General features: G+C 74.4%; 47 protein-coding genes (2 of these 47 only partly in view). 14 read left to right on the forward strand and 33 right to left on the reverse strand.

The features are described 5' to 3' along the window. Window positions 1–205: the 3' portion of a phosphoenolpyruvate hydrolase family protein gene (locus ACWDYF_RS11980; RefSeq protein WP_018565367.1), read on the forward strand. 638 nt of this gene lie to the left of the window's left edge; 205 of the gene's 843 nt are visible here — the last part of the coding sequence; its start codon lies off the left edge, out of view; it ends in the stop codon at window positions 203–205. 227 nt (window positions 206–432) lie between these two features. Here ACWDYF_RS11980 and ACWDYF_RS11985 read toward each other — a convergent pair whose 3' ends face one another. Further along, on the reverse strand, window positions 433–1,200 hold the full coding sequence (locus tag ACWDYF_RS11985) for a sulfite exporter TauE/SafE family protein (protein ID WP_389465349.1): 768 nt from the start codon (window positions 1,198–1,200) through the stop codon (window positions 433–435). A gap of 28 nt (window positions 1,201–1,228) precedes the next feature. Continuing rightward, entirely contained in the window at window positions 1,229–2,050 is an 822-nt protein-coding gene (locus ACWDYF_RS11990; protein WP_078509892.1) for a GntR family transcriptional regulator, read from the reverse strand. 144 nt (window positions 2,051–2,194) lie between these two features. On the opposite strand from ACWDYF_RS11990, the gene ACWDYF_RS11995 reads away from it, so the two are divergent. Then, window positions 2,195–2,788, forward strand: a complete 594-nt coding sequence (locus tag ACWDYF_RS11995; protein ID WP_389465341.1) for a GNAT family N-acetyltransferase — start codon at window positions 2,195–2,197, stop codon at window positions 2,786–2,788. A 106-nt stretch (window positions 2,789–2,894) separates the two neighbouring features. Here the strand turns inward: ACWDYF_RS11995 and ACWDYF_RS12000 are convergent, their stop codons facing one another. The 3 genes from ACWDYF_RS12000 to ACWDYF_RS12010 form a co-directional block, all read right to left on the reverse strand. Then, complete coding sequence (locus ACWDYF_RS12000; protein WP_389465338.1) at window positions 2,895–4,298, reverse strand: choice-of-anchor A family protein; 1,404 nt, start codon at window positions 4,296–4,298, stop codon at window positions 2,895–2,897. A 139-nt stretch (window positions 4,299–4,437) separates the two neighbouring features. Continuing rightward, window positions 4,438–5,262, reverse strand: coding sequence for a peptidoglycan-binding domain-containing protein (locus tag ACWDYF_RS12005; protein ID WP_389465336.1), 825 nt, complete (start codon window positions 5,260–5,262; stop codon window positions 4,438–4,440). 253 nt (window positions 5,263–5,515) lie between these two features. After that, the gene (locus tag ACWDYF_RS12010) at window positions 5,516–6,424 is read right to left on the reverse strand and encodes a LysR family transcriptional regulator (RefSeq protein WP_389465333.1); all 909 of its coding nucleotides are present in this window, start codon (window positions 6,422–6,424) and stop codon (window positions 5,516–5,518) included. Window positions 6,425–6,499: 75 nt separating this feature from the next. Between ACWDYF_RS12010 and ACWDYF_RS12015 the strand changes: the two genes are divergently transcribed. From ACWDYF_RS12015 to ACWDYF_RS12025, 3 genes are all read left to right on the forward strand, one after another. Continuing rightward, complete coding sequence (locus ACWDYF_RS12015) at window positions 6,500–8,014, forward strand: MFS transporter (protein WP_389465331.1); 1,515 nt, start codon at window positions 6,500–6,502, stop codon at window positions 8,012–8,014. A 42-nt stretch (window positions 8,015–8,056) separates the two neighbouring features. After that, window positions 8,057–9,469 (forward strand): proline--tRNA ligase, encoded by a 1,413-nt coding sequence (proS, locus tag ACWDYF_RS12020; protein ID WP_381742138.1) that lies wholly within the window; start codon window positions 8,057–8,059, stop codon window positions 9,467–9,469. A 129-nt stretch (window positions 9,470–9,598) separates the two neighbouring features. Next, complete coding sequence (locus tag ACWDYF_RS12025; RefSeq protein WP_389465327.1) at window positions 9,599–10,312, forward strand: LmeA family phospholipid-binding protein; 714 nt, start codon at window positions 9,599–9,601, stop codon at window positions 10,310–10,312. A gap of 18 nt (window positions 10,313–10,330) precedes the next feature. Here the strand turns inward: ACWDYF_RS12025 and ACWDYF_RS12030 are convergent, their stop codons facing one another. The 4 genes from ACWDYF_RS12030 to ACWDYF_RS12045 all read right to left on the reverse strand — a co-directional run bounded on the left by ACWDYF_RS12030 (window position 10,331) and on the right by ACWDYF_RS12045 (window position 16,114). Beyond that, a complete protein-coding gene (locus tag ACWDYF_RS12030; RefSeq protein ID WP_389465705.1) occupies window positions 10,331–11,536 on the reverse strand; it encodes a vWA domain-containing protein in 1,206 nt (401 codons plus the stop codon). A gap of 977 nt (window positions 11,537–12,513) precedes the next feature. Further along, window positions 12,514–13,746 carry an AAA family ATPase gene (locus tag ACWDYF_RS12035; RefSeq protein WP_389465324.1) on the reverse strand — a complete coding sequence of 411 codons (1,233 nt, stop codon included), beginning with the start codon at window positions 13,744–13,746 and terminating at the stop codon, window positions 12,514–12,516. A gap of 123 nt (window positions 13,747–13,869) precedes the next feature. Next, on the reverse strand, window positions 13,870–15,384 hold the full coding sequence (locus ACWDYF_RS12040; protein WP_389465321.1) for a hypothetical protein: 1,515 nt from the start codon (window positions 15,382–15,384) through the stop codon (window positions 13,870–13,872). Window positions 15,385–15,547: 163 nt separating this feature from the next. Next, window positions 15,548–16,114 carry a TetR/AcrR family transcriptional regulator gene (locus ACWDYF_RS12045; RefSeq protein WP_389465318.1) on the reverse strand — a complete coding sequence of 189 codons (567 nt, stop codon included), beginning with the start codon at window positions 16,112–16,114 and terminating at the stop codon, window positions 15,548–15,550. 132 nt (window positions 16,115–16,246) lie between these two features. Here ACWDYF_RS12045 and ACWDYF_RS12050 point away from each other — a divergent pair, with 132 nt between their 5' ends. Next, window positions 16,247–17,179, forward strand: coding sequence for an SDR family oxidoreductase (locus ACWDYF_RS12050; RefSeq protein WP_389465315.1), 933 nt, complete (start codon window positions 16,247–16,249; stop codon window positions 17,177–17,179). 73 nt (window positions 17,180–17,252) lie between these two features. Here ACWDYF_RS12050 and ACWDYF_RS12055 read toward each other — a convergent pair whose 3' ends face one another. The 4 genes from ACWDYF_RS12055 to ACWDYF_RS12070 all read right to left on the reverse strand — a co-directional run bounded on the left by ACWDYF_RS12055 (window position 17,253) and on the right by ACWDYF_RS12070 (window position 22,135). After that, window positions 17,253–19,469, reverse strand: coding sequence for an MMPL family transporter (locus ACWDYF_RS12055; RefSeq protein WP_381742127.1), 2,217 nt, complete (start codon window positions 19,467–19,469; stop codon window positions 17,253–17,255). Window positions 19,470–19,747: 278 nt separating this feature from the next. Beyond that, on the reverse strand, window positions 19,748–21,082 hold the full coding sequence (locus tag ACWDYF_RS12060; RefSeq protein WP_389465312.1) for an alpha/beta hydrolase: 1,335 nt from the start codon (window positions 21,080–21,082) through the stop codon (window positions 19,748–19,750). 22 nt (window positions 21,083–21,104) lie between these two features. Further along, window positions 21,105–21,443, reverse strand: coding sequence for a hypothetical protein (locus tag ACWDYF_RS12065; RefSeq protein ID WP_018565381.1), 339 nt, complete (start codon window positions 21,441–21,443; stop codon window positions 21,105–21,107). Further along, a complete protein-coding gene (locus ACWDYF_RS12070; protein WP_389465307.1) occupies window positions 21,440–22,135 on the reverse strand; it encodes a SigE family RNA polymerase sigma factor in 696 nt (231 codons plus the stop codon). Before ACWDYF_RS12070 ends, ACWDYF_RS12065 begins: the two co-directional genes overlap by 4 nt. Before the next feature lie 604 nt (window positions 22,136–22,739). On the opposite strand from ACWDYF_RS12070, the gene ACWDYF_RS12075 reads away from it, so the two are divergent. Then, the gene (locus tag ACWDYF_RS12075; protein ID WP_389465301.1) at window positions 22,740–23,912 is read left to right on the forward strand and encodes a Cmx/CmrA family chloramphenicol efflux MFS transporter; all 1,173 of its coding nucleotides are present in this window, start codon (window positions 22,740–22,742) and stop codon (window positions 23,910–23,912) included. Between the two features lie 9 nt (window positions 23,913–23,921). On the opposite strand, the gene ACWDYF_RS12080 is transcribed toward ACWDYF_RS12075, so the two are convergent. Beyond that, window positions 23,922–24,398: a DNA-binding protein gene (locus ACWDYF_RS12080; protein ID WP_389465297.1), complete on the reverse strand. Its 477-nt coding sequence runs from the start codon at window positions 24,396–24,398 to the stop codon at window positions 23,922–23,924. A gap of 127 nt (window positions 24,399–24,525) precedes the next feature. Between ACWDYF_RS12080 and ACWDYF_RS12085 the strand changes: the two genes are divergently transcribed. Continuing rightward, the gene (locus ACWDYF_RS12085; RefSeq protein WP_389465294.1) at window positions 24,526–25,179 is read left to right on the forward strand and encodes a hypothetical protein; all 654 of its coding nucleotides are present in this window, start codon (window positions 24,526–24,528) and stop codon (window positions 25,177–25,179) included. A gap of 15 nt (window positions 25,180–25,194) precedes the next feature. Here the strand turns inward: ACWDYF_RS12085 and ACWDYF_RS12090 are convergent, their stop codons facing one another. The 3 genes from ACWDYF_RS12090 to ACWDYF_RS12100 form a co-directional block, all read right to left on the reverse strand. Further along, the gene (locus tag ACWDYF_RS12090) at window positions 25,195–25,971 is read right to left on the reverse strand and encodes a hypothetical protein (protein WP_389465291.1); all 777 of its coding nucleotides are present in this window, start codon (window positions 25,969–25,971) and stop codon (window positions 25,195–25,197) included. A 210-nt stretch (window positions 25,972–26,181) separates the two neighbouring features. After that, a complete protein-coding gene (locus tag ACWDYF_RS12095; protein ID WP_389465288.1) occupies window positions 26,182–26,556 on the reverse strand; it encodes a PIN domain-containing protein in 375 nt (124 codons plus the stop codon). Beyond that, window positions 26,553–26,834 (reverse strand): hypothetical protein, encoded by a 282-nt coding sequence (locus tag ACWDYF_RS12100; protein WP_381742115.1) that lies wholly within the window; start codon window positions 26,832–26,834, stop codon window positions 26,553–26,555. Before ACWDYF_RS12100 ends, ACWDYF_RS12095 begins: the two co-directional genes overlap by 4 nt. A gap of 130 nt (window positions 26,835–26,964) precedes the next feature. On the opposite strand from ACWDYF_RS12100, the gene ACWDYF_RS12105 reads away from it, so the two are divergent. Beyond that, complete coding sequence (locus ACWDYF_RS12105) at window positions 26,965–27,567, forward strand: short chain dehydrogenase (RefSeq protein ID WP_389465284.1); 603 nt, start codon at window positions 26,965–26,967, stop codon at window positions 27,565–27,567. Between the two features lie 127 nt (window positions 27,568–27,694). Here the strand turns inward: ACWDYF_RS12105 and ACWDYF_RS12110 are convergent, their stop codons facing one another. The 9 genes from ACWDYF_RS12110 to ACWDYF_RS12150 form a co-directional block, all read right to left on the reverse strand. Next, complete coding sequence (locus tag ACWDYF_RS12110; RefSeq protein WP_389465281.1) at window positions 27,695–30,193, reverse strand: sugar phosphate nucleotidyltransferase; 2,499 nt, start codon at window positions 30,191–30,193, stop codon at window positions 27,695–27,697. A 138-nt stretch (window positions 30,194–30,331) separates the two neighbouring features. Beyond that, window positions 30,332–31,024 (reverse strand): EthD domain-containing protein, encoded by a 693-nt coding sequence (locus ACWDYF_RS12115; protein WP_381742109.1) that lies wholly within the window; start codon window positions 31,022–31,024, stop codon window positions 30,332–30,334. A gap of 53 nt (window positions 31,025–31,077) precedes the next feature. Then, the gene (locus ACWDYF_RS12120) at window positions 31,078–31,386 is read right to left on the reverse strand and encodes a muconolactone Delta-isomerase family protein (RefSeq protein WP_018565393.1); all 309 of its coding nucleotides are present in this window, start codon (window positions 31,384–31,386) and stop codon (window positions 31,078–31,080) included. Window positions 31,387–31,414: 28 nt separating this feature from the next. Beyond that, the gene (locus tag ACWDYF_RS12125) at window positions 31,415–32,860 is read right to left on the reverse strand and encodes an ankyrin repeat domain-containing protein (protein WP_389465276.1); all 1,446 of its coding nucleotides are present in this window, start codon (window positions 32,858–32,860) and stop codon (window positions 31,415–31,417) included. 213 nt (window positions 32,861–33,073) lie between these two features. Beyond that, window positions 33,074–34,216: an IS701 family transposase gene (locus ACWDYF_RS12130; RefSeq protein ID WP_026252129.1), complete on the reverse strand. Its 1,143-nt coding sequence runs from the start codon at window positions 34,214–34,216 to the stop codon at window positions 33,074–33,076. Window positions 34,217–34,279: 63 nt separating this feature from the next. After that, window positions 34,280–35,359 (reverse strand): aldo/keto reductase, encoded by a 1,080-nt coding sequence (locus ACWDYF_RS12135; protein WP_389465273.1) that lies wholly within the window; start codon window positions 35,357–35,359, stop codon window positions 34,280–34,282. 99 nt (window positions 35,360–35,458) lie between these two features. Then, a complete protein-coding gene (locus tag ACWDYF_RS12140; RefSeq protein WP_018565397.1) occupies window positions 35,459–35,971 on the reverse strand; it encodes a VOC family protein in 513 nt (170 codons plus the stop codon). Between the two features lie 37 nt (window positions 35,972–36,008). Then, window positions 36,009–37,496 (reverse strand): FAD-dependent monooxygenase, encoded by a 1,488-nt coding sequence (locus tag ACWDYF_RS12145; protein ID WP_389465269.1) that lies wholly within the window; start codon window positions 37,494–37,496, stop codon window positions 36,009–36,011. A gap of 334 nt (window positions 37,497–37,830) precedes the next feature. Then, entirely contained in the window at window positions 37,831–38,748 is a 918-nt protein-coding gene (locus ACWDYF_RS12150; protein WP_389465266.1) for a LysR family transcriptional regulator, read from the reverse strand. A gap of 118 nt (window positions 38,749–38,866) precedes the next feature. On the opposite strand from ACWDYF_RS12150, the gene ACWDYF_RS12155 reads away from it, so the two are divergent. Next, window positions 38,867–39,199 carry an STAS domain-containing protein gene (locus ACWDYF_RS12155; protein ID WP_381742099.1) on the forward strand — a complete coding sequence of 111 codons (333 nt, stop codon included), beginning with the start codon at window positions 38,867–38,869 and terminating at the stop codon, window positions 39,197–39,199. Between the two features lie 201 nt (window positions 39,200–39,400). On the opposite strand, the gene ACWDYF_RS12160 is transcribed toward ACWDYF_RS12155, so the two are convergent. From ACWDYF_RS12160 to ACWDYF_RS12185, 6 genes are all read right to left on the reverse strand, one after another. Next, window positions 39,401–41,491 (reverse strand): glycogen debranching protein, encoded by a 2,091-nt coding sequence (locus ACWDYF_RS12160; RefSeq protein ID WP_389465262.1) that lies wholly within the window; start codon window positions 41,489–41,491, stop codon window positions 39,401–39,403. A 6-nt stretch (window positions 41,492–41,497) separates the two neighbouring features. Beyond that, window positions 41,498–43,309 carry an AGE family epimerase/isomerase gene (locus ACWDYF_RS12165; RefSeq protein WP_389465259.1) on the reverse strand — a complete coding sequence of 604 codons (1,812 nt, stop codon included), beginning with the start codon at window positions 43,307–43,309 and terminating at the stop codon, window positions 41,498–41,500. Window positions 43,310–43,410: 101 nt separating this feature from the next. Then, window positions 43,411–44,022 carry a DJ-1/PfpI family protein gene (locus ACWDYF_RS12170; RefSeq protein ID WP_037892193.1) on the reverse strand — a complete coding sequence of 204 codons (612 nt, stop codon included), beginning with the start codon at window positions 44,020–44,022 and terminating at the stop codon, window positions 43,411–43,413. Window positions 44,023–44,138: 116 nt separating this feature from the next. Further along, entirely contained in the window at window positions 44,139–44,654 is a 516-nt protein-coding gene (locus ACWDYF_RS12175; protein ID WP_389465256.1) for a hypothetical protein, read from the reverse strand. Between the two features lie 119 nt (window positions 44,655–44,773). After that, window positions 44,774–46,432, reverse strand: a complete 1,659-nt coding sequence (locus ACWDYF_RS12180) for a thiamine pyrophosphate-binding protein (protein ID WP_389465253.1) — start codon at window positions 46,430–46,432, stop codon at window positions 44,774–44,776. A 51-nt stretch (window positions 46,433–46,483) separates the two neighbouring features. Continuing rightward, entirely contained in the window at window positions 46,484–47,311 is an 828-nt protein-coding gene (locus tag ACWDYF_RS12185; RefSeq protein WP_381742091.1) for a type 1 glutamine amidotransferase domain-containing protein, read from the reverse strand. A 298-nt stretch (window positions 47,312–47,609) separates the two neighbouring features. Here ACWDYF_RS12185 and ACWDYF_RS12190 point away from each other — a divergent pair, with 298 nt between their 5' ends. The 3 genes from ACWDYF_RS12190 (at window position 47,610) to ACWDYF_RS12200 (ending at window position 52,691) form a co-directional block, all read left to right on the forward strand. Beyond that, on the forward strand, window positions 47,610–49,577 hold the full coding sequence (locus ACWDYF_RS12190) for an alpha-1,4-glucan--maltose-1-phosphate maltosyltransferase (protein WP_389465249.1): 1,968 nt from the start codon (window positions 47,610–47,612) through the stop codon (window positions 49,575–49,577). A gap of 61 nt (window positions 49,578–49,638) precedes the next feature. Next, the gene (gene treS / locus ACWDYF_RS12195; RefSeq protein ID WP_381742363.1) at window positions 49,639–51,324 is read left to right on the forward strand and encodes a maltose alpha-D-glucosyltransferase; all 1,686 of its coding nucleotides are present in this window, start codon (window positions 49,639–49,641) and stop codon (window positions 51,322–51,324) included. Next, window positions 51,321–52,691, forward strand: a complete 1,371-nt coding sequence (locus tag ACWDYF_RS12200; protein ID WP_389465246.1) for a maltokinase N-terminal cap-like domain-containing protein — start codon at window positions 51,321–51,323, stop codon at window positions 52,689–52,691. The genes treS and ACWDYF_RS12200 overlap by 4 nt, the downstream gene beginning before the upstream one ends. Window positions 52,692–52,728: 37 nt before the next feature. Here the strand turns inward: ACWDYF_RS12200 and ACWDYF_RS12205 are convergent, their stop codons facing one another. Then, window positions 52,729–54,231 carry an alpha/beta hydrolase family protein gene (locus ACWDYF_RS12205; RefSeq protein ID WP_389465243.1) on the reverse strand — a complete coding sequence of 501 codons (1,503 nt, stop codon included), beginning with the start codon at window positions 54,229–54,231 and terminating at the stop codon, window positions 52,729–52,731. Between the two features lie 334 nt (window positions 54,232–54,565). On the opposite strand from ACWDYF_RS12205, the gene ACWDYF_RS12210 reads away from it, so the two are divergent. Then, window positions 54,566–55,767, forward strand: the 5' portion of a protein-coding gene (locus tag ACWDYF_RS12210; RefSeq protein WP_389465240.1) for a sensor histidine kinase. It continues 31 nt past the right edge of the window; the window shows 1,202 of its 1,233 coding nt (coding positions 1–1,202); the start codon lies at window positions 54,566–54,568; its stop codon lies off the right edge, out of view.

The following is a 55,767-nucleotide window of genomic DNA, read 5'->3' on the forward strand; positions in this document are numbered from 1 at the left end:
GGTCAATCCGGACGTCATGGTCCTGTGCCACGGCGGGCCGATCGCCGAACCCGGGGACGCGCAGTACGTGCTGTCGCGCACGCGGGGCGTCGTCGGGTTCTTCGGCGCCAGCTCCATCGAGAGGCTGCCCACGGAGACGGGCATCCGGCGGCAGACCGAGGCGTTCAAGGCGGTCACCCTGCCGGACGGTTCGCCCGGCGCCTGAGCGGCGGCGCGGGGCCGGGCCACGGCCGCGGCCGCAGGGGGCGGCTCGAAGGCGGATCCGGAGATCGGCGGGCGGGGGGGGACGGCGGGCGGGTCGCGGGCGGCCGTCTTCCGCGGTGACCTCGCGGTGGACCGCGCGGCCGGAGACATACTGGCGTGCCGTGCGCGGCGCTCCGCCGGTCCGGTGCCCGGTCCGCCGGTCGCGGCTGGGGTCCCGGGCCGGGCTGGTCAGCCGTGCAGGGCGAGGTAGGGGGCCAGGGCCAGCAGGGTGAGGACGAGGGCGGTCTTCAGGTGGCGGGCGGGGAGGGCGTGGGCGATCCGCCAGCCCAGCAGGACCCCGGCCAGCTCGGGGACGCCGACCAGGGCGGCCAGGGGCCAGTCGACGGCGCCGTGGGCGACGTAGCCGAAGGTGCCGACCGTGGCGATGACGACCGACTGGGCCTGGGCGGCGGCCAGTGCCTCCAGGACGGGGGCGCCGAGGGCGACCAGCAGCGGGACGGTGAGCATGGGGCCGCCGATCCCCACCAGGCCGCTCGCGGCGGAGACCCCGAGGCCGAGGCCGGTGACGACCGCCGTGGACGGGTGGGCCGGGCCCGTCTCCGGGGGGCGCCGCCGGTCGCGGACCCGCACCAGTACGGCGGCCGTCGCCACGAGGACGGCCAGCACCAGGCCGAACGCCCGTGCGGAGACAGCCGTGTTGAGCAGCACCCCGACCGGCGTGCCGACCACGGCGGTGGCCGCCAGGAGCAGTGCCGTACGGCGGGTGCCGGGCGACCGGAGCTGCCCCGAGCGGGTGTAGGCGGCGGTGGCCAGCGCACCGGTGGCGACATGGGTGACGAGGGCGGTGCCCGCGACCTGGGCCGGGGGCAGGCCGGTGAGGGCGAACAGCCCGATCGTGGGCAGTACTCCGCCCGGCCCGAGCGCGGTGATGCCGACCCCGCCCGCGAAGCCCACCGCCGCCAGCGCGGCGAGCACCGGCAGCGGCAGCCCGGTCATCGGCGTCCCTCCTCCCGCGCCGCCCCGCTCAACGATCCGCCGCCGGTGCGCGGTTGCGGTGCACGGTGGCGTGCAGGGTCATCCGGTCGGCGCGGATCCGCAGCGACTCCGCGTCCACCGGGCGCCCGTCGGCCAGCCGGGTGAGCCGCTCGATGGCGAACACTGCCGATCCGGCGGGGACTTGCAGCAGTCCGGCGGTGCCCGGATCGGCGTTCACCGCGTGCACGGCCAGCTCGGCGCGGCCCAGCAGGCAGCCGGTGGCCTCCTCGATCAGGGCGAAGACGTCCCGGCCCGCGAGGTCGCCGTCGAGCACCCGGCGTCCGATCCCGGCGGGCAGATAGCTGGTGTCGAGCGACAGCGGCAGCCCGTCGAGGCGGCGCAGCCGCTCGACGCACACCACGGGCGCGCCCGGGGGCAGTTCGAGACGTTCGGTGATCGCGTCCGGCGGCGCGGCCAGCAGCCCGGCCGAACGGACCTCGTTGGTCACGGTGCCGTGGCCGGTCAGCGTCTCGGCGAGCCCGGCGAGGCGGTCGAGTCCGTGCCCGTACTTGGGTGTCTCGACCACGGTCCCCACCCCGCGCCGCCGACTGACCAGCCCCTCGTCGCGCAGCAGCGCGAGCGCCTCGCGCACCGCGTTGCGGGAGGCGCCGAGCTGCGCGCCCAGGGTGCGTTCGTCGGGCAGTACGTCCCCGGTGCGGGCGCCGCTCGTGATCCGCTGCCGCAGTACGTCCGCCACCTGCCGCGCCCGCTCGGCGCGCGGCCTCGACGACACCCACTCCGCGGGGATCCGCCGCCCGGCCGCCGGTGCCGGGGCACGCCCCGGTCCGCTGTCCTCCTCGGCTCCGCTCATGCCCGCACCGTAGCGATCCCGCGTTACGCCGGAGTTACGCCACCCCACCTGACCTGGGCACTTCCCTGACCAGCGGCTTTCGTCGGGCGGTCGCGGCCTCCGCCGGGCCTGGCGCGGGGCGGCGCCCGCGGAGAGGATCGGCGGATGACCACGATCGAGACAGCACGACTGATCCTGCGCCGCTGGCGCGAGGACGACGTGGCGCCGATGGCGGCCGTCAACGCCGACCCCGAGGTGATGCGCTTCATCCGCGACGGAGCCACCCGCGACGAGGAGCGCACCCGGGCCGACATCGGGACCTGGGAGCGGCACTGGGAGACACACGGCTTCGGTCTGTTCGCCGTCGAGGTGCGGGCCACCGGCGAACTGGCCGGGTTCACCGGTCTGGCCGTCCCGGAGTACCTGCCCGAGCTGCTGCCCGCGGTCGAGGTGGGGTGGCGTCTGGGGCGGCGCGCGTGGGGCCGGGGCCTGGCCACCGAGGCGGCCCGCGCCGCCCTGCGGTTCGGCTTCCGCGACCGCGGCCTGGCGGAGATCGTCAGCGTCATCCAGCTCGGCAACACCGCCTCCGAGCGTGTCGCGGCCAAGCTCGGCCTGTGCCTGCACCGGACCCTGACGTCCCCGGACAGCGGGCGCACGCTGCGGATCCACTCCCTCGACCGGGCCGCGTACGACGCGACGGACACGGCGGACGGAACGAACGTAACGAACACGGCGAACGTGGCGGACACGGCAGGCTGAGAACCTCCCGCGAGGAGCGGCGCCGGGAGCCGCCGGGTCCCCGGAGGTACGCCGACGAGGGCCCCGCGCACGCGTGGCGCGGGGCCCTCCGGTCGGTCGGTGCCGGTCAGGACGAGCGGCGGCGACGGCGGGTGAGGATGAGCAGGCCCGTGCCGATGGCCGCCGCGACGGCCGCGGCGATCAGGTACGGGGCGACCTGGGCGCCGGTGTGGGCGAGGGAGCCGTCACCGCCGCCGCCGGTCGTCGCCGGGGGCGCGTCGCTCGGGGTGGGCGCCGGGTGGGCGGAGTCCGAGCCGGACGGCGTCGGGCCGGGCTGCTCGGGCTGCGACGGCGTGGCGCTCGGCGTGGCGGGGGTGGAGGCCGGGGGCGCCGACTGGGAGGGCGTGCCGGACGCCGGGGTGCTGGGGGTGGGCGGGACCGGCTGGTCGGGGGTGGGCTTGCAGGTGAAGACCGTGGAGCCGGTCCACGGGTAGTTGTGGCTCTCGTTGCCCGTGCCGTGCGTGTGGATGTCCTTGCCGATGTAGACCCGGCCGTTGGTGCTGGCGGTGAGGTCGGCCGAGGCGTGCGGGGCGAGCAGGGAGCCCATGAAGTTGCCGCCGCCGCCGAGTGTGACGGAGGGCGTCTTCTCGAAGTTGTAGAGCACCCGCGCGGCCACGTCGCCGAACGCCGGGGAGGCGTAGTCGTCGGCGCGCTCGCCGTTGAAGGCGACGCTCAGCGGCGCGACGGACACCGTGTGGTCGCCGGTGACATTGACCACCACGGACGACTTCTCGGGGATCGCCTGGAACACGAAGGAGGACGCGCCGTCGAGGGCCGCGGCATCGATGTCGAAGACCTGGAGGGAGCCCTGCCCGGTGCCGGTGCCGGTGCTCCTGAAGGTGACGGTGTCGCCCGACCGCACCGCCGTGCCGGTGGTCTTGAGCGCGCCGAGCGAGGACGACTCGTGGGCGAGGGTCGCGTCGAAGGTGTCGTACGGCGTGAGGGCGGCCTCGGCGCCCAGTCCGGCGGAGCGGGCACCGCCGTTCGTCTCCAGGTTGCCCTTCTCGTCGATGGTGCCGCCGACCCGGACGGCGCCGCCGTAGCCGGGGCCCGCCGTCAGGCCGTGGCCGACGTCGACCGTGGTGCCCTTGGCCACGGTGAGGTCGCCGCCGACGGCGAGCATCACGGAGCCGGACGGGGGCAGGATGCCGGAACCGGCGCCCACGCGGCCGACGTTGAAGACGCCCCCGGCGCTCTTGGCGAAGGTCGCCTTCCCCTTGACGACGAGGAGTCCCTCCGCCTCGGCCGAGGAGCCGTCGACGGTGTAGTCGCCGCCGGCGAAGAGGGCGACGTTGCTGTCCGTGAAGAGCGGTTCGTGGCCGATGCCGGGCACCTCGCCGGGGTTCGGGCACGCGGCCGAGGGGCCGTTCGCGGGCGCGGCCTGGGCGAGGGCGGCGCCGTTCAGGCCGAGAAGGAGACTCAGGGACAGGGCGCCGGTCGCGCGCGTTCCGATTCTCGCGGCTCTCTTCATCGCTGTGGTCCTTTCACAGATGGTGCTGTTGTGCGGGTGGCGCTGTACTGCACGGGTGTCGTACCGCGCGGGTGAGGTGTCGCGTGGGTGAGGTGTCGCGTGGGTGAGGTCGCTGTGTGCCGTTCCGGGAATTCCCGGGTCATTCCGTCTCTGCCGTGAGGACGGCACGTGTCAACGGGCCGTAGGCGCCGTTTTCCTGAGGGATGTTCCGGGCCTTCTGATAGCGCAGCAGGGCCGTTTCGAGGGAGGTGTCGAAATAGCCGTCGGCCGATCCCAGATAGAGCCCGAGCCGCTGGAGCCGCTGCTGGAGGTCCGCGACCAGCGGCCCGCTGCTGCCGACGGCGACGGTGTCCGGGAAGTGGTTCCCCTCGTGGCGGGAGTGCGGCGAGTGCCGGGCGCTGGGCGGCGGTGCCTGGGGCGGGCGGTGCTCCCGCGCCGGGGTGCCGGAGGCGATGGCGGGGCGGCCGCCGGCCGGACCGGTGGCGGCCGTCGAGGTCCCGGCCGCCGGGGTGTGCGCGGGCGCGGAGGCGCTGGACGCCGCCGTCGTCGGCGGCGGCGGCGCCGTCGTGGACGGGTGCGGGGCGCCGGACGGTTCGGCGGGCGGCTCGCTGGCGGGGAGCACCGGGGGGACCGGCGGCCGGTCGGCGCGCGGTTCCCCGGTCCGGCCGCCGATCAGATAGACGGTCAGCGCGGCGCTGAGGCCGACCATCAGGGTCAGGGCGAGGGTCAGGCTGTGCGAGGGGTCCTTCGCCCTGGCGGCCCGCGTACGCGCGCCGCCCGTGGTGGCCGAGCGGTGCCGGGCGCGGCCGGCGGCGTGCGCGGCCGGGCGGCGGCCGGGCGCGGATATTCTCGGCAGCTTCACCGTGGAGTCGAAGAGTTCTATGTCCTGTTCTCTCGGTCCCTGCCAGGACGTCGCGGGCGCGGATACCTTTCCGAAGACACCGTTTCCGGAAGTGGATTCCACTGGTTATCGGACTCCTTAGACATGATGCTCCGCAGAGAAATACCGGAAGGAGGAGCGGCCCGGAAAGGAGGTGGGGGGTCCGCGACGGCAAAAGCTTGACCGACACTCAAACCGGGCGTCAACTGGGGCAGTTCACCAGATAACGCCCATGCTGTGATCTTGCCCCTTAAGGGCTCTTAATCTGTGACCCAAGTCACTGTCGGCGGCCGCGTGTCCGGCCTGCCGGGCGCCCCGGCACGGCGGGCACCGGCGGTCAGGCGAGCGCGGCGCGGATCGTGTCGCGCAGCCAGCGCTGGGCCGGGTCGGCGTCGAGGCGGGCGTGCCAGAGCAGCCGCACCTCCAGTTCCGGCAGCGGCGCGGGGACGGGGAACCAGCGCAGGCCGAGCGCGGTGGCGTACCGCTCGGCCAGGCGCCGCGGGACGAGTCCGACGTGCTCGCCGGAGGCGACCAGGAGGGCGGCGAGGGCGAAGGTGGGCACGACGGCGGCGACATGGCGCCGCAGACCGGCCGCTTCGAGGGCGTCGTCGAGCGGTCCGCGGGCGCGTCCGCGCCGGGAGGCCGACACATGCGGGTGGCGGCACAGCTCGGCCAGTGCCGGGCGCCGGTGCCGGGCCAGCGGGCTGTTCGCGCCGACGATGCCGACCAGCCGTTCCCGGTAGAGCGGGGCGGTGCGGATGTCGGGTGCGTCGAGGTCGCCGACGCCGATGTCCAGGTCGACGGAGCCGTCGCGCAGGGCCTCGACGCTCTCGCTGCCCTCGGCGACGAAGCGCAGGGTCACGCCGGGGGCCGCGGCGGCGACGGCCTCGACCGCCGTGGTCGCCAGGGTCGCGGCGACGCCGTCGTTGATACGGACGGTGAAGGTGCGCCGCAGGTCGGCGACGCTGATCTCACGGTCGGCGCTGATCAGGGCGGACGCCTCCTCCAGCAGCGACCGCACCCGGGGCGCGGTGCGCAGCGCGAACGGGGTCGGCGCCATGCCCCGGCCCGCGCGCACCAGGATCGGGTCGCCCATCGCCCGCCGCAGCCGGCCCAGCGCCCGGCTGGTCGCCGGGACGGACAGGTGCAGGCGCTCGGCGGCGGCCGTGACGCTGCTGTCCTGGAGCAGCGCGTCGAACACGCGCAGCAGGTTGAGGTCGAGAGGACCGGGTGCGGGCGCCGTCATCCTTGCATCGTACGCAAGGGTGCCTTGCCGAAGTTGCGTGGCGCGATGGTCCACAGGATTCCTACCGTCGAGGGCATGCGATTCAACACCCTGCTCCCCGCCCGTGCTCCCGCCTCCGTCCCCCGGCCGCCGGACCCGGTCCCGCGGCGCGGTCTGACGGCGGTCGTCTGCGCCTGCGTCGTGCTCGTCGTCGGGATGGTCGCCGCGATCAACCTCGCCGTGCCGCTGCTGGCCGCGAGCGCGCTGCATCCCTCCGCGCCGGTCCTGGTCTGGATCGTCGACACCTATGTGATCTTCTTCGCCTGTCTGGTGATCCCCGGGGGCGCGGCGGGCGACCGGCTCGGCCGCAAGGGCGTCCTGCTGAGCGGCCTGCTGCTGTTCGCGGCGGGCGCCCTGCTGTCGGCGGCCGCGCCGGACGTGCCGGTGCTGCTCGCGGGCCGGGCCCTCACCGGTGTCGGCGCCGCCGCCGTGCTCCCCAACACCCTGGCGGTGCTGCTGCACGCCGTGCCCGCCGAACGCCGGGGCGCGACCATCGCGACCTGGGCGTCGATGACGGGCATCGGCGGGGTCGTCGGCAATGTCGGCGGCGGTGCCGTCCTGTCGGGCGGCTCCTGGCGGTGGCTGTTCGTCGCCGCCGTGCCGGTCTGCCTGGTGCTGGCCGCGCTGGTGGCCCGGATCGCGCCGGTGACACCGCGCCACGACCGCCGTCTCGACCTGCCCGGCACGGTGCTGCTCGTCGCGGCGTCCGTGGCGCTGCTGATCGGCATCGTGCAGGGCCCGGAGACGGGCTGGGGCAGCCCGCTCGTCGTCGGCGGCTTCGCCGGTTCGGCCGTGCTCTTCGCCGCCTGGACGCTCGTCGAACTGAAGACGGCCCACCCGCTGCTCGACCCGCGGCTGTTCCGGCTGCCGGGCCTGCGCGGCGCCTGCCTCGGCATGACGGCGATCTTCTTCGGCATGTTCGCGCTGTTCTACGTCAACGCCTCGTTCCTCCAGTACGGCAAGGGCTTCGGCGTGGTCCTGACCGGCCTCGGGATCATCCCGCTGACCCTTCCGCTCATGTTCGGCGCCCGGCACGCCGGGAAGCTGTCGGCGCGCATCGGCCTCGACACCACCACCGCGCTGGCCTTCGCCTTCACCGGCTGCGGGCTGCTCGGCCTGTCCCTGACCGGCTCCGGCACGCCGTACGCCGCCTACGCGGCCTGGCTGATGGTGACCGGCGCCGGGGTGGCGCTGGCGCTGCCCACCCTCTCCGGAGCCATAGCGGGCTCGCTCCCGCCGGCCCAGGCGGGCGTCGGCGCCGGGCTCCAGGCCACCACCCGCGAGTTCGGCAGCGCGCTGGGCGTCGCGGTCATCGGTACGGTGCTGACCTCCCGGTTCGCCGCCGCGCTGCCTGCCGACATCCGCGCCGCCGGTGATCCGCACACCGTGGCGCAGGCGCTCGCCGCCGCCCCGGCCGCCCGTGCGCCCGAGGTGGTCGCCGCGTTCGTGTCGGGGGCGCAGACCGGGCTGCGGGTGATCGGCGCGGCCGTGCTCGTCCTCGGCGTCCTGGTCGTCGGGCAGTCGCTGCTGTCGCGCCGGAGGTCCGCGTAATCGGTTGGCGCGGACGCCCGGCCGGACCGTAGCCTGCGCGCCATGGCAAAGGCACCCGTGCTCACTCCCCGGGCGGACGACTTCCCCCGCTGGTACCAGGACCTGGTCGGCAAGGCCGAGCTGGCGGACAACGGACCGGTGCGCGGCACCATGGTCGTCCGACCGTACGGGTACGGGCTGTGGGAGCGGATGCAGCAGGAGATGGACGCCCGCATCAAGGAGGCGGGCGCCGCCAACGCCTACTTCCCGCTCTTCATCCCCCAGTCGTACCTGACGAAGGAGGCCGAGCACGTCGAGGGCTTCGCGCCCGAGCTGGCCGTCGTCACGCACGCGGGCGGCAAGGAACTGGAGGAGCCCGTCGTCGTCCGCCCCACCTCGGAGACGATCGTCAACGACTACTTCTCCAAGTGGGTGCAGAGCTACCGCGATCTGCCCCTGCTCATCAACCAGTGGGCGAACGTGGTGCGTTGGGAGCTGCGGCCGCGTGTGTTCCTGCGCACGACGGAGTTCCTGTGGCAGGAGGGGCACACCGCCCACGCCACCTACGAGGACGCCCGCGCCTATGCCGCGCGCATCCACCGCGAGGTGTACGCCGACTTCATGGAGAACGTCCTCGCCATGGACACCGTACCGGGACGCAAGACGGCCCGGGAACGGTTCGCCGGAGCGGTCAACACGCTGACCCTGGAAGGCATGATGGGCGACGGCAAGGCCCTCCAGCTGGCCACCAGCCATGAACTGGGCCAGAACTTCGCCAAGGCGTTCCACACCCGGTACCTGTCGAAGGACGGCACCCAGGAGTACGTCTGGCAGACGTCGTGGGGCTCCACGACCCGGATGATCGGCGCGCTGGTGATGACGCACGGGGACGACGACGGGCTGCGCGTACCGCCCCGCCTCGCCCCGGTGCAGGCGGTGGTCCTCGCCGTCAAGGACGACGAGGCGGTGCTCGCCGAGGTGCGCGCGATCGGCGAACGGCTCCGGGCAGCCGGGGTGCGCGTGCACGTGGACGACCGCGTGGACACCCCGTTCGGCCGCCGTGCCGTCGACTGGGAGCTGAAGGGGGTGCCGGTGCGCATCGAGGTCGGCCCGCGCGACCTGGCCCAGGGCAGTGCCGTACTGGTGCGGCGCATCGCGGGCGGCAAGGAGCCGGTCGCCATCGGGGCGCTGACGGAACTGGTGCCCCGGGCGCTCACCGAGGACCAGGCGCTGCTGCTGGCCGAGTCCCGCGAGCGGCGGGCCCGGCGCACCGCCGAGGTGACGACGGTCGCGGAGGCCGTGGAGGCAGCGGCCACCGGCTGGGCGCGCATCCCCTGGGACGTGCTGGGTCCGGAGGGCGAGGCCCGGCTCGCCGAACAGGGCGTGACCGTGCGCTGCCTGGTCGGCGCGGACGGCTCGGTCCCCGAGCGCGACGACCAGCCGGGGAACGTGGCGGTCGTGGCACGCGCCTACTGACGGCTCCCGCCCGCGCCGTACGGCACCGTCGGGCCGCCGTACGGCGCGACCGTGCCCCCGTGCGCCGCCCCTCCGGGCACCGGGTTAGCATCCCTGCTCGAACATCTGGACAACGCGGGGGAGTTCGGTATGCGACGTCGCTGGGTGAAAGTCCTGGTGATCACGGTGGTGGTGCTGGCCGGCCTGTTCACGGCCGCCGACCGGATCGCCGTGCACTACGCGGAGAAGGAGGTCGCGGACCTCGCGCGGAGCAAGTACGCCTACGGGAACAGCACCGACGCCCACCTGGACGTGTCGATCGGCGGGTTCCCGTTCCTCACCCAGGCGGCGGCCCGCGACTTCGGCCATGTCACCCTGGACGCCCGCGGGTTCACCGTGGACACCACCGACAACGCCCAGGGCGGCTATCTGTCCGTCGACCGGCTCCACCTCGACATGCGCCATGTCGAGTTCACCTCGCTGACCGCGCGCGGCGCCGAGGCGAACCTGGTCACCGGCACCCTCACCCTGTCGTACGAGCAGTTGTCCGCCGCGCTGAGCCGGCTGACCCGAGGGGGCGGGCAGGTGCGGCTCGCGCAGGCGCCGGGGTCGGACGGCCAGGCGGCCCGCGTCAAGGTCACCGGCACGGCCGGCGGGTCGCCCGTGGACACCACGGGGACCCTGCTGGCCCAGGGCACGGAGTTCAGCCTGAGCGTCCCCGGCACCCCGCGGGCCACCGCCTCCTGGCGCGTCGGGCTGCCCGAGAACGTCGGTTTCACCGCGGCGCGTTCCACCGCCGACGGCGTGGAGATCAGCCTCGTCGGCCACCTGGTGAACCTGGGCTCGTCGCGCTTCGGCCGGTGAGCCGGGGCGCCGCCGCCCTCAGCCGATGGTGACGACCCGCGCCCAGGGCGGCGGGGTGTCGGGTACGTAGTCGGGGTCCCGCTCGTTCACGGCGTGGCCGGAGCGGGGGAAGAGCCCGACGACGGTGCGGCAGGGCGGCTGCGCCGAGGGCCACGGCGTCTGACCGTCCGTCAGGGCGACGATCACGTCCGGGGACGGACGCGCGCGCAGCGCCCGCTCGAAACCGGAGCGCAGGTCGGTGCCCCCGCCGCCGATCAGTTCCATGCTCTCGGCGCGGCACAGCGGGACGGCGATCCCGGCCGCCGCGTCGCAGGACACCACCGACACCAGGTCGCGCCGCCCGCCCACGGCCCGCGCGATGGCGGCCACCTCCAGCAGCGCGCCGCCCAGTTCGGCGTCGCTCACCGAGCCGGAGGTGTCGATCACGACGCAGACCCGCGGCGGTGTGCGGCGCAGGCTCGGCAGCACCACGTCGGGCAGCCCCGCCGAACGCCGCGACGGGCGACGGTAGCTGTGGTTCTCCCCCGCGCCCGGCGCGCCCGCCGCCGAGCGGACCGCCGCGCCCAGCAACTGCCGCCAGGGCTGCGGCGGATGGAACGCCTCGTCCGCCCACCGCCGCCAGCCCTCCGGGGCGTCACCCGGACGTCCCTTGATGCCCTCCGCGACCCGGAAGCGCACGGCGTCGCGCTGCTGCCTGCTCAGCCCGTGCGCCCCGTACGGGCCCAGCTCCCACGGCCGTTCGTGCCCGTCGGCACCGCTGCCGCAGTCCAGCCAGGCCAGGTCGGCGCGGAGCCCGGACAGGGACGCCGACCGCAGATACTCCTCCATCAGCAGCCCGTCGGGCAGGTGGAGCAGGGACGGCACGGCCGCCCCGGCGGGCAGCGGCAGACCGTCGCCGTAGATGTCGTCGTTGATCTCGAAGTCGGCGGCGATGTTGCGGCGCAGCCGCTCGCCCGGCCCGTACTCCTCGTGCTCGCGCGCATGGCGCTCACCCCGTCCGTGGTGGTCCCGGAGCAGATGGGACACCTCGTGCACCCAGACGCCCGCCAGCTCCTCTACGGGCATGAGCGCCACGAAGGCCGGGGAGACGTAGCAGCGCCAGTACGCGTCCACCGCCATGGTCGGCACGGCCCGGTCCGCCACCACATGCAGCGCGAAGAGCGCACTGGCCAGATACGGCCGCGCCTTCACCGCGTGCAGCCGGGCGGCCAGCAACTTGTCCATGTCGAGGGGTGGTTGTCGGTCGTTGCTGGTGGGGGTGGGGGTGGCGGTGGTGGTGCGAGTGCGGATGCGGGTGGAGGCGACGGTGGTTGCGGTGGTGCCCGTGGTGGTGTCCGTGGTGGTGTCCGTGGTGGTGTCCGTGGTGGTGTCCGGTGGGGCGGGCGTGGTGGCGCGCACCGGACGCGGCAGGGGGCGCGGAACTGGGCGGGAGGCCGGGTCCGGGTCCAGCGGACGCGGAGCAGGGCGCAGACCCGGGCGGGACACCTGGCCCGGCTGCGGGCGCAGGGCCGGGCCCGGAACCGGCCTCGCCTGCGGGCCGGGCGCCGAACTCGCCTGTGAGCCCGGGGCCGGACGCGCATCCGGGGCCCGGCGCGGACCCAGGCGGGGAGCCGGGCCCGGCGCCTGGCTCGAACGCGGGCAGGGCGCCGGGCCCGGCTGGGGGCGCGAAGTCGAACGAGGCACCGAAACCGACGGGGGGCCAAGGGCCGGGCATGGATCCGGGCGAAGGGCCGAGTCCGGCTGCGGAGCCGGGCGAGGGGACGAACCCGGCTCCAGGCCGGACGCCGAGCCCGGCTGGGGATGCAGCCCCGGGCGAGAGGCCGAGTCCAGCGGACCCGGGGCCTGGGCCGGACCCGGCCGGGAAGCCGGGCCCGGCTGCGGGCGCGCGGACGAAGAGGGCGTCGGCTCTGGCTGCGGGCCCAGAGTTGGGATCGGAACCGGGCTCGACCGCGGGCAGGGCGCCGGGCTCGACTGCGGGCCAGGCACCGAGTGCGACTGGGGGCCGGGCGTCGAGTGCGACTGGGCGCCAGACACCGAGTTCGGCTGCGGGCCGGGCGTCGAGTTCGGCTGCGGGCGCGGAGTCGGCGGCGGCGCCGGGGCGGGTGCCGGGCCCGGCTGCGGGGGTGGAGTCGCCGGACGCGAAGCCGGGCGCGGGGGCTCGCTCGGGTGTCCGGGTGCTGCGGGGCGCTGCGCGGGGGCCGTCATCGGGCCGCCCCCGCGATGTGTCCGGCGCCGGCCGCGGCCGCCCGCCGGACCGAGCTGTCGGCGCGGCGGGCGAGGCCGATCACCCCGGCCAGCCGGTCCACCGAGTCCGGCACCTCCCAGTCGTCGCGCCGCAGCGCGGCCAGCGCCGTCGCCGGGGCGACCAGCAGGTCGGGCGCCCCGGTCTCCAGCGCCCTGACCAGCACCGCCCAGGCCGCCTCCCAGCGCGCGCGTTCCGGCCGCGCCCCGACCGCGGCCACCACCGCCTCCAGCGTCGCCTGCCGCAGATCGCCCCGCTCGGGCAGCTGGGCGTGGGACGGGGCGGCCAGCAGGGCCTCCGGATCGGGCAGGTCCATCCGGTCCAGATGGGCGAGGAGTTCGAGCCCCGGACCGTCGCCGACCGCGCCCCGCACCAGCAGGGCCAGCACCTCGCGGGAGACATCGGCGGCGGTGCCGAAGGCGAGCAGCGTCAGCGCGGCCTCCCAGCTCCGGGGCGAGGGCCACGCACCGCCGCGCCGTGTCTCGGTGCTGGGCAGCCGGTGGATCAGTGTCGGCCGGGCCGCCAGGAACCCGCAGACCGCGCGCCGGGCGAAGCGCACCGCCTCCGGCAGCCGCCGCGGGTCGAGCCGGGGCAGCTCCGCCCGGGGCCAGACCCCGCCGAGGCCGCGCACCACCACGTCCCGGTCGTGCACCCAGTACAGATGCACGAACCGGTTGGCCAGCGGCGGGCTCAGCTCCCAGCCGTCCGCCGCCGAGGCGCGCGGATTCGCGGCCGCCACGATCCGCACCCCGTGCGGCAGTTGGAGCGCGCCGACCCTGCGCTCCAGGACGACCCGCAGCAGCGCGGCCTGCACCGCCGGGGTGGCGGTGGAGAGTTCGTCCAGGAACAGCAGGCCCCGCCCGGCCCGTACCAGTTCGACGGCCCACTGGGGCGGAGCCATCGGCACGCCCTGGACCGCCGGGTCGTCGCCCACGATGGGCAGTCCGGAGAAGTCGGACGGCTCGTGGACGCTGGCGATCACCGTCGTCAGCGGCAGGCCGAGCGAGTCGGCGAGCTGGGTCAGGGCGGCCGTCTTGCCGATGCCCGGCTCACCCCACAGCAGTACGGGCAGATCGGCCGCGACCGCCAGGGTCAGCGCCTCCAACTGCTCGTCGGGACGCGGTTCGGTGGTGGTCGTGCGCAGGAGGGACAACAGGTCGGCGGCGACGGTGAGTCGGGACAGTTCGGACATGGGCATCACCTGAAGGGAAGGAGGAGGGAAGAGGCAGAAGAGGGAGAAGAGGGAAGCGGACCGGCGGGCGGGCATGGCGCAGCCAGGTCCGGGCCGCGAGAAGGCCGAAGCGCGCCGGGCCGGTCAGGCGAACATGCCGGCCCGGGGCCTGTTCCGGCTGCCGCGCTTGCGGCGCAGTTCGGGTGGTGTGTGACGGTCGGCCCGCGGGCTGCGCGACGGCCTGGGGCGCGCCGTCTCCGGGCCGTCCCGGTCCGCCTCCGCGCGGACGGCGAGGTGCCGGGAGACCAGACCGGCCCGGAACAGGCCGTGGTCGACCCGGCGGGCCGCGGCCGACTCCAGCGCGTCCCGCAGCGGCCCGTCGCGCAGTACCGCGGCCGGACCGAGCAGCGCCTCGACCACCGCCAGCGCCCCGGCCACGTCCCCGTGCCCGAGCCGCTCCCGTACGGCGGGCAGCGCCTCCGGGTCGCGGTGCACCGCGTCGATCGCGCGCAGACACGGCAGCCCCGGCCCGCCGAGCGCCATCAGCAGTTCCTCGCGGCGCAGTTGCTCCGGATCGTGGTCGACCGCGGTCAGCACACCGTCCCGCAGCGCGATCCGGTGCACCTGCCCGCGGCACTCCACCCGGTGCGGGTCACCGGTCCCGGCGAGGGCACCGGACACAGCACCGGACACATGGGCCGGTGGCGGTGGCGGGGCGGGGCAGCCGGGTGCCCGTGCCAGGGCCGCCGCGACCAGCGGGTGCAGCCGGTCGGGCGTGGTCAGTCCGGCCCGCAGCAGCTCCAGGTCGGGAAGGACCCGGGCCGCCGCCTCCGGCAGTACCGGAAGCGCGGCGGCCTCCTGCGGCGGCAAGGTCTCCCGCAGCGGCCGGAACACCGGGGCGTGGCTGTCGTCGGGGGCGACGAGTTCGAGGACGGCACGGCGGTGCGCTCCGAGCCGTACGGCGAAGCTCCCGCGCAGGCGCCCCTCGGCCCGCAGCAGCAGCTCCGCCTCCGCGGCCCATCTCGCCACCGCCCACGGGGAGTCGGGCCCGGCGGCTCCGTCGGGCAGGACCGCGGGGGGTGGCGTGGACGGCGGCCGGTCGGCACCGCTCCGCCGGGCCAGCTCGCCGCTGCGGGCGGCGTCCCAGAGGTGCCGGTGCAGATCGAGCCGGAACCGCCGGTCCGGGTGCGGATGCGGGTGCGGATACCGGAGCAGGTACGGGTCGCCGGTCGCCGAACCCTCCCACAGCGCGAGGGAGACACGCTGTCCGGCGTCCGCGCGGGCAGGCGGGGTCCGCACCACCAACTGCGGTGGCGCGGCGCCGGGACCGGAGCCGGGGTAGCGGGCCAGGGCGACGGTGAGGCCGGGCCGCAGACGTCCGTCCGGGACGATCCGGGGCAGGTGCCAGCGCAGCAGGTCCGGCGCCAGGCGCCGCAGGTCGGCCCGGAGGCGGGTGGCGGTTTCGGTGCCGTGGCGGTGGCGCACGGCGCGCAGATCGAGGTCGACGTCGATCCGGGCGGCGGCACAGGCCCCCGCCCAGTCGCCCGCCGCACGGCGTGCGGTCGCGGTCTCGATCATGGACGGTGGCACGGCGTACTCGCGTACGCGCCGCCACATCGACAGGTGGGGAGGAATCCCGTCCGTGAGGTGGAGTGCCATCAGCACTCACCTTGCACGAACGATTCCCCCAATCCGTACGAGGAGAAGTTCATCATCACCGGCATCTAACCACGCCGGTGACAACCTGTCACTCCCGATCGCCGACCGGTCCACCCGGTCCACCACCCCTCCGCCAGGACGGTCCGCCGCCCGCCCCGCAGCGCTACGGCCGCGCGGCCACCGCCCTCAGCTCGGCCAGCGCCTCGCGCAGCAGCGGCGGCATCGCGCGCTCCTCGCCGGGGCCGATCCAGCGTTCGAAGCCGACCTTGAAGACGGCGACGCCCGCCTCGGCGGCCAGGCTCGCGGCGGGCTCCGGGACACCGCGCCCGCGCAGGGTGCGGGCGAGCGCGGCCGCGATGGCGGCGAGCTTGACCAGCTCGCGCTCGCGCAGCTCCGCGTTGGCCATGATCACGGCCTGCCGGGCGCGCGCGAAGTCGCGCCGTCCGGCGAAGGACGCGCCGACCGCGTCGAGCCCCGCACCCACCGCGTCGAGCGGCGCGGCGGACTCCGGGGCACCGGCGACCGCCCGCGCGAACAGGTCCTCCAGCTCGCCGGAACCGGCGAACAGCACCTCGCGCTTGTCGCCGTAGTGCCGGAAGAAGGTCCGCTCGGTCAGCCCGGCCCGTCCGGCGATCTCCGCCACGGTGGTCTGCTCGTACCCGCGCTCGCCGTACAGCTCCAGCGCCGCCTCGGCCAGGCGCTCCCGCGTGTTCGGCTCCCATCTGCCCATGCCCCGGATCCTACGCGATGGCAGTCACTGACATCAGGTGCTACCGTCGATGACAGTCACTGACATCAACAACCGACACCAACACCAACACCAACATCGACATCGACATCGACAGGGTCTGAGGTCTTTCCCATGCGCATCTTCGTCACCGGCGCCTCCGGCTGGATCGGTTCCGCCGTCGTCCCCGAACTCCTCGACGCGGGCCACCGGGTGACCGGGCTCGCGCGCTCCGACGCGTCCGCCGCCGCGCTCACCGCGGCCGGTGCGGAGGTCGTCCGCGGCACCGTCGACGACCTCGGCGTACTGCGGGACGCGGCGGCCGCGGCGGACGGCGTGATCCATCTCGCCTTCAAGCACGACATCGCCTTCTCCGGCGACTTCAAGGGCGCCGCCGAGGCCGACCGGCGCGCCGTGGACGTGTTCGGCGAGGTGCTCGCCGGGACCGGCCGCCCCTTCGTCCTCGCCTCCGGTCTGGCCGGTCTCTCGCTCGGCCGGACGGCGACCGAGCAGGACCGGCCCGTCACCGACAGCTCGCCGCTCTCGATGCGGGCGGTCACCGCCGAGGCGGTCCTCGCCCTGGCCGACCGCGGGGTGCGCGCGTCCGTGGTGCGGCTCTCGCCGACCTGCCACGGCGCCGGGGACCACGGGTTCGTCGCGGCCCTGACGGCGACCGCCCGCGCCCGGGGCGTGTCCGGCTACGTCGGCGACGGCGGCAACCGCTGGCCGGCCGTGCACCGGCTGGACGCCGCCCGGCTGTTCCGGCTGGCCGCCGAAGGGGCCCCCGCCGGTTCGGTGCTGCACGGCGCCGCCGAGGAGGGCGTCGCGCTCCGCGACGTCGCCGAGGTGATCGGCCGCCATCTCGGCGTGCCGGTGGCCTCCGTGGCGCCCGAGGACGCGGGCGGGCACTTCGGCTGGCTGGCCGGGATGCTGGCCCAGGACATCCCGGCCTCCAGCGGGCTGACCCGCGAGCTGCTCGGCTGGGAGCCGGTGCGGCCGGGCCTGCTCGCCGACCTGGAGGAGGGCCACTACTTCACCGCCCAGGCCACCGCGGTCACATCGGTCTGAGCACACGCGAAGGGCGCCCCGCACGAGGTGGTGAACCACTCTCGCGCGAGGCGCCCCGGGCGTCGGGGACGGCTCAGCCGCGCCGTCCCTGTGAGTCCTCCGCGGCCCGGTCCGGCTCGTGGCCGGGCCCGGAACCCGTACCGCCACCGCCGGTCCCGGCCGCGTGCGGGCCCGGGAGCGGGGAGGCACCGGCCGGGGCCACCGCCCGGTCGCCGTGGCCCGGCCACCACGCCGCGTGGCCGATCAGCGCGGTGAGGCTCGGGGTGAAGAACATCGCCATGACGAAGGCGGCGATCACGATGCCGAAGGAGACGGCGAAGCCCATCTCCGTGAGCAGGGAGTTGCCCGCGAGCATCATGGTGGCGAAGGTCGCCGCCAGGATGAATCCGGCCGCCGCCACGGTCGGCCCGGCGTACCGCAGGGCCATCCCGGCCGCCTCGCGCGGGTCGCGGCCCTCCCGGGCCTCCTCGCGGAGCCGGGCGATCATGAGGATGTTGTAGTCGGTGCCGATGGCGACCACGAACAGATACATGATCACCGGGAGCATGAACATCAGCCCCGGATGGCCCTGCCCGCCCTGGAAGATCCAGACGGTGGCGCCGAGGGTGGCGCCGAAGCCCAGCCCCACCGAGGCCATCAGGTACCAGGGCGCGACCAGGCTGCGCAGCAGCAGGCCCAGGATGATCATGATGAGTACGGCGGCCACGGGGAAGACCGTGCGGTAGTCGTGGTTCACCGCGGTGTTGATGTCCTTGAAGATCGAGGACATGCCGCCGACGAGTGCCTCGGTGCCGTCCGGGGCGTCCGCGTGCGCGACGTCGCGGACCTCGCCCACGGCGTCGATCGCCTGCTCCGTGGACGCCTCGTACTTCAGGGTGACGGTGAAGTCGGCGGTGGTGCCGTCCTTGCTCACCTGGTTCAGCCGGGCCTCGGCGACACCGTCCACGGCCCCGAGCTTCTTCGCGTACGCGCCGAAGGCTGCCTTGTCCAGGGGCTCGCCGCGGGTGCTGGAGAGGTAGACGTCGGTGGGCGCGGCGGCGCCCGCCGAGTACGCCTTCTGCAACTCGTCCTGGACGACCATGGACTCCTTGGTCTTGGGCATCGAGCCCGACGCCAGGTCGAAGGTGGCCTTGAAGCCGAGCGCGCCCAGCGACAGCGCGACCAGGACGAGGCCGGAGACGGCGGCGGTCAGGGCCGGACGGCGCCGCACACCTCGGCCGAGGGCGGCGAAGCGCGCGTTGTCCGGCTCGCGCTGCCAGGACTTGGACGGCCAGAACACCTTCGGGCCGATGAGCGAGACCACCGCGGGTATCAGGGTGAGGCCCGCGACCAGGGTGACGGCGACCGCGATGGCCAGCGCCGGGCCCATCTGCTTGAGGAAGCCCAGCGTGGACAGCACCAGGGCGAGGAAGGCGATGATGACCGCCCCGGCGGCCGAGGCGATGGCCTCGCCGACCCGGTCGACCGCGTTGATCATGGCCTGTTTGGGTTCGTCACCGGCGCGCAGGCGTTCGCGGTAGCGGAACATCAGGAACAGGAAGTAGTCCGTGCCCACGCCGAAGAGCACGACGATCAGGATCGACGAGATGGAGCTGTTGGCCTGGAGGCCGAACAGCTTGGTGGCGTAGGCGATCAGGCCGTTGGCGATGGCGGACACCAGGCCGATGAGGACAAGGGGCAGGACGGCCAGGATCGGTGCCCGAAAGATGATCAGCAAGGTCACCAGGATGATCGCGAAGGTGCCTATGCCGATCAGTGCCTGCCCGCGTTTGGACGAGTCCTCCTGGTCGAGCGCCTGTGCCGCGGAGCCGCCGAGTTTGGCTTCCAGGTGGGTGCCCCTGGTCAGTTGTCGGACCTTCTCACGCAACTTCTTCGCGGCGGCGCTCTGTTCGGGCTGACCGGCCTTCTTGCTGTCCATCTGGACCAGCGTCATGGTGTACTTGCCGTCCTTGGAGGGCGAGCCGGGCACCACCTTCTGCACCTGGTCGATGTGCTGCTCGCCCAGTTCGGACGTGATCCGGTCGACGTCCTTGCGGTCGGCGGCGGTCAGCGTGCCGCCGTCGGAGCGCTGGTACAGCGCGATGGCGGACGGGGTGAAGGCGCTGGGGAACGCCCTCTCCTGGAGGTCCGCCGCCTTGATCGACTCATAACTCTTGGGCAGAAAGCTGCTCTCGTCACTGTTCGAGGGCAGGCTGGGAGCGGTGGCGACGATGGCCACCGCGGCGAACAGCCACGCCACGATCGTCCAGACGGGATGTCGGACGACCATGTTCCCAATGCGTCGGAACATGCGGGAGGTCCTCCTGGGTAGGAAGATCACCGCAGCCCGGGGAGCGGTCCCTGGCATCGGCGACCCCGACCGGCACTCGCCGTGGCGCTCCGGTCGAACTGTTGTCTTGAGCCCGATGGTAGTGACCGCCCGCCGAAGCCGCCGAAGCAGGCCCGTTGGGGACCGGACCGCGTCAACTCCGGACACGGGAACAGCCGTTGTCGCGGTCCGGTCGTCAGTGTCGATCGATTCTCCGTGGGAACCGATCGAGGATCGACGCAGGGTGGGCCGGGCGGCCGTCAGGCTCCGGCGTCGTACGCCGAGGTGACGACGTGGGCGGGTTCGCCGGGGAAGGGCCGCTCACCGGTGAGGTAGGGCTGCCGGTCGGTGCGGCCGCGCAGGTACCGTTCGAAGAAGGCGGTGACCCGGTCGGCCGCGATCCGCCGCTGCCGCTCCTCCGCCAGACGCGGCTGGTCGCGCTGCGGCTGCGCCGGGTCGTCGTACTGGGACAGGCAGGTGCCCGGAGCGCTGCCCGGCAGCGCGTCGTCCCGGGACGCCACCTGGCCGCTGCTCGGCGACCACTGCCGGTTGTAGAAGGCGTGATTGCCGCCGGTGAGCGTGTACTTGTAGATCGGCGCCCGGTTGGCGGCGCTGTTCTGCTCGAAGAAGGAACCGGTGTTGACCTGGTCGCAGGTGCCCCACATCACGGCGAAGGGCGTACGGGTCACCGGGTCGCCGTCCCAGGTGGCGGTGGGCGCCAGGGTGAACGCCGCCTTGACGGTGACACCGGACGGCCAGTGCGCGCGGGAGGAGTCGGCGATCTCCTGCATGACCCCGCCGCCGCCCATCGAGTGCCCGAGCAGACCGACGTCGCCGAGGTCGACCCGGCCGCGGAAGTCGGCCGTCACCGGGGCCCCGGTGCGCGGGTCGGTCAGCGCGCCGCGCAGCGGGCCGTCGCCCGAGCGGGCCAGCCGCTGCCACAGCAGCAGATGCCGCTCGATGAGCGCGGCGCGTGCCTGGTAGACGGTGTCGGCCTGCCCGGCGGCCGTGGCGTTGATGCCGTTGGCGCCGACCGAGACGACCACGAAGCCGCGCGCGGCCAGCGCCCGCGCCAGGTAGTCGTATCCGCCGCTGCTGAGGATGGGGGCGGTGCCCGGGGCGCAGGGCCAGGCCCACAGCCGGGCCGACGCCCGGTCCACGATGGCCTGCTGGCGGGCGGCCTCGGCGGTGTCGCCCGCCTGCTCGGCCCGGTCGCGGGCCTGCCGCGCCGCGCTGGACTCGGCCTGCGCGCCCGCGTCGGCGCAGGTCTCCCAGGAGCCGTGCTGCATGAGGACCAGCGGATGCCGTCCGGTGCCCAGGTGCGCCGGGTAGTAGACGTCGGCCGCGAGTTCGGCGCGGCCCTGGTAGCCGAGCGCGGCGGGGGGCGTGAAGGCTTGGTCGCCGAGGTCGTAGCGGGCCTGGAGGACGGCGGGCGCCCCGGCGGACGGCGGGCGCGCGGCCGCGGCGGAGGCGGTGGCCGCGGGCACGGTGAGCGCGCCGACGGAGAGGGTGGAGAGGGCGGAGACGACAAGGGCGCGAGTGGTGCGGGAACGGGCGCGGGCGCGGGACATCGGGGTGCGGGCGGGTCGCTTCATGGTGCCTTCTTCGGTACGGGGTTCAGCGGGGGCTGGGGGCCGCGACGTCCGGCGAACGGGGGACGGCGGAGGGGGCCGCGGGCGGCGGGGCGGGAGGCCGCGGGCCGGTCACGGAAGGAGGCCCGGCGGGCGGGGCGGGCGTGGTCTGGTGGCGGTGGTCCAGCCAGAGCACGGCACCCGCCACCGCCGCGGCGAGGGCGACCAGGACCGCGGCCCCGCGCCGGAGCCGCAGCCGTGCGGCGGCCGGGGCCGCGGGCGGTGCCGGGGGCCGCAGCCTGCCCGGCCCGACCAGGCGGGCCCGCGCGTCCAGGGCGGCCCGCAGGCGTTCTTCGGTGCGGCCGTGCCGGGCGGCGGCGGTCATCGGGGCCCCTCCAGGTTCCTGCTGAGCGCGTCCAGGGCGCGGCTGGCGGTGGACTTGACCGTGCCCCGGGACAGGCCCAGGGTCTCGGCGATCTGCGCCTCGGTGAGGTGGGACCAGTAGCGCAGCACCAGGACCTCGCGCTGACGACCGGTCAGCCGCGTCAGGGCGCGCAGCACCTCGCGGTGCTCCTCGTGCAGCAGGACGTACTCCTCGGGCGGCGGGGCGGGGCGCTCCCGTTCGAGGACGGCGCGGCGGACGGTCCGGCGCCGCCGGAGCACCGAGCGGGCGGCGTTGACCACGCACGTCCTCAGATACGCCTCCGGGTCGTCCAGCCGCTCCAGACGGGGCCCGTGGCGGCGCAGCAGCGCCGTGAACGCGTCCTGCACCACGTCCTCGGCGGTGGGCAGGTCGTCGACCAGCAGCACGGCCAGGCGCACCAGCGCGAGCCGGCGGTGGTGGTAGAGCCGGTCGAAGTCGGCGGCCCGGTCCGGTTCGCCGCCCCGGCCGGTGCCGCTGCCCGCGGCGGACGCCGTGGTGGGCGCGGCGGGGGGTGCCGCGGCGCGTGGCGGGACGGGTGCCGAAGCGGCCACGGGCCGTTCGGGGGCGGACCGCTCGGGAGCGCGCCGGAACAACCGTCCCCAGGTACGCCGGAGTGCGCCGGCGGACGCGACCGGCGAACCCGTGGCCGTCACCGCTCCCCCGAAGCCGCCGCCCCTGCCTTCCCCGCCTCCCCGGCCTTCTCCGCCTCCCGCGCCCCGCGCGGCACCGGCCGTCCTCGCACCGGCCGTCCTCGCCGGTGGGGGCGCGTACGCGGGCCCGCGCGGGGCGGCATGACATGCGGACATGACGATCCTTCACTCGGGGAACGGAGCCGGGGAGTCCGGGCCTCCATGGGCTTCAGACGTGCGGCGGGGGCCGGGGTTGCGGGTGGGGCGGCACGAACCGCGCGCCGCCCCGGTGATGTGGATCACAGCCGGACGGGCGGGGCCGGGAAATCCGGCGTGCGGGGCGCACGCCGGTGCGCTACCGTGCGGCGCATGTCGAGCCCCGAGTCAGCCGAGGTGGGGGCCGCCGGTCACGCCGTCGGCCCCCTGCACCCCTGACGCAGCACCCCTGAAGCACCGGACCACCGGACCCCTGGGCAACTGGCCGATCGGGCCACCGGGCCACCGGCCGACCGGTCCACCGCTTCACGGCCCCGGACCGCACCGGTCCGCCGTCAGCCGTGCCCCCGGGGGCCGACCGCGGTGACGAGACGTCGTCCTCTCGTACCTCTCCTCACCTCGGGGTCACTCGATGCCTCTCGCCCTGTATCCGCTCGCCCTGGCGGTCTTCGCCATGGGCACCTCCGAATTCATGCTCGCCGGGCTGCTGCCCGGCATCGCCGCCGGTCTCGATGTGGGGACCGGCACCGCGGGCGCGCTCACGTCGGCCTTCGCGGCCGGAATGGCCGTGGGCGCCCCGCTGATGGCCGCCCTCGCCCGCAACCGGCCGGGACGGTCCGGACTGCTCGTGTTCGTGCTGGTGTTCGCGGCGGCCCATGTCGTGGGCGCCCTCACCCCGAGCTTCGCGGTCCTGTGCGCCACCCGGGTCGTCGCGGCGTTCGCGAACGCCGGGTTCCTCGCCGTGGCGGTGACGACGGCGGCCGCGCTGGCCGGTCCCGACCGCAGGGGCCGCGCGCTGGCGGTGCTGCTGTCCGGGACGACGGTGGCCACGGTCGCCGGGGTCCCCGGCGGGGCACTGCTGGGCACGCTGCTCGGCTGGCGGGCCGTCTTCTGGGCGGTCGCGGCCCTCTGCCTGCCCGCGGCCCTGGGCATCCTCAAGGGGGTGCCCGCCGGGGCCGGGGCGGACGCGGGCGGCGGGCCCGGCCTGCGCGCGGAGCTGGCGCGGCTGCGCGACCCGCGCCTGCTCGCGACGCTGCTCCCGGCCGCGCTGGTGAACGCGGCGACGTTCGCGAGCTTCACCTTCCTCGCGCCCGTCGTCACCGGCACCGCCGGGCTCGGTGCGCGGTGGGTCCCGGTGGTGCTGGTGCTCTTCGGCGCCGGGTCCTTCGCGGGGGTCACCGCCGCCGGGCGGCTGTCCGACCGGCGGCCCGGTCCGCTCCTCGCGGTGGGCGGCCCGGCCCTGGCCTTCGGCTGGCCGGTGCTCGCCCTGTCGGCGGGCGAGCCGGCCGCCCTGCTCGTCCTCGTCCCCGTCCTGGGCGCGCTGTCGTTCGCGGTGGGCAGCACGCTGATCACCCGGGTCCTCTACGCGGCCTCGGGGGCGCCCACCATGGCCGGGGCGTACGCGACGGCGGCGCTCAACACCGGCGCCGCCACCGGCCCCCTCCTCGCCGCCCCCGCCCTCACCGGCCCGGCCGCCGACCTCGGACCGCTCTGGACGAGCGGCCTCCTCATGGCAGCCGCCCTGCTCGTCGCCTACCCGCTGCGCAGGAGCATCGTGGGCACCCGGGACGGGGAGGCGCGCTAGCCGGGGCCGCTACCGCCCGGTGTCCTCCGCGCCCGGCGCGGGGTCCGTGCGGCTGAGGAGGCGTTCGTGGCGCTGGCGGGCGGCCTGGGGGGTGGCGAGGCCGAGGCCGAAGGCGATCTCCGGCCAGGTCATGCCGCGTCCGCGGGCCATCGTGAGGAGTCCGGCCTCCAGTTCGTCCATCTCGGCGCGGGCGAGCGGCACGAGGCTCAGCGCGGCGGTGATGTCGGCGCGGTCGACCTCCGCCTCCCCGTCCTCGGGCAGCGCCGCGCCGCTGAGCAGGAACGACACCAGCCGGATCGCCTCGTGCGGGGCGAGCATCCCCGGGTGGATCTGCCGGCGGCGCTGCGCGTCCGTGGCGGCATGGCGTTCGGCGATGCGGAAGAGGGAGGCGTACGTACGACGGGCCCGCGCCTCCTCCGCGCTCGGGGGCTCGAAGGCGTCGGCGGGCTCGGTGGGTGCGTCGGGGCGCTGCGGGGTCGCGGGCATGTCGCCCATCATGGCGAGCAAACAGATTGTTGTCAATGATGTGTTGCCAACAGGAGGTGGGGTGCGGGGTGGGGTGCGGGCCGGGGCACCCATGGCGTGCGCGGGGCGCCGCCCCTACCGTGTGCGGATGGCCTTCCCGTCCTCCGCGACCGACCGTGCCGCGTTCGCCGAGCGCGTCCGCGGCGCGCTGGAGGGGTGCTGCCCGGACTCCCGGGCGGAGTTGGCCGGTTCGCTGGGGGCGGGCACGGCGGACGCCTTCAGCGACCTCGACATCCTCTGGGTGGTGCCGGACGGGCGGTTCCCGGACTGCTTGGAGCAGGCGGTGGCGGCGCTCGCGGCCGTGCAGCCGGTCGGGAGCGTGCGCCACGACCCCGACTTCCACCGCTCCGACCGGCGGCGGCTGCTGTTCGTCCGCTTCACCGGGGTGCCGTTGTTCTGGCGGCTCGACCTGGACGTCCGTACGGCCTCGGTGGCCGGTGACCCGGACTACGACACCGGCAACCCGGCGGCGCGCGCCCGGGAGGGCGAGTGGTCGCGGCCCGCCAGCGCGCTCGCCAACGCCCTCGGCGCGGTCAAGGCCGTCGCGCGCGGCCGGGACGCGGCGGCCCGCGGGCTGCTGGACCGCGGGTTCGCGCGGATCGGCGAGCCGGACCGGGCCACCGGCGCGTGGGTGGCGGACGTGGACCGGCTGGCGCGGGCCGCCGTACGGCACGAGCCGGACCTGGCGGACCTGGCCGCGCAGATCACCGCGCTGGCGGCCCGGCAGCTCGGCGGCACCTGACCGGGGGCGCGCCGGTCAGCCGGACAGCGGGGCGAGCGGGGCGCACAGCGCCGCCGGGAAGGCGGGCTCCACGCGGTGCACGTCCGCGCAGCCCCCGGCCCCGCCGTGGGCGACCGGCTGCCAGCCGGACTCCTGGGCCCGGAAGAACCAGCGGTCGCCCAGGTGGGAGTCGCAGCCGGGCTCGGAGGAGCCCGCGCACGCCGGTCCCGTGCGCCAGGTGAAGTCCAGGACCAGCCATCCGCCGTCGCAGTGCTCCGCGTTCCGGTACGTGTGCCGGGGCGCGTCCGCCGCGCGCAGCGCCTGTTCGTAGGAGGCGGCGGTGCAGCCGGTGGCCGGGGGGTGGCAGCCCTGTTCCCCGCAGAGCCGCAGCGCGGGCGGCCCGGCGCCGTCGGCGGTGAACTGCACACCGTTGTCGACGACCAGGGTCCGGCGGCCCAGCGGTTCGGGCAGCCGGACCCGGGTGGTGGCCGGGCTCTCCTCGGTGCAGCCGGAGGCCCGGTCCATGGACGGCGAGGAGAAGGTGATCTGCACCCGGACGGTGCGCGGCGCCGACTCGGTGACCTTCGCCTCCAGGTCGCGCACGCACGCCCGTCCGCCGCCGCTGGGCACGCGGGTGTCGAGCGTCAGGGTGCGGCCGTCGTCGGTGAGGCGGGCGCCGGTGACACCGGACGGCTGCATGGTGCCCCAGCCGAGGGACCCGGTGGCCGACGCCGCCGCCGTCCCGGGTCCCTGGGACGCCTGTGCCGCCGTCCGTGTCGCCGTCTCGGTTCCGCACGCGCCGAGCAGCAGCACGGCGGCGGCGCACCACCGGAGGGCGAGCGCGGCCGTCCGCCGTGGCCCCGGGCGCGGCGGAGCCGGGGAAGAGGGAGGTGCTGGTGACAGTGCGCGCAAGAGTCCCCGACTCCCCCCGTACGACGACGACTTCACGTCCGGCCGGGTCCCTTCCGCCCGTCTCCGGGTCCGGCCGCCGGGGTCAGTCAACACCGTGCGGCGGCCGGGCGTTCAGGTGGGGTCGAGCGGGGTGACGCCGGTGGCCGCGTACAGGCCGGGGTCCAGGGACAGCAGGGTCACGGGCTCGCCCGCCCGGACCGCCTGCCGGACGACGGCCGCGGCGTGGGCCACCGGCTCGGCCACGTCCGGCCAGTCCATCGCGTCGGTGGCGTGCGCGACGCCGAAGGGCACCTGCTCGGCGAACCGGAGCGAGGCGGCGTGCCGTCCGGCGCCCGGGGTGCGGCGCTCGGCGGCGAGGACCGCGAGGGAGGGGACGAGGACACGGCCGGTGCCGCGCGACGCCTCGATGTACAGGCCGGTGAGGAACGGGTCGGCCCGGTACAGCGCGGCCAGGGCGGTGTGGTCCAGTACGGCTGTCAGGTTCACGCGGCGGCGCCGGAGCCGCCCTGGTGGGCGCGGATCCTGGCCCAGGCGTCCTGCCCGGCCCGCTCCACCTGCTCGGTGTACTCGACGCCCAGCTCGCGGGCCGCCTCCAGCGCGCGCTGGCGCCGCTCGGCCTCCGTCAGCTCGCGGGCCGCGAGGTCTTCGAGCAGCTCGGTGATGGTGGTGCCGCGCTCCTCGGCGAGGGTGCGCAGCCGGTCGCGCACCTTCTCGCTGGTCTTGATGCTCGTCGGTCTGCTTGTCGGCTTGCCCGTCCGGGTCATACGGGGATTCTACCGCCGGTAGAACCGTCGGGACCAGGGATGGCCGAACATGATCGAACGCGCGTGCGTCGCGCTCCCGGCCGGGTGAGCGGGGCGCTCCCGGGCCCGGTGAGGACCTAGGATCGCCGCCATGCGGATCATCGTGATCGGGGCCACGGGAACCATCGGAGCGGCTGTCGCGGACGAGCTGTCGGCGCGGCACGACGTCGTACGCGCGGCGCGGCGCGGTGACGTACGGGTGGACATGGACGATCCCGCGTCGCTCGACGCGCTCTTCGACCGGGTGCCGGACGCGGACGCCGTCGTCTGCTGTGCGGCGAGCGGCCGGCTGACACCGCTGGGCGACCCGTCCGAGGCGGAGTTCCTGCACGGTCTGGAGGGCAAGCTGCTGGGCCAGGTGCGGCTGGTGCGGGCCGCGCTGGGGCGGCTGCGCGACCGCGGTTCGATCACGCTCACCAGCGGGTCCTTCCGGGTGTCCGGGCCCGGTATGGCGTTCGGGGCGCTGATCAACGCCGGGCTGGCGGGCTTCGTCGGCGCCGCCGCGCTGGAGACGCCGCGCGGGATCCGGCTGAACGGCGTGAGCCCGGGATGGGTCGCGGAGACCCTGGAGAAGATGGGCGCGGACGGCACGGGCGGTGTCCGGGTCGCCGAGCTGGCCCGCGTCTACGCGGACCTCGTCGAGGGCGACGCGCACGGGCTGGTGGTCGAGCCCGACGGCAAGCCCGCGCTGTAGGCCCCGGCGGGCACCGGCCCGCCGCGCGGCCGGGGCGGGACACGCGTTCCGGGCGGGGCGGAGGGCACGGGGGGAGGCGGTCCCCCGCACACCGCCCGGAACGCGGGCACGGTGGGGCGGCGGGCCGTCAGCCGGTGACGCCCGCCACCCGGGCCGACCACTTGTCGAGCACCGCCTGGGAGTCGGCGCGGGTCGCGCCCTCGGCCCAGATGCGGGTGACGGCCTGCGCGGCGTCGGGCACGACCAGCGCCCAGCTGCCGTCGGGCTCGACGATGCGCAGCCCGTCGAGCGTGGTGTCCAGGACGTGGTCGCCCTTGCTCTCGGCCATGGTCCGCATGACGGCGCCCTTCACCGACCAGGGCGTGGCGATCTCCCGTTGCAGGACGTGGTCCTGCGGTATCCCCGCGTCCAGTTCGCTGAACCGGTGCGGCGACTGCGCGAGGTGGGCGACGAGGTGCACGAAGGCGGCCGGGGCGTCCAGCGGCGCGGCGCCGCCGGGCACGATGTAGCCGCCGTGCCCGTCCCCGGCCAGGATCGTGTCGGGGGCGGCGGCCGCCTCGGCCAGCGCGGCCGGTGAGGTGCCCACCCGGTGGACGCGGGCGCCGTGGCGCGCGGCCAGCGTCTCGGCCGTACGGGAGACCGTGACGGGCAGCACGATCCGGCCTCTTCCGTGGTGCCGGGCCGCCAGGGAGGCGTGGATGAGGACGGCGCGGCCGTCGTCGACCGGCTCGCCCCGGTCGTCGACGAGGACGAGGCGTTCGCCGACCGGGTCGAGGCGCACCCCGAGGTCGGCGCCCGCGGCGCGCACCGTCGCGCCGAGCCGGGCCAGCGCGTCCGCGCGTTCGCCGTCGGTCTCGGTGGGCCGCGTCTCGTCCGGTCCGGCGTCGGTGAGCAGCGCGTCCAGGGAGAGCCGTCCGATGAGTTCGGTCAGGACGCGGCCGGTGGTGCCGTGCGCGGCGTCCACGACGACCCGCAGCCCCGAGGCGGCGATGCGCCGCCGGTCCAGGTGCTCGGTGAGCGAGTCGGCGTAGGTGTCGAGCACCCCGGCGGGGTGGGTGACGGTGCCGATCTCGCCGGGGAAGGCCCGGCGGTACTCCTGGCGCGCGTAGACGCGGTCGAGCCTGCGTTTGGCGGCCTCGGTGACGTCGGCGCCGTGCGGGTCGAGGAAGAGGATCTCGACCGAGTCGGGTTCGCCGGGCACGGTGCGCACGTAGATGCCGCCGACCGCCGCGAGCCGGGTCTGCTGGCGCAGTACGGGCAGGGGCGCGGTCTCCAGGTCGCGTACGTGGACGGCGGCGGCCTGGAGCGCGGCGGCCACACCGTGGGCCAGGGCGCGGGCCCCGCGGGAGTGGTCGGCGGCCAGGGCGACGACGTCGCCCTTCTTGATGGTGGTGGCGTACGCGGCGGCGAGGCGCACCGCGAGTTCCGGGGTGATGTCGACGTTGAGGATGCCCTCGACGCCGCGGCGGCCGAACAGCTGGGCCTGGCCGCGGGTCTCCCGGACGACGGAGGTGTTGACGCAGGCGGCGTCCTCGACGGTCTTGGACGGATAGATCCGGACACCGGAGGCGATGATCGCGTGCTCCCCGATGGTGCAGTCGTCGCCGACGACCACGCCGGGTTCGAGGCGGGCGCCGCGCATGATGTCGCTGCCCCGGCCGACGACGGCGGCGTGCAGGGCGGCGCCGGGGCCGACGTAGACGTTGTCGTGGAGCACGGCCGCGTCCAGGAGGCTGTGGGCGCCGACGACCGCGCCGCGGCCGACGACCGAGTGGCCGCGGATCTCGGCCTTCTCGCCGATACGGGCGTAGGCGCCGATGTGCAGGGGCGGGGTGAGGACGGCGTCCGGGTGGATCTCGGCGCCCTCGCCCACCCGGATGCCGGGGGCGAGTTCGAAGCCGGCCGGGTCGGTGCGCACGGTGCCGTCCAGGACGTCGGTCTGCGCCTTGAGGTAGCTGTCGTGGCTGCCGATGTCCTCCCAGTAGCCGTCGGCGACGTACCCGTACAGCGGCAGGCCCTCGGCGAGCAGGCGGGGGAAGACGTCGCCGGACCAGTCGACGGCGGTGTCCGGGGCGACGTGGTCGAGGATGTCGGGCCGCATGATGTAGATGCCGGTGTTGACGGTGTCCGTGAACACCTGGCCCCAGGTGGGCTTCTCCAGGAACCGTTCGACGCGCCCCTGTTCGTCCAGGACGGTGATGCCGAACTCCAGCGGGTCGGGGACGCGGGTGAGGACGACGGTGACCAGCGCGTCGTTGTCCTGGTGGCTGCGGATGGCGGCGCCGAGGTCGATGTCGGTCAGGGCGTCGCCGGAGATGACGACGAAGGGCTCGCCCGCCAGCGCGTCGGCGGCGTTCCTGACGCTGCCGGCCGTGCCGAGCGGCTGGTCCTCGTGGGCGTAGGTGATCCGCATGCCGAGGTCGGTGCCGTCGCCGAAGTGGTTCTCGACGAGGGTGGCGAGGAACTGGACGGTGACGACGACATCGTCGATGCCGTGCCGGCCGAGCAGGCGCAGGACGTGTTCCATGACGGGGCGGTCGGCCACGGGCAGGAGGGGTTTCGGCAGGCTGGAGGTGAGGGGACGCAGGCGAGTGCCTTCACCTCCGGCCATCACGACGGCTTTCACGGCGCTGGCTCCTTCTTCAGCGTGTTCCGCGGCGAGGGGCGGAGGGACGACGGTCGGGCTCGGGGGGGGCGGGGTGCTGCGGGGCGGGCCGCGCCACGGCTCCGCGCGGCGGGCGCGGAGCCGTGGCGGGCCGCGGTCTCAGCGGGGCTCGGGACCGATGACCCAGTTCTCGCGGACCGGGACGGTGTGCAGGTACTGCTCGTTGACGAAGTTCTTGTAGTCGGCCTCGACGTCGGCCTGTTCGGCGGAGAGCAGCGCGTCGGCCATGGCCTCGGCGCTGTCGAACCAGATGTGGTAGGCGGCGTCGAAGGGCGGCTCGCTGATGCCGTACCAGGAGTCGCGGGTGAAGGACTGGTGGTAGCGGGTCACACCCGGGACGCGGGTGACCAGCGGGGCGTGGGTCTCGCGGCTGTGGCGGCGGAACGCGTCGCGGCTCAGGCCCTCGCGGCGCTTGGCCAGCAGCAGCAGCTTGACGCCCGGCTGGACGGCGGCGGCGCCGGTGCCCGGGACGACGACCTCGGTGTCGGTGTCGAGCACGACGGTGCGCCAGAACGCGGCCCAGCGGGGCTCGTCCAGCCGGGCGCCCTCCAGGAACTCGGGGGTCTGGAGGGAGGCCAGCTGCTCCTCCTCGTTCTCCAGCCAGATCTCGGCGACGCCGTCCCACAGCGGCGGCCGTCCGCCGGGGTGCGGCACGGTGGTGTCCACCGCGTACTTCCTGATCTGGGGGATCTTCGCGGCGTACCGTACGGCGTGCTCCTGCACCCAGTAGCGGTGGAACTCCTCGGTGCTCATGCCGGGCCGGGGGGCGGCGAAGATCAGTTGGTGGATCACGGCTGTTCCTCTCGTGTCGGGGGACCGCGCGGCGGCGGCGCCCGCGGGGTGGGTCAGACCTTGTAGCGGGACTTCACGTCGTCGGCGAACCCGAGGTAGTCCCGCAGCGGCCACACCTGCTCGAACTCCAGGTACTCCCGCATGGGGAGCCGGCCCAGGGCGGTGCGGTCGAGTTCCTCGGCGTCGGGCGAGTCGATGATGGCGATCACACGTTTCTGGGCCGCCACCTTCCAGATGCCGACGCAGAAGCCGGAGTCGACGGTCTCCTGGGCGTGTTCGGCCTCCTCCTGCTCGATCTCCCAGAGCTCGTCGAGGGTGATGCGGCCTTCGTGCTTCCACTTCATCTGGACGTAGAAGAGCATGTTTCTCCTCCGGTTCCGCGGCGCGTGCTCAGGCGCGGGCGGCCAGTTCGCCGGTGAGGGCGTGGCCGGCGCCGAACACGTCGGTGGCGATGTCGAGGGGTGTCTTGCCGTCGTGGCCGGTCAGGTCGGTGCGGGCACCGGCGGCGAGCAGCACGCGCGCGCACTCCTCGTAGCCGTGCCACAGGGCGTCGTGCAGGGGGGTGTAGCCGTTGGTGGCGCCCTGGAAGTCCAGGTCGGTGCCGGGGGTGCCGACGAGGACGCGGGTGATGTCGGCGTGGCCGTTGTAGACGGCCTTGTGCAGGGGCACGGCGCCGAAGGTGGGCTCGACGGCGTTGACGTCGGCACCGGCGTCCAGCAGGGCCCGGACGATCTCGGTGTGGCCGTCGCGGGCGGCCACCAGGAGGGCCGTGTGGGCGTCGTTGAAGCCGTTGACGACCGGGTAGCGCTGCTCGGTGTCGGCGCCCTCGTCGAGCAGGGCCCGGACCGCGACCGTGTCGCCCTCGGTGGTGGCCGCGATCAGCCGGTGCGCCGCCCGGCCGTCCTCGTCGTCCTTCAGGCGCTCCTTGATGAGCCGGTCGGCGGCGAGCATCTTGTCCTTGCCGCGCGTGTTGACGTTCAGCTCGTACTCGAAGTGCTCGCGCAGCGAGAACCCGTAGTGCGTGGAGAGGTTGAGCCCAGCGTTCTGCTCCAGCAGATAGCGCACGACGTCCGGCCACTTGTACCAGAGGGCGTCCATCAGCGGGGTGTGGCCGGTCGTCGGGGCGACGGCGTCGACGAAGGCACCGGCCTCGACGAGGGTGCGCACGGTGGCGAGGTCGCCGTTCTGGACGGCCTTGTGCAGGGCGGTGCCGCCGGCCCGGCTGTCGGCGGAGTACACGTCGCCGCCCGCCTCCAGCAGCACGGCGACGGTCTTCGCGTCGCCCAGCCCGGCCGCCGTCTGAAGCACCGTCAGGCCGCTTTCCGCGTCCCGGTGGTTGGCGTCGGCACCGTCCCGCAGCAGGGTGCGGACCGCGTCGGTCTCCCGGCCACGGACGGCGGCCAGCAGCCGGTCGCCGATGTCGGAGCGGAACATGGCCACTTCGGCGGAGGCGTCGAAGAACGCCTTCCAGTGGTGGACGAGTCCGTCGTCGCCGACGGTGAGCAGCATGGAGAACTCGAAGGACACCTCGAATTCCGTGGCCCGGTGCCGGATGCGCTGGAAGTTGACGACGAACGCCCGGTCGTCCTCCACGAGGATCTCGCGGTTCTCGAACTCGGTGACGTCGGCGAAGGCACCGCGCAGCCGGAACGCCTCGGCGACCTCGTCCTTGCCGCGCCACACCCCGAGGTTGGGGATGGCCGAGGTGAACTCGTTGGCGGGCAGGTCGAAGACGATGTCGGGCGCGATGGCGTCCATCACCCCCTGGACGTTGCCGCTCGCGACATCGGCGAACAGGCGGGTGACGACGGCACGTGTGCGTGCGGAACGGGACACGGGAAGCCTCCGTGGATGGCGGTTCGGGACGGTGGTGCGGGGAAGGCACCGGACGGCCGTGCGGTCCGGGCGTGTGTCTCCAGCGTCATACGTTTCTCCCGTCGGCGCCCAGAGCCGGGGGCCGGGCCGGGGAGTTCTGGGTAAGTCGACGGAGTGTCCGCGGCGCCGGAACCGGCGGTGCCCGGCGAGTGCGCGGCCGGGCGCGGGGACGGCTCAGGCCGTCCGGGACACGGGCCGGGTGCCCAGCAGGTCGAAGAGATACGCGGCCGACACCATCGTCATGTGGTGGTGCCAGCCGCGGAAGGAGCGGCCCTCGAAGTCGCGCAGGCCGAAGTCCTCCTCCAGGACGCGGAGATCGGCCTGGCTGCGGCGGTGCAGCCGGAGCCGGTCCATGACGTCGGCGATGCTCCGGTCGGTCAGGTTGGTCAGCCAGAACCGCACGGGGATCCCGCGCGGGGACAGTCCGCTCAGCAGCCGTACCGGCTCCGCCGCCGGATCGTCCCCGGCCAGGCGCACCGAGGAGGACACCACGTTCAGCCGGCGGCCCGTCTCCTCCTCGGCGCCGCGGCCCCCGTGCAGCACGCGGAAGTGCTCGACCGCGGTGGCCAGGCACTCCCGGGCGCGGCTGCCCGCCGAGCTGGTGCGCACACTGACGCCGTCGAGCACGTTCAGCGAGCCGTCCACCTCCAGCGCGTACGGCATGCCCCGCCCGGTCAGGGCGCAGATGAGGTGGGCCGCGTCCTCGACGTGCCGCAGGTCGCCGACGACGGGGGCGGGGGTCGCGCCCCAGCCGGCCGTCATCTGGGTGAGCATCGCCAGCAGTTCGCGCCCCTCGGGGTCGGCCCGCGCACCGGGCGGCAGGTACGCGGACTGGCGCAGCTCGGGGTCCTCCAGCCAGCGCGGGGGCAGCAGCAGCCGCCAGTTCACCGGGATGCTGCCGGCGTCGGTGGCCAGCGAGACGGTGGCCCCGATCTGGCAGTTGACCATCCGGCCCGCCTCGGGCAGGAACCTGCGGGCCACCCCGACCGACCGCTCGCCGCGCTTGGGGATCGCGGTCCGGCCGAGCACCCAGGCCCCCGGCGTGCCCAGCGACTCGGCGTACCGGACCAGCCGGGCGCGGACCGGGTCCCAGTCCCAGGGGCTCTGGTTGATGAACTGCTGGAGCGACTGGTGGGCGGGGAGGTAGAGGATGTCCTCGGAGATCCGGCGGATCGACTTCTTCCCCTCCACCAGCAGCAGGCCCCGCAGATAGACCTCGGCCCAGCGGCGCTGGTCGACGCGGGGCATGGAGGCGAAGACCTCACCGGCGAACTGTGCGATGGCATCCCTGGTGACGACGGTTGATGACACGGACATCTGGACCCCCGTTGAGGCGTGTGGAACCAGGTAGAGGTGCGGGACGGGCCGCCGGGCGCGCGCCTACCGCGCGGTCATGGGCACATGGGCGTCGTCGGCGACGCCGCGGCGGGTCGTGGTGCGCCGGTCCTCGATGTCGGACCAGTTCGTGCCGTACATGTCCCGTACGGTGACGGGGTCGCGCAGCAGGTCGTGCGGGTAGCCGAGGTCGATGCGGCTGAGCCGGTCGAGCCGGTCGAGGTGGTCGGCGCTCAGGGTGACGTCGGCGCAGCCGAGGGTGTCCTTGATCTGGTGCTCCTTGGTGGCGCCGAGAATGGGGATCACCACGCCGGGCCGGCTGCGCAGCCAGGCCAGGGCGACCTGGGCCGGGCTCCAGCCGCCCTCGGCGGCGACGGCGACGACCTCCTTGACGAGGGTGTCGGTGCCGGGCGCGCTGTTGTGGTCGCGCGGCGCCACGGTGAGCCGGCCGTCGCCGCCGGTGAGGTACTTGCCGGTGAGCAGTCCCTCGGACAGCGCGCCCCAGGCCAGCACCGGCAGGTCGAACTGGCGGGCCATGGGCAGCAGATCGCGCTCGGGGCCGCGTTCGAGCAGGTTGTAGCGGATCTGGAGGGCGGCGAAGGGCGACCAGCCGCGCAGCTCGGCCAGGGTGTTGGCCTGGGCGACCTCCCAGGCGGGCCAGTTGGCGATGCCCACGTAGTGGATCTTCCCGGCGCGCACCTGGTCGTCCAGGGTGCGCATGATCTCCGGTACGGGGGTGAGCGTGTCGTGGGCGTGCACCCACAGCAGGTCGATGTAGTCGGTCTGCAGGCGGCGCAGGCTGGCCTCGATGGAGGAGACCAGGTTCTTGCGGTGGTTGCCCGCGGAGTTGATGTCGGTGGGGTCGGTCTGGAGGGTGTACTTGGTGGTGAGCACGTACCGGTCGCGGCGGCCGCGCAGCAGTTCGCCGAGGAACTTCTCGGAGGTGCCGCCGGTGTAGTGGTCGGCGGTGTCGATCAGGTTGCCGCCGGCCTCCTCGTACAGGCCGAGGATGCGGGCGCTGGTCTCCTTGGGAGCGCCCCAGCCCCACTCCTCTCCGAACGTGACGGTGCCCAGGGCCAGTTCGGACACGCGCAGGCCGGTCCTGCCGAGCACGGTGTATCGCATGGGTATGGGTCCTCCGTATCGAGGTTTCTTCGGGCTTCGGGGACTTCGGGGTGCCGTCGATGTGTCGCGCGGTCGCGCCGCGGCGTGCGGCCCGGTGGGCTAGCCGGCCGCCGCCTGTTCCGCGGGCTGCCGGGAGACGACCGGGCTGAGCTGGTCGTACAGCTCGATGAGTTCGCCGGCCGGTCCCTTGACGAAGGCGACGCGGACCTCGACCTCCGGTTCGCCGTTGAGGACGACGGTGACGGGGTCGCCCGGCCACTCGTCGAGCGGGAACGCCTGCCCGCCCGCGGTGAGGCAGCGGCGGTACGCCTCGTCCACGTCGGGGACGACGAGGGCGATGTGCTGGAGCGGGCCGCCGGAGGAGTCGGTGCCGGGGGTGCCGCCGGGGAACAGCTCGATGTACGTGGAGCCGTCGAGTTCGATGTAGACGCCGCGCCCGGAGTAGATGGCCTGGCAGGGGCAGCCGGCCTTGGCGGACCGGGTCCACTCGTAGGTGCGGGCGAAGCCGAGGCCGTCGCGGTAGAAGCGCAGCGAGGCGTCGATGTCGGGGCAGACGAGGGCCACGTGCATGAGGGTGGCCGCGCCGGGCGGCCGGGAGTAGCGGGTTGTCATGGTGTGTGTCTCCCTGGAGGGCGTGCGGGTGGGGGTGTCAGCCGAGTACGGGCCAGTCGTGGCGCAGCCAGTCGGCGAGCCGGGCGGGCAGCCCGGCGGCGTCGGCGGCGGACGCGGTGAGCGCGATGTGCCCGTCGGGGCGGACCAGCACGGCGTGCGGCAGGCCCTCGGCGGTGGCGACGGCCAGCGGGGTGGGCGACGCGGCGGCGGCCCGCTCGGCGGCGGCGGTGTCCGTGCCGGACGGCAGCACCAGCGACCAGCCCAGGCCCGGGGCCATGCCGGGCCGCGGGGGCATGCGTTCGCCCGCGGCCGGCTTGGGGCCCTGGGGGCTGCCGTAGACGATGGAGAGCTGGGCGAGCCGCTGCGCCAGCCAGGCGCGGGCCTCGGGGATCTTGCCGACCGCGGACAGTACGTCGTTGCGCAGCCGCATGCTGTCGGGGTTGTCCATGGTGGAGATGTCGTGCAGCTGGTTGGCGAAGGCGAGCAGGCCCTGCGCCATGGGGCGCCGTTCGCTGTCGTAGGTGTGCAGCAGGGCCGGGGAGGCGGTGCCGTCGAGCACGGCCGCGAGCTTCCAGGCCAGGTTGAAGGCGTCCTGGAGGCCGGTGTTCATGCCCTGGGCGCCCACCGGGCTGTGCACGTGCGCCGCGTCGCCGACCAGGAAGACGGGCCCGGTGCCGAAGGTGTCGGCGAGACGGTGGCTCACCCGCCAGGTGGAGGCCATCCTGAGGTCCTTGACCTTGGCACCGGCGGCGGAGGGGCCGCGGGTGTCCAGCAGGTGCTGCACCGCCTCCAGGTCGGGGGTGGGGGTGTCGTCGTCGACGAGGGCGACGACGCGGTAGGTGTCGCCCTGGAGGTGGGAGACGGCGAGCAGTCCGGCGGGCGAGAAGAAGAACGAGATCTCGCCCTCGGGGCCCGACCACTCCATGGAGAACTCGATGAGCGCGAAGTTCTGCGGCCGGTCGTGGCCGGTGAAGGCGATGCCGGACTTCTGCCGGACGGTGCTGTGCAGTCCGTCGCAGCCCACCGCGTAGCGGGCGCGGATCGCGCGCACCTCGCCGGTCTCGTCATCGGTGACCAGGGCGTTCACCCCGGGGAACAGCTCGCCGAGGTCGAGCAGGGTGTGGCGGCGGTACACCCGGCCGCCGAGCGCCCCGAGCCGCTCCTCCAGGACCTCCTCGGTGGTCTGCTGGGGCACGGCGAGGACGAACGGGTAGGGGGTGTCCAGCTCGTTGAAGGGCGTCGTGAGCACCTGGCGCTCGCCGTCGCGCACGGTGAAGGAGTCGCCGGGGCGGCCGAGGGCGACCAGCGGTTCGGCCGCGCCGATCGCCGCCAGGGACTCCAGGGTGCGGGCGTGGACGGCCGCCGCGCGGGAGTGCACGGCGGTGGAGGCGGCCCGGTCGATGACGACGTGGTCCACCCCCAGGGTGCGCAGGGCGCAGGCCAGCGCGAGTCCGGTCGGACCGGCTCCGACGATGAGGACGTCGGTGGTGCTGGGCAGGGGCGAACTGGCTCCGGAATTCGGCATGATGACTCCAGGATCGAGCGCGGGAACGTGCCCTCTCGTGTCGCCCGGACCACGTCCGGGGAATTCCGCGGAATGCGACCGCGGGCACGGAGCGGGGCGATGACGGTGTGACGTCGGCGTCGGCCTGATGCGGCGGCGGACGTCGTCAAGTATCAAAGGCGTTGGGACGCCTGGGCAATGCGGACTGTACGAAGTAGGCGAGGTGCCGCTGTGACCTTCTGCATAGGCGCCGAATGATCACTTCCGGTCACCGCAATGGTCCGCTCAAACATTTCCGGCGCGTATGCGGCGACTCAACTCTGTCGCGCCGCCGCGGCGTTCGGTCCCGCGGGCCCTATGCGGCCTGGGCTCCGGCCGGTCCGGCCGCGCAGACGGCCAGGCAGGCGGCGACGAAGTCGTCGAGGTGGGGCCCGGGGTGCGCCTCGCGGGGCCAGGCCACGCCGACCTGGCTGGGGCTGACCCCGGTGACCGGCCGGTAGACGAGGTCGGGGCGCTGGTAGAAGCGGGCGGTGGCCTCCGGGGTGAGGCTGACCCCGCGGCCGTGGGCCACCGCGTTCAGCCACTCGTCCGGGTTGTGCGCGATGGCGCCGATCCGTACGGGGTGGCCCTCGCGTTCCTCGGCGGCGAGCCAGTACTCGCGCCACCAGCCGGAGGCTTCCGGGGTGGCGACGAACGGCTCGTCGTACAGCTCGCTGAAGGGCACCTCGGCATGGGCGGCCAGGCGGTGACCGGCCGGCAGCGCGATCCAGCGGGGTTCGGTGAGGAGGATCCTGACGTGCAGCTCCTGCTGGCCGGGGAAGGGCAGCCGCAGGAGTGCGGCGTCGGCGTCCCCGGTGACCAGGCCCGCGGTGGGGTCGGACCACTCGGTCTGCCGCAGTTCGACCCGCCAGTCGGGGCGGCGCCGGGTGAACTCCGCGATGATCTCCTGGGTCTTCTCGTTGGCGGCGCTGGCGACGAAGCCGACGCGCAGCACCCGCGCGGAGGTCGTGGCGGCGCGGCGCGCGCAGCGCAGCGACCGGTCCCAGCCGCGCAGCAGTTCCAGGACTTCGTCGGCCAGGGCGCGTCCGGCGGGGGTGAGTTCCATTCCCGAACGGCTGCGGACGAACAGTTCAAGGCCCAGGTTCGATTCCAGTTGCTTGATCTGCTTGGTGAGCGACGGCTGGGCGATGAACAGCCGTTGCGCGGCCCTGGTCAGGTTTCCCTCCTCCGCCACCGCGTTGAAGTAGCGGAGGAGCCTGGTATCGATATCCATGAAGGCAGGCTATGAAAGCGGGTATTGGACGGTCCACGGGCCGGGGCGGAAACATTGTCACTACGTCAGGAGGACGGCGGCAGAGCCGGAATCCGAACTCGGTGAAGGAATGATTCCCATGGCTTTCGACATCTCCCTCGGCATCAACGGCTCCACCACCGTCGTCCGTCTGGAGGGCGAGCTGAACGACCGCGAGGTGCAGAGCCTGCGCCGGGTCGTCGACCAGGCGGTCGCCCAGGGCCCGCGCCGGCTCGTGGTGGACGTGCACGCGCTGGACGCGCTGGTCCCGGCGGGGCTGCGCTGCCTGGCCTTCGCCCAGCAGCACCTGCCGGCCACCTCGCACATCGTGATCGAGGGGGCGTCGCCGGTCCTGCACGACCGGTTCCGGCTGGCCGGTCTGGACCGGTCGATGACCATCGTCGTGCGGGACGAGCAGCTCGTGGGTGTCTGAGGCCGCGTGCGGCCCTGCCGCGCGGTGGTCGCGGGAGCGGTCCGGCCGATCCGGCCGGGGTGCGTGGTTCCTGGTGCCGGGGTGCCCGGCAGCGGTGACCGAGCACCCCGGCCGGATCCGGCGGTACGGTCCCGGGCGGCCCGGACGTACGGGAGGGCGGGACCCCTTCGAGAGGGGTCCCGCCCTGAGGGGGGCGTACGGTCAGGCGGCCGGGGCGGACACGGGCGCGGGCGCGGGCGCGGCCACGAGGAGTACGGCCGCGTGGGCGCCGACGCCCACCCGGTCGTCGTCGAGCGGCGGTTCGGCGCCCGGCTCGTGCGCGGCGCGGTGCGGGGCGCGCGAGGTGTCGGCGAACAGGTGCCAGCGCAGTCCGGCCGGGGCCGGCGGCACCAGCACCGCGCGGTCCGCGCCGCCGGTGTTGACCGCGAGGTACACGCAGTCCGGTACGGTCCCGTCGCCGCCGTGGGCGTACAGCAGGGCGGCGAGCAGGGTGGAGGACTCGGACCAGTCGGGCCGCCCGGGGAGGTCACCGTGCCAGCTGACCGGCGGGTACGGGTGGCCCTGCGGGGTGCGGCCGTCCGGGTGGTCCGGGCGGCGCAGCACCGGGTGGGCGCGGCGGAAGGCCAGGCAGCGGCGGGTGAACAGCTCCCGGCCGCGGTCCTCGGCGCGCCGGGTCCAGTCGACCCAGCCCCGCGGGGTGTCCTGGCTGTAGGCGTTGTTGTTGCCGTGCTGGGTGCGGCCGAACTCGTCGCCCGCGAGCAGCATGGGCACGCCCTGGCTGGCGCCGAGCAGCAGCAGGGCGGTGGTGGCCAGCCGGTCGCGCAGGGCCAGGACGCCCGGGTCGTCGGTGGGTCCCTCGTGGCCGCAGTTCCAGCTGTCCTCGTCGGGGATGCCGTCCTGGCCGCCTTCGCCGTTGGCCTCGTTGTGCCGGTGGTCGTAGGCGGTCCAGTCGGCGAGGGTGAGCCCGTCGTGGCAGGTGATGTAGTTGACGGACGGGGTGGCGCCGCGGCCCGGGTACAGGTCGGGCGAGCCGACCAGGCGGGTCGCGAACTCGGCGACCGAGCCGGGCCTGCCGAGCAGCAACCGGCGGACCGCGTCGCGGTAGCGCATGTTCCACTCGCCCCAGCGGTGGTGGTGCGGGAAGGTGCCGACCTGGTAGCTGCCCGCCGCGTCGGTGGCCTCCGCGATCAGCTTGCAGTGGGCCAGCACCGGATCGTGGGCGATGGCCTCGGGCAGCGGCGGGTTGGCCAGCAGCGCGCCGTCCGTGCCGCGGGCCAGGATGGAGGCCATGTCGAAGCGGAAGCCGTCCACGCGGTACTCGGTGGCCCAGTACCGCAGGCAGTCCAGGACGAAGGCCCGGGTGCGGGGGTGGTTGCAGTTGACGGTGTTGCCGGTCGCCGTGAGGTTGACGTAGCGGTCCTCGTCGTCGAGCAGGTAGAACCCGGCCTCGTCCAGCGCCCGGAAGGACAGCGTGGGGCCGCGCCGGTCCCCTTCGGCGGTGTGGTTGAACACGACGTCGAGGATCACCTCGATGCCCGCCCGGTGCAGCGCCTTGACCAGGTCCTTGAGTTCGCGGGCGGGCGCTCCGGGCGCCTGGTCGGTGGCGTAGGCGGCCTTGGGCGCGTAGAAGGCCACGGTGTTGTAGCCCCACAGGTTGCGCAGCGGCTCGCCGGTGGCGGGTGAGACATAGGTGTTGTCCGTCTCGTCGAACTCGCACACGGGAAGCAGCTCGACGCAGTTCACGCCGAGCTGCCGCAGGTGGGGGATCTTCTCCTGGAGTCCCCGGTAGGTGCCGGGGTGGGCGACCCCCGAGGAGGGGTCGCGGGTGTAGCCGCGCACATGTGTCTCGTAGACGACGAGTTCGTCCAGGGGGATGCCGGGGCGGCGGTCGCCCGTCCAGTCGTAGGTGTCCGGGGCCAGCGCGGACCGGTACGACGGCCGCCGCCCCCAGGGCCCGGCCCCGGCGAGGTGGCGCGCGCGGGGGTCGAGGACGGGGGCGGACAGGCTGCCTCGGGCGTCCCGCACCCGGTAGGCGTAGTGGGTGCGGGCCGGGTCGAGGCCGCGTACGGTCATGGTGAAGACGGTGCCGACGCGGTGCTCGGCGGGGAAGTCGATCTCGGTGCGGACGGAGCCGTCGTCCGGGTCGAACAGGACCAGCCGCAGACCGGCGGCGGTCGCGGCCGGCACGGCGAAGTTGACGCCGCCGGGGACCGGGGTCGCGCCGGCGGGCTGCGGGGTTCCGGGGCCGACGGAGAGCCGGGGCAGCGCCGGCCGCAGGATCGTGGCGGGCATCTCCCGTCACCGCCCCGCCGGCCGGACCCGGGCCCGTATCCGCAGCTCTTCGGCGCTGTCGGGCAGCCGGATGCTCATGCTCTCGGCGTCGAAGTCGTCGTAGGGCGCGCCGTCGATCAGCACCCGGTCCAGGACGATGCGGCCGGCCGGGAACACGTCGGGGGACACGCGCAGCCTGCCGCCGGGGAAGGAGGCGTGCGGGTGGGTGCGGAAGTACAGCTCCAGCGGCTCCTCGTTGATGAGCAGCCGGGTGTAGATCTCGGCGAGGTAGCACAGTTCGGCCTTGTGGTACATGGCCATGGCGTGGCTGCCCTTGAGGCGTTCGTTGCCGACCAGGAACGGCAGCCCCTGGGCGAGCACGGTGAAGAACACCCCGCCCTCGTCGTGGTCGAGGAAGAAGGAGTTGTAGAACGCGGAGGACTCGCGGGCGTGTCGCAGGAAGTCCTCGCGGCCGGTGCCGCCCGCCAGGATGAGATAGGCGAGGATGGCCTGCTCCTGCTGCCACCAGGTCTTGCGGTCGTGCCAGGCGAAGCGGTGCCGGCCGTTCTCCGCGGCGCGCTGCACGACGTCGTACCAGCCGCCGCGCCGGGAGTCGCGGCCGACCTCGGGCATGGTGGCGCCCAGGTGTTCGGCCAGGGCCAGGTACTCGCGCTTGGGCAGGGTGCCCTGCATCCGCATCAGGTTCCAGGCGATCTTCAGGTTGTGCCCGACGACGGCGCGGTCCTGCTGCCAGCCCCATTCCGTGTCCGGGGTCCAGTCCGCGTGGAAGCGCTCCTGCACGAACGGGCTGGAGCGGTCCGGCATATGGGTGACGATCATGTCGAAGGTGTGCTCCAGCATGCGCCGGTGGCGTTCCTCGCCGGTGGCCAGGAACAGGTTGAGCAGATAGGCGGGCGCGTGGTCGCCGACGGAGTTCCAGTTCTTGCGCGCCCGGTTGGGGCCGAGGCTCTCGTGGTACGGGCTGAAGGTGACCGGGTCGATGTGCGAGTAGTAGCCGCCGAGCTTCGGGTCGTGGAAGTGCTTCTCGAAGAGGCGGACCGTGCCCTCGATGTCGGCGAGGTAGTCGGGGTTGCCGGTGACCCGGTAGGTCTGGGTCAGGCCGACCAGGGCGTAGATCTGCTCGTAGGCGGGGATGGCCCGGTAGTCGTCGCCGAACTCCGAGGCGAACAGCTGGTGTTCGCGGCCCTGCGCGATCTCCACGCCGTGGTACCAGTACACGACGTCCTCGTCGGCGTCCACGAACCGCATGTGGTCGTGCAGGTACTGGGATCCGGCGTCGGCGACGGCGAGGGCGTCCTCGTCGCCGGTGAGCAGATAGGTGCTGGCCATGCCGTAGACCAGGCGGGAGATGGTGTCCGTCTCCTGGACCTGGACGTCGGTCTTGCCGCCGCTGCCGCTGATCACGGTGCGGTAGTCGCCGAAGTCGACCGGGCCGTCCCCGAACTGCGAGCGGCGGTAGAAGGTGGCCAGCTCGCGCAGTTGCTCCGTCCACCAGCCGGACCGCTCGAACGGCCAGGAGCCGTCGTCCTCGTTGACGAACACCAGCTGGGCCGCCTGGTAGTGCAGGCCCTCCTCCTCGGAGTAGACGGGCCCGTAGCAGAACACGAACCGGCCGGGGGTGAGCAGTTCGCGCATCCGGCCGGTGACGTCGTGGTACGGCTGCCCGAGGTTGCGCAGGTGCTGCGCGCTGGTGGTCTCGGTGAGGTGGATGGTGACGCGCCGCCCGTCCAGGGTCGTCAGGTCGGCGCTTCCTCCGGTGCGCGCGGTGACGTATCCGGCGACGCTGTCGGAGAAGGTGAAGGGAAGTCGAGTGGCCACCGTGGGTGCTCCTGGGAGTCCGGGGGAACGGTCGGAGGGAGTCGGGGGGGGGGCGGGGCGGCGGTGCGGGACGGCAGGGGACGGTGCGGCACGGTCCGGGGTCAGGCGGCGGCCTCGGCGACCGGGTCGATCAGGTCGATGACGGTCCTGGCCAGCAGGTGGCACTGCTCGACGGTGCGGGTGGTGACCAGGTCGCCGTCGACGACCACGTCCTGGTCGGTGTAGCGGGCGCCCATGTTGCGCACGTCGCCGACCAGGTTGTTGTGGCAGGTGACGTCGCGGCCGGCCACCAGGTCGGGGGCGGCCGACACCAGCCACAGGGCGTGGCAGGAGAACGCCTTGACGAGGGTGGGCAGCCGGAAGGCGCGGCGCATCAGGTCGAGTGCGGGGGCGGGCCGGTTCACGTCCTCGCTGTAGCGCAGCCGGTCGGCGACGTGCCCGGAGGGGACGATCAGCGCGGAGTAGCCGGCGAGCCGGGCGTAGTCCAGCTCCTCCAGGTCGTCGCTGACCGTGAGCGGGGCGCGCTGCTCATGGCCGGTGAAGGTCAGCGAGGACTGGCCCCACAGCCGGGACAGCAGCACGACCTCGGCGCCTTCCTCGCCGAACCGCCGCCGGTAGTAGGAGATCTCGTCCTCGACGTAGTCGCTCTCGGCGAGGATCCCTATGCGGCGGCCGTCCAGCCGCCGGGGCGAGAGCGGGAGGCTCGTGGTCATCGGTTCTCATTCCTTGGGTGGAGGCGGGCGGGGGTGAGGCACGCCGGGTCCGGCGGGCGGGGCCCGGCGCCGGGTGTACGGCGCCGGGCCCCGGCCGGGCCGGTGCGGGGGCCGGGTCAGGCTCCGGCGAGTGCGGGCTGGGCGGCGGGCGGGAGCGTGGCGACGGCCGTTTCCGGGGCGACGGCCGTTTCCGGGGCAGTGGGAGCGGTGACGGCGGGAGCGGTGGCGGCGGCCGGTGCCGTGGCGGGTTCCGGGTGCACGGTCAGGGTGCGCAGGCGCGGGGTGCCCTGCTGGAGGACCAGCCACCAGGTCTGGCGGACCGGGTCGCGGCCGGGGCCGCCCGGCAGCGCGCAGCTCACCTCGGCGTGCACGGGCGAGGACAGGTGCACCTCCAGCGGGGTGGCGGCGAAGTCCCCGCCGGTGAGCGGGAGTCGCTGTCCCGCGGTGTGCCAGGCCGTGAACTCCTCGGCGCCGCGCACCACATGGTGCGGCAGCTCCAGCCGCAGCCCGTTGGCCAGGTGCGGCACCAGCTCGGCGGCCGGCGCCCCGGCGCACAGGGCGGTGTGCCAGTCGCGGACGAACGCCTCGGCGGCGGCGGCCGTCAGGGCGCGGGCGCCCTCTCGTCGGGTCATGCGGAGGTCTCCTTGTGAACGGGACGGAACAAGACGGGCGGGACGTACATGACAGCCATGACGTGACGGACGTGACGTGACCGATATGACGGGCATGGCGGACGGCGGTCCGGATCGTCTCAGTCGATGACGAGGTCGATCAGGTACGGGCCCTGGTGCGCCCACATCTCCTCGATCGCGCTCGCCACCTCGTCCGCCTTCTCCACGCGCCGGGCGGGCACACCGAGGGCGCGGGCCAGGTCGGCGAAGCCGATGTCGGGGCGGGTGAGGTCGAAGGAGCCGGGCGCGTCGTGCGGGGCGATGCCCAGCTCGCCCCAGTACTGCGCGATGTTGAGGTCGAGCAGCCGGTAGCGGCCGTTGTTGCAGATCACGAACTTGGCGTCGATGTCCTCGCGGGCCGCGGTCCACAGCGCCTGGATGGTGTACATGCTGCCGCCGTCCCCGGTGAAGGCGATCACCGGCAGCTCGGGGCGGGCCAGTTTGATGCCGAGGGCGCCGGGGATGCCGACCCCGAGCGAGCCGCCCCGGGTCTGGAAGAAGCGGCCCGGCTCGCGCGGCGGCAGATGGCGGGCGAGGGGTCCGGAGGCGGTCAGGGCCTCGTCGAAGACGGTCAGCCCTTCGGGCGCGCGGGCGGCCAGGGTCCGGGCGAAGACGTCCATCAGCGACGCGTCGGCTTCCGGTGCGGGCGCCGGAGCCGGAGCAGCCGACGCCGGTGTCCGGGTGCGGGCCCGCTCCGGGAGCCGGGCCGCCCGGTCGGCCGAGCCGGGTCCGGCCGGCCCGTCCGGGCCCAGTTCCGCGGCGAGCGCGGCCAGGGCGAGCCGGGGATCGGCGACGAGTCCGAGGTCGACGGGGAAGTTCTTCGCGATCTCGTACGCGTCGAGGTCGATGTGCACGATCCTCGCGCCGGGGTCGAAGGGGCTGTCCAGGTCGGGGAAGACCTCGGGGAAGACATAGGTGCCCACGATCAGGACGGCGTCGGCCCCGGCCACCACCTTGGCGCTGTCCTTGCCGAACATGTGCCCCGTCTGGCCCCCGTACAGCGGGTGGGTGGTGTCGAAGTTGACCTCGGAGCAGTTCACGCCCCACACGGGGGCGCCCAACCGCTCGGCGACATCGGTCAGTTCGCGCTGGGCTCCGCTGGCGGCGACGCCGTCGCCCATCAGGATCAGCGGGTTGCGGGCCGGGCCGAGGAGCCGGGCGGCCTCGCGCACCGCCTGCGGGGCCGGGACGCTGCGGGTGTCGGGCACGGAGGTCGGCACGGCCGGCTCCGAGGTCAGCTCGTCCATGATGTCGGCGGGCAGGACGACGACGACCGGGCCGAGCGGCGGTGTCATGGCGGTCTTGACGGCGCGGCGCAGCACGCGCAGCGTCGAGCGGACGTCGGTGACCCGGGTGGCGTACTTGGTGACGGGCCGGGCCATCGCCACCAGGTCGGCGGCCATCTGGCCGTCCATGGCGTCGTAGCGGATGCCCGCCTCGCCGACCAGGACGACCAGGGGCGATCCGCCGCGTCTGGCCTGGTAGAGCATGCCGATGCCGTTGCCCAGGCCCACGCCGCTGTGCAGCTGGACCAGGGCGGGGCGGCGGCCGGCGCGGGCGTACCCGTCGGCCATGCCGACGGCCGCGCCCTCGTGCAGCGCCAGGACGTAGGTCAGGTCGTGGCGTTCCAGCTCGTCCAGGAAGCCCTGTTCCACGGTTCCCGGGTTGCCGAACATGTGGGAGATGCCGTCGGCGGCGAGCTGCTCGAAGAGGGCGGCCTTGGCGGGCCTCGCGGACATGGGATTTCCTTTCCTGGGCGGGGAGTCGCGCTGCGGGGGTGGACGCGGTGGCTACCAGCCGTAGCGGCGCAGTCCGTCCTCCAGGACCTCCACCAGCTTCCGGCCGCCGAGTTCGGAGTCGGGCGTGGAGCGCGCGGTGACGAAGGGGTGGTCGACGATGACGGACGTCTCCTTGCCGACGTTGCCGTGGAAGGCGCCGTCGGGGCCGGTCGCGTCGCGCAGGATGTACTCCAGCGGGTACGGCGGCGGGCCCATGTTGAACTCGACGCCGATGAAGCCGGTGCCGTCCTTGTAGTCGTACTCCTTGGGGTGGCCGGTGACGTGCTTGCCCCACAGCAGGCTCGTGCGGCTCTCCAGGTCCCGCGCGAAGGCGAGGACGGCGACGCCGTAGCACTCGGCGAGGATGGGCTTGTCGGCGGCGACGAAGCCCAGGACGACCTCGTGCAGGCGCTCGTTGTTGGCGAGGTCGACGATGGGTCCGCTGCCGCCGACGATGACCAGGGCGTCGAAGCCGGAGACCAGGTCGGTCAGGGCGGAGTCGAGACGGCGGTGGTAGTCCTCGACCTCCCTGAGGTGGTTGAGGGCGCTGTAGTAGGGGCGCTCGGGCACCAGGCTCTGCAGGCTCAGCGGGTTGTCGAGCCGGTCGGACGCGTCGAGTTCCGCGGCCCGGCGGGCCATGTCCCGGGTGGTCACCGAGCGGCCGAGCGGCGGGTCGATGTAGTCGGCGTCCAGGCTCGGCGGCAGCGCCTGCGCGCGCTTTCCGGTGGGCGTCATGAAAGTGACCTGATATCCGCGGGCGTCGAATGCCTCGACGGGCCCCACGAGTTCCTCCCCCCAATATCCGTACTCGGACAGGACGACAAGTATCCGCTTGGACACGAATTCCTCCACGATGATGCGCGCCGGATTTCCAGCGGCGGTGCCTGATATCTGGAACGTATTTCTCCAGACGGACCATCCGAGTACAACGCGGGGTGTGCGAGCGGGGCAAGGCACCGGCTGCGGTGCGCGACAACTTGTCGAAGTCAACCGAATACGTGCAGGTGACCGGCGTGGGCGGCGCTCGCGCGTTCTGCGGAAGTTGACGCAGTGAGCGGGCGCCTCGGCGCCACACCTCGGAAAACCGCGGCCGCTTCCGCACTATTGCCCGGAACCCCTCACACAGGGAGTGGAAGCAATGATCGGCAGATTGGCTATATCCGAGGTCGAGCCGGTTGTCAGCGATGGTTCGCATCCGGCGAAGGCGGTCGTGGGCGAGCATGTCCCGGTGCACGCGACGGTCTGGCGCGAGGGCCATGAGGCCGTCGCCGCCGATGTCGTGCTGGCCCCGGCGGACGGCGCTTCGCCGCCCCGGACCGTCCCCATGGAGCTCGACGATCCCGGTCTGGACCGCTTCAGTGCGGTGATCGTCCCGGACCGGGAGGGCATGTGGACCTACCGGGTCGACGCCTGGGGCGATCCGTGGCGGTCCTGGCTGCACGGCGTACGTGCCAAGCGGGACGCCGGGCAGTCGGCCGCCGCGCTCGCCGCCGACCTGGAGAGCGGCGCCCGGCTGCTGGAGCGGCTGGCCCAGCAGAGCGGCCGGCCGCATGTCCCGCTGCACGCGGCGGCCCGGCTGCGGCGCGCGGACCTGCCGCTGGCCCGGCGTCTGGAGGCGGCTCTCGGGGAGGAGGTACGCGCGCTGGTGGCCGCGAGTCCGCTGCGGGACCTGCTGACCCGGGGCCCCGAGCACCGGATCTGGGTGGACCGGCGCCGGGCGCTGTACGGCTCCTGGTACGAGATGTTCCCGCGCTCGACCGGCGGGCGGGATCCGCGGGGCGCCGCCGTGCACGGCACGTTCGCCACGGCGGAGCGCGAACTGCCGCGGATCGCGGCGATGGGCTTCGACGTGGTGTACCTGCCGCCGGTCCATCCCGTCGGCCGCTCGCACCGCAAGGGCCCCAACAACACGCTGGACGCCGGGCCCGAGGACGTCGGTTCGCCCTGGGCGGTGGGTTCCGCCGAGGGCGGCCACGACGCCGTGCATCCGCGGCTGGGCACCCTGGCGGACTTCCGGGCGTTCGTGTCGGCGGCGGCCGGGCTCGGCCTGGAGGTCGCCCTCGACCTGGCCTTCCAGTGCTCGCCGGACCATCCCTGGGTGCGCGAGCACCCGGAGTGGTTCAGCACCCGCCCGGACGGCACGATCGCCTACGCGGAGAACCCGCCCAAGGCGTACCAGGACATCTATCCGCTGAACTTCGACAACGACCCCGAGGGGCTGTACGCGGAACTCCTGCGGATCGTGCTGTTCTGGGTGGCGCAGGGGGTGCGGGTCTTCCGCGTGGACAATCCGCACACCAAGCCGCTCGCGTTCTGGGACCGGCTGATCTGGCGGGTGAAGGAGACCCACCCGGACGTGCTCTTCCTCGCCGAGGCGTTCACCCGCCCGGCGGTGCTCCAGGGCCTGGCGAAGGCCGGGTTCACCCAGTCGTACACGTACTTCACCTGGCGCACCACCAAGGAGGAGCTGACGTCGTACGCGACCGAACTGGCCGAGGGCGCGCACTTCCTGCGGCCCAACCTGTTCGTGAACACCCCGGACATCCTGCACGCCACGCTCCAGCACGGCGGTCCCGCGATGTTCGCGCTGCGGGCCGCGCTCGCCGCCACCCTCTCCCCCACCTGGGGCGTGTACTCCGGCTACGAGCTGTACGAGCACCGGCCGGTGCGGCACGGCAGCGAGGAGTACCTGGACTCGGAGAAGTACCAGCTGCGGCCCCGGGACTTCGCCGCCGCCGAGGCGCGGGGCCGCAGCCTGGCCCCGTGGCTCACCCTGCTGAACCGTGTACGGCGCGCGCACCCCGCGCTCCAGCAGCTGCGCCGGGTGCGTTTCCTGGACGTCGGCAACGACGCGCTGCTGGCGTACGCCAAGACCGATCCGGCATCGGGCGAGACGGTGCTGTGCGTGGTCACCCTGAGCCCCCACCGCCCCGAGGAGGGAATCGTGCACGACGTACCCGAGGTCTTCCGGACGGCCCCCGGCGCCCGGCTGCTGCTGCGGGACGAGGTCGGCGGCGAGGTCTCCGAGTGGACCTCCGCCACCCCGGTCGCGCTGGATCCGCGCACGGCGGTCGCCAAGATCCTGACCGTGGTGAGCCATGACTGAGCCGCACCGCGCCGAGGGCGTCCTGCTGCCCGACGCCGGCGACTTCGCGCCGGTCCGTCCGATGCCCGTGGAACCGGACTGGTTCAAGCGGGCCGTCTTCTACGAGGTCCTGGTCCGCTCGTTCTTCGACAGCAACGCGGACGGCACCGGGGACCTGCGCGGGCTGACCGAGAAGCTGGACTATCTGAAGTGGCTGGGCGTCGACTGCCTGTGGCTGCCGCCCTTCTACGCCTCGCCGCTGCGCGACGGCGGGTACGACATCAGCGACTACCGCACCGTGCTGCCGGAGTTCGGCAGCATCGACGACTTCGTGGCGCTGCTGGACGCGGCGCACGAGCGCGGACTGCGGGTGATCATCGACCTGGTGATGAACCACACCTCGGACGCCCACCCGTGGTTCCAGGCGTCGCGCAGCGACCCGGCGGGCCCGTACGGCGACTTCTACATGTGGGCCGACGACGACCGCGGCTATCCGGACGCGCGGATCATCTTCGTCGACACCGAGACCTCCAACTGGACCTTCGACCCGGTGCGCGGCCAGTACTACTGGCACCGCTTCTTCTCCCACCAGCCGGACCTCAACTACGACAACCCGCTGGTGCAGGACGCCATGCTGGACTCGCTGCGGTTCTGGCTCGACCTGGGCGTCGACGGCTTCCGGCTGGACGCCGTGCCGTACCTCTTCGCCCGGGAGGGCACCACTTGCGAGAACCTGCCCCAGACCCACGACTTCCTGCGGCTGGTGCGCAAGGTCGTCGACGACGAGTACCCGGGCCGGGTGCTGCTGGCCGAGGCCAACCAGCGGCCCGACGACGCTGTGGCCTACTTCGGCGATCCGTCGGTGGGCGGCGACGAGTGCCACATGGCCTTCCATTTCCCGCTGATGCCACGGCTGTTCATGGCGGTGCGGTGCGGCACCAGCCGGCCCGTCTCCGAGGTGCTGGCCGGCACCCCGGCCATCCCGTCCTCCGGCCAGTGGGGCATCTTCCTGCGCAACCACGACGAGTTGACGCTGGAGATGGTCAGCGAGGAGGAACGCGCCTGCATGTACAAGGAGTACGCGAAGAACCCGCGCATGCGCGCCAACATCGGCATCCGGCGGCGGCTCGCCCCGCTGCTGGACAACGACCGCGACCAGCTCGAACTGTTCAACTCGCTGCTGCTGTCGCTGCCCGGCTCGCCGGTCCTCTACTACGGCGACGAGATCGGCATGGGCGACAACATCTGGCTGGGCGACCGGGACGCGGTGCGCACCCCGATGCAGTGGACCCCGGACCGCAACGCCGGGTTCTCCGCCGCCGACCCCGGGCGGCTGCGCCTGCCGGTCAACATGGACGCCGTCTACGGCTACCAGGCCGTGAACGTCGAGGCGCAGTCCACGAGTCCGTCCTCCCTGCTGCACTGGACGCGCCGGATGCTGGAGGTGCGGCGGCGCCATCCGGCGTTCGGTCTCGGCACCTTCGAGGAGCTGCCCACCACCAACGAGCATGTGTTCGCCTTCGTCCGCTCCCATGGGCGCGAGGACGGCGGACGGGACCTCATCGTGTGTGTGAACAACTTCGCCGCCTCCCCGCAGGCCGTGTCGTTCACCATGCCCGCGCCGCCCGGCGCGCGGCCCGTCGAACTGACCGGGCAGGTGGTGTTCCCGGCGGTGACCGAGGCGCCGTACTGCCTGACGCTGGCCGGGTACGGCACGTTCTGGTTCGCGCTGGGCGACGGCACGGGCGAGGAGGTGAGGGCGCCGTGACCGGCGAGAACGCGTGGCAGCGTGATCCCGCGCTGCGGCGGGCGCTGGCCCGGTGGCTGCCGGAGCAGCGCTGGTTCGACGGGACGGGACGGCCGCTGGCGTCGGTGGCCGTGCTGCGCGTCCACGCCTTCCACCACACCGCCGCCCGGCTGGGCGTGCTGGCCGTGGTCGCGACGCGCGACGTGAGCGGCGCCGACGCGGGCCGCTGTCTGCTGGTCCTCGGTGTGGGCGCGCCGCACGCGCCGTCGCCGGTGCCGCCGCTGGCCCGCACCCGCGACGGGCGCCCGGTGTACGGCGCGCTGGCCGACGCGGAGCTGGTGGACGCCCTGGTGCGGCGGATCGCCGGGCACCGCCCGGCGGACGGCGCCCGGTACGTCGCCGAGCCGCCGGGGGTGGCGCTGCCCGCCGCCCCGCTGACGGTGCGCCCGCTGGGCGCGGAGCAGAGCAACACCTCCGTGGTGCTGGACGAGCGGTACATCCTGAAGATCTTCCGCAGGCCGACCGAGGGCGCCAGCCCCGACCTGGTGCTGCACCGGCTGCTGCGGGACGCGGGCTCCCCGCATGTGCCGCAGCTGCTCGGCGCGATCGAGGAGGAGGGCACCGGCGCCACCCTGGCCACGTTGCAGACGTTCCTGCCGGACGCCGAGGACGGCTGGTCGGCCGCGCTGGACAGCGTGCGCGGCTCGCTGGGCGGCGGCCCGGACCCGGCCGGTGGCTTCACCGGCGCGGCGCGGCGGCTCGGCGGCGTACTGGCCGATGTGCACGGCACGCTGGCCGCCGCGCACGAGAACACCCCGCTGGGCGACGGCGACTGCCGGCAGCTGTCCGAGCTGTTCCGGGAACGGCTGTCGCACGCGGTGGGCGCGGTGCCGCAGCTCGCCGCGTACACGGACCAACTGCACAGCGTGTTCACCGAGTTCGTGTCGCTGCCCGGCGGGCGGCGCCCGGCCCAGCTGACCCACGGCGACCTGCATCTGGGCCAGACGCTGCGCACCCCGCGCAGGTGGCTGCTGCTCGACTTCGAGGGCGAGCCGCAGGCCGGGCACGAGGAGCGGATCCGGCTGCACTCGCCGATGCGGGACGTGGCCGGCATGCTCCGCTCCTTCGACTACGCCGCGCACCACGGCCTCGGCTCCCCGGACGAGGACCCCGCCGGGCACGCGGCGGCCGAGCGGTGGGTGCGGTGCTCGCAGGACGCCTTCCTGGCGGGCTACACCGCGGTCGCCGGTCCCCGGACGCCCGCCGAGTCCCGGCTGCTGCGCGCGTACGTGCTCGACAAGGCGGTGTACGAGGCGCTGTACGAGACCCGGCACCGGCCGTCGTGGGCGTGGATCCCCCTGCGTTCGCTGGTGCGAGGGCTGCGCTGAGCCGCCGCCGGTCCCGGGCGCCGTCCGCGCGGGCCGGTCAGCGGCCGCCGTCCGGGCGCCCTCCGGGGTGGTGGACGCTGAGGTCGCCGTAGGCCGACAGTGTCCCGGCCAGGTCCCCCGGCCGGTGCCGCAGGGTGGTGTCCAGGAAGGCGAGCGTGGTCGCGGCGACGACATGTGTGCTCCCGGTGCGGCCCAGGGAGCCGGTCAGCGAGGGCACGGGCGGCAGGTACAGGGGCGCGTCCGTGAAGGTGAGGTGTGCCGCGCCGGGGACCGTGAGCCGGTAGCTCGTCGCGGTGCTGAGCCGGAGCACGCCGGTGAGCCGGGGCAGGTAACGCGGGTCGGTCTTCGGGCCGATGGCCTGGGTGAGCGCCAGCACCGGCTGGGGGAAGGGACGCAGGACCGGGTCGCGGGGATAGCCGTCCAGGTCGACGACGGCGGCGAACCGGCGGTCCTGCCGGGCCGCTTGCAGGGCGGCGGCGCCGCCCAGGGAGTGGCCGGTCACCGCGGCCCGGCCGGTGTCCAGCCGTCCGGCCAGCGGGTCGCGGCTCTCCCCCCGGTCCAGACGGCCCAGCCGGGTCAGGACGAAGCTGAGGTCCGCGGCCCGGACGCGTGCCGTCCCGGTGGCGCGCCGCTCGTCCTCGCCGTCGTCGCCGGTGGGGGCGACCTCGGTGCGGATCGTCCGGCCGTCGGCGAGGACGACGGCGGCGGAGTCGTACGGGTGGTCGAGCGCGGCCACCACATAGCCGTGGCTGGCCAGTTCCTCCGCCCAAGCGGTGTTCTGTGTGCGCACGCCGCCCAGGCCGGGCGAGAACAGCACGAGCGGGAACCGTGCGCCGCCGCGGGCCACCGGGGCGCCGGGTACCGCACGGGTGCGGGCCCGCGGGACGCCGTCGACCAGGAATCCGGGGAGACCGGCGTAGCGCGCGAGGGCGCCCGAGACGGTGCGCGCCTCCTGCTCCGTGCGGCCGAGGTACGGGGCCCGCCGCGCCCCCGCCGGGCTTTGCCGCGCGGGGTACCAGAGCTGGACCACGACCGTGCGCCGGTCGGCGGGGTCGGCGGTGGCCGTCTCGGGGCGGTCCGGGTCGGTCCACTGGAGCACACGGGTGCCGACCGCGAAGGGGCCCGTCGGCTCCGGGAACTCCGGCACCGGGAAGGCCCAGGCGGCCACCGGACCCGCGGCGATCAGACCGGCGCAGGCCACCGACCCCGGCAGCGCCACCCACCACCGGGTCCGCCACCCCCGTCGGCCGGTGCGGCGGCGCAGCAGCGGAGAGACGGCGAACGGCGCCGCGCAGACGGCGCCCGCCAGGACCGGCAGCAACTGCCAGCGGATCCCCGCCACGCTCAGCACGAGCGCGGACAGGACGAGCGCCGCTCCCGCCGCGATCGTCACGGGCGGGCGGGCGGCGGCGGGAAGCCAGCGCGCCGCCACCAGCGCGACGGCCCCCAGCAGGGCGAGGATTTCCGGGGGCGACAGGTACAGCCCCGTGATGATGTCGGTCACCCGGCCATCGTCGGCGCGGGGCACGCGCCGCCGCATCGGTCCCGGGTCGCCGCCGTGTGCGACCCGTGTCGCAGTCCCGGGCCCGGTTCCGGTGCGACCGCGGTCGCACCCCGCCGCACCGGATCAGCGGCCGCTTTGCGACCGTGGGAGGTACGGGCACTCCTCCTGTGGTCGCATTCCGGCGCGGTGCGATCAGACGGTGGACTCATGTGTTCCGGCGGCGCGCGGCCTACGGTGGCAGGGCCGCGGTACGCACCGGGCGGCGCGGGTCGCGCGCCGCCCGCGCCTGCCCGGCTCCGGCCCGTGCGCGGGCGTACGCGGTGGAGGCCCGTCCGGGGCCCTCACGACGTGGGACCGACAGGGACGTGTGATGACCGAGGCCGCCGTGGAACCCGGCCGTGCCCACCCGGTGCGGGCGGCGCGCTGCGCCCACCGGATCCGGGCGGGCGGCGTACCGTTCCGGGGTCTGCGGCTGCCGCCCGTGGCGGCGGACTCGCTGCTACCCGCGCTGCTCCTCGTCGGCGCGACGACCGGGCGCGCGTCGCCGGAGCTGCCGGTGGCCGTCGCCCTGACGGCCGCTCTCGCGCTGCCCCTGCTGTGGCGGCGCCGGGCGCCGCTCACCGTGTTCGGCGCGGTGGCGGCCGCGGCCTTCGTCCAGTGGCTGGCGGACGTCCAACTGCCCGCGGACGTCGCCCTGCTGGTGGCGCTGCACTCCGTGGCCGCGCGCTCGGGGCGGTGGCGCACCCTGGCCGCCGCCGCCGTGGTGGAGGCGGGAGCGCTGCTGGCCTGTCTGCGCTGGGCGGCGGACGGCGCGTTCCTGACGCTCTTCGCCGCGCTGACCGCGACGACCGTGGCCGCCGCCGTCCTCGGGGTGAACGCGCGGACCGCCCGTGCCTACCTCGCGGCCGTGCGGGAGCGGGCCGCGCGCCTGGAGCAGCAGCAGGAACAGCAGGCGCGGCTGGCCGTCGCCGAGGAGAGGGCCCGCATCACCCGCGAGATGCACGACATCGTCACCCACAACCTGTCCGTCATGGTCGCCCTCACCGACGCGGCCGTGCACGCCCAGCACCGGTCACCGGACAGGGCGACCGGAGCGATGCGCCAGATCTCCGAGACGGGCCGGCAGGCCCTCACCGACATGCGGCGCTCCCTGGGCGTCCTGCGGGCCGGCGAACCGGAGGCGGAGCGCCACCCGCTGCCCGGCATCGCCCAACTCCGTTCCCTGGCGGACCAGATGTGCGCCGCCGGGCTGCCGACCCGCCTCGATCTCCGCGGCGGCCACACCCGCGTGCCCGCCACCGCCCAGCTGACCGTCTACCGTCTGGTGCAGGAAGCCTTGACCAACACGCTCAGACACACACCCGCGGGCACCCGCGCGGAGGTCCGGGTGTGCTGCTCGGCCGAGGCCGTCACCGTGGACGTCACCGACAGCGGCCCGCGCGCGCCCCTCCCCCGCGCCGTGCCGTCCGGCCACGGCATCCCGGGCATGCGCGAGCGCGCCGCCGCCTACGGGGGGACGCTGTGGGCCGGGCCGCTCCCGGGCGGCGGCTGGCGGGTCCGCACCCGCCTCGG

The organism is Streptomyces sp. NPDC003284 (genome assembly GCF_053589675.1).

Bases quoted from the DNA above. Each gene is read 5' to 3' on its own strand.
- ACWDYF_RS12130 (WP_026252129.1), bottom strand. From the start codon at position 34,216: ATGTCCGTGTCATCAACCGTCGTCACCAGGGATGCCATCGCACAGTTC.
- ACWDYF_RS12150 (WP_389465266.1), bottom strand. From the start codon at position 38,748: ATGGATATCGATACCAGGCTCCTCCGCTACTTCAACGCGGTGGCGGAG.
- ACWDYF_RS12140 (WP_018565397.1), bottom strand. From the start codon at position 35,971: ATGACAACCCGCTACTCCCGGCCGCCCGGCGCGGCCACCCTCATGCAC.
- ACWDYF_RS12040 (WP_389465321.1), bottom strand. From the start codon at position 15,384: ATGGCACTCCACCTCACGGACGGGATTCCTCCCCACCTGTCGATGTGG.
- ACWDYF_RS12075 (WP_389465301.1), top strand. From the start codon at position 22,740: ATGCCTCTCGCCCTGTATCCGCTCGCCCTGGCGGTCTTCGCCATGGGC.
- ACWDYF_RS12085 (WP_389465294.1), top strand. From the start codon at position 24,526: ATGGCCTTCCCGTCCTCCGCGACCGACCGTGCCGCGTTCGCCGAGCGC.
- ACWDYF_RS12050 (WP_389465315.1), top strand. From the start codon at position 16,247: ATGCGCATCTTCGTCACCGGCGCCTCCGGCTGGATCGGTTCCGCCGTC.
- ACWDYF_RS12175 (WP_389465256.1), bottom strand. From the start codon at position 44,654: ATGACCCGACGAGAGGGCGCCCGCGCCCTGACGGCCGCCGCCGCCGAG.
- proS (WP_381742138.1), top strand. From the start codon at position 8,057: ATGGCAAAGGCACCCGTGCTCACTCCCCGGGCGGACGACTTCCCCCGC.
- ACWDYF_RS12010 (WP_389465333.1), bottom strand. From the start codon at position 6,424: ATGACGGCGCCCGCACCCGGTCCTCTCGACCTCAACCTGCTGCGCGTG.
- ACWDYF_RS12105 (WP_389465284.1), top strand. From the start codon at position 26,965: ATGCGGATCATCGTGATCGGGGCCACGGGAACCATCGGAGCGGCTGTC.
- ACWDYF_RS12000 (WP_389465338.1), bottom strand. From the start codon at position 4,298: ATGAAGAGAGCCGCGAGAATCGGAACGCGCGCGACCGGCGCCCTGTCC.
- ACWDYF_RS12055 (WP_381742127.1), bottom strand. From the start codon at position 19,469: ATGTTCCGACGCATTGGGAACATGGTCGTCCGACATCCCGTCTGGACG.
- ACWDYF_RS12030 (WP_389465705.1), bottom strand. From the start codon at position 11,536: ATGGACAAGTTGCTGGCCGCCCGGCTGCACGCGGTGAAGGCGCGGCCG.
- ACWDYF_RS12100 (WP_381742115.1), bottom strand. From the start codon at position 26,834: ATGACCCGGACGGGCAAGCCGACAAGCAGACCGACGAGCATCAAGACC.
- ACWDYF_RS12145 (WP_389465269.1), bottom strand. From the start codon at position 37,496: ATGCCGAATTCCGGAGCCAGTTCGCCCCTGCCCAGCACCACCGACGTC.
- ACWDYF_RS12190 (WP_389465249.1), top strand. From the start codon at position 47,610: ATGATCGGCAGATTGGCTATATCCGAGGTCGAGCCGGTTGTCAGCGAT.
- ACWDYF_RS11985 (WP_389465349.1), bottom strand. From the start codon at position 1,200: ATGACCGGGCTGCCGCTGCCGGTGCTCGCCGCGCTGGCGGCGGTGGGC.
- ACWDYF_RS12025 (WP_389465327.1), top strand. From the start codon at position 9,599: ATGCGACGTCGCTGGGTGAAAGTCCTGGTGATCACGGTGGTGGTGCTG.
- ACWDYF_RS12120 (WP_018565393.1), bottom strand. From the start codon at position 31,386: ATGCTCTTCTACGTCCAGATGAAGTGGAAGCACGAAGGCCGCATCACC.
- ACWDYF_RS12135 (WP_389465273.1), bottom strand. From the start codon at position 35,359: ATGCGATACACCGTGCTCGGCAGGACCGGCCTGCGCGTGTCCGAACTG.
- ACWDYF_RS12045 (WP_389465318.1), bottom strand. From the start codon at position 16,114: ATGGGCAGATGGGAGCCGAACACGCGGGAGCGCCTGGCCGAGGCGGCG.
- ACWDYF_RS12060 (WP_389465312.1), bottom strand. From the start codon at position 21,082: ATGAAGCGACCCGCCCGCACCCCGATGTCCCGCGCCCGCGCCCGTTCC.
- ACWDYF_RS12080 (WP_389465297.1), bottom strand. From the start codon at position 24,398: ATGCCCGCGACCCCGCAGCGCCCCGACGCACCCACCGAGCCCGCCGAC.
- treS (WP_381742363.1), top strand. From the start codon at position 49,639: ATGCCCGTGGAACCGGACTGGTTCAAGCGGGCCGTCTTCTACGAGGTC.
- ACWDYF_RS12180 (WP_389465253.1), bottom strand. From the start codon at position 46,432: ATGTCCGCGAGGCCCGCCAAGGCCGCCCTCTTCGAGCAGCTCGCCGCC.
- ACWDYF_RS11990 (WP_078509892.1), bottom strand. From the start codon at position 2,050: ATGAGCGGAGCCGAGGAGGACAGCGGACCGGGGCGTGCCCCGGCACCG.
- ACWDYF_RS11995 (WP_389465341.1), top strand. From the start codon at position 2,195: ATGACCACGATCGAGACAGCACGACTGATCCTGCGCCGCTGGCGCGAG.
- ACWDYF_RS12065 (WP_018565381.1), bottom strand. From the start codon at position 21,443: ATGACCGCCGCCGCCCGGCACGGCCGCACCGAAGAACGCCTGCGGGCC.
- ACWDYF_RS12035 (WP_389465324.1), bottom strand. From the start codon at position 13,746: ATGTCCGAACTGTCCCGACTCACCGTCGCCGCCGACCTGTTGTCCCTC.
- ACWDYF_RS12205 (WP_389465243.1), bottom strand. From the start codon at position 54,231: ATGCGGCGGCGCGTGCCCCGCGCCGACGATGGCCGGGTGACCGACATC.
- ACWDYF_RS12160 (WP_389465262.1), bottom strand. From the start codon at position 41,491: ATGCCCGCCACGATCCTGCGGCCGGCGCTGCCCCGGCTCTCCGTCGGC.
- ACWDYF_RS12170 (WP_037892193.1), bottom strand. From the start codon at position 44,022: ATGACCACGAGCCTCCCGCTCTCGCCCCGGCGGCTGGACGGCCGCCGC.
- ACWDYF_RS12155 (WP_381742099.1), top strand. From the start codon at position 38,867: ATGGCTTTCGACATCTCCCTCGGCATCAACGGCTCCACCACCGTCGTC.
- ACWDYF_RS12015 (WP_389465331.1), top strand. From the start codon at position 6,500: ATGCGATTCAACACCCTGCTCCCCGCCCGTGCTCCCGCCTCCGTCCCC.